The organism is Sphingomonas sp. Sph1(2015), assembly GCF_001970915.1.
GTDB classification, from domain to species: Bacteria; Pseudomonadota; Alphaproteobacteria; order Sphingomonadales; family Sphingomonadaceae; genus Sphingomonas; species Sphingomonas parapaucimobilis.
In genome coordinates this window covers 1-55,892 of the sequence record NZ_MQUI01000003.1, presented here as the reverse complement: position 1 = coordinate 55,892, position 55,892 = coordinate 1, and the positions used below count along the sequence as shown (strand labels likewise).

General features: G+C 66.8%; 52 protein-coding genes, 1 tRNA gene and 2 pseudogenes (1 of these 55 running past the window's edge). 33 read left to right on the top strand and 22 right to left on the bottom strand.

Going from position 1 to position 55,892, the window contains the following annotated elements; translation table 11 throughout:
* Nucleotides 1–1,046, top strand: the 3' portion of a protein-coding gene (gene pgmG / locus BSZ14_RS01990; protein ID WP_076709568.1) for a phosphoglucomutase/phosphomannomutase PgmG. Its footprint begins 340 nt before the window's first position; only the last 1,046 of its 1,386 coding nucleotides appear in the window; the start codon falls outside the window, past its left edge; it ends in the stop codon at nucleotides 1,044–1,046.
* 136 nt (nucleotides 1,047–1,182) lie between these two features.
* Here the strand turns inward: pgmG and BSZ14_RS01985 are convergent, their stop codons facing one another.
* On the bottom strand, nucleotides 1,183–2,289 hold the full coding sequence (locus tag BSZ14_RS01985) for a M14 family metallopeptidase (protein WP_076709567.1): 1,107 nt from the start codon (nucleotides 2,287–2,289) through the stop codon (nucleotides 1,183–1,185).
* Between the two features lie 4 nt (nucleotides 2,290–2,293).
* Nucleotides 2,294–2,911 carry a DUF4136 domain-containing protein gene (locus BSZ14_RS01980; RefSeq protein WP_056430617.1) on the bottom strand — a complete coding sequence of 206 codons (618 nt, stop codon included), beginning with the start codon at nucleotides 2,909–2,911 and terminating at the stop codon, nucleotides 2,294–2,296.
* 186 nt (nucleotides 2,912–3,097) lie between these two features.
* On the opposite strand from BSZ14_RS01980, the gene ykgO reads away from it, so the two are divergent.
* Together ykgO and BSZ14_RS01970 are read left to right on the top strand one after the other, a co-directional pair.
* Complete coding sequence (ykgO, locus tag BSZ14_RS01975) at nucleotides 3,098–3,223, top strand: type B 50S ribosomal protein L36 (RefSeq protein WP_003046794.1); 126 nt, start codon at nucleotides 3,098–3,100, stop codon at nucleotides 3,221–3,223.
* Between the two features lie 9 nt (nucleotides 3,224–3,232).
* Nucleotides 3,233–3,892 (top strand): HAD family hydrolase, encoded by a 660-nt coding sequence (locus BSZ14_RS01970; protein WP_076709565.1) that lies wholly within the window; start codon nucleotides 3,233–3,235, stop codon nucleotides 3,890–3,892.
* A 93-nt stretch (nucleotides 3,893–3,985) separates the two neighbouring features.
* On the opposite strand, the gene BSZ14_RS01965 is transcribed toward BSZ14_RS01970, so the two are convergent.
* Nucleotides 3,986–4,597, bottom strand: a complete 612-nt coding sequence (locus BSZ14_RS01965; protein ID WP_076709564.1) for a L,D-transpeptidase family protein — start codon at nucleotides 4,595–4,597, stop codon at nucleotides 3,986–3,988.
* Between the two features lie 197 nt (nucleotides 4,598–4,794).
* Here BSZ14_RS01965 and BSZ14_RS01960 point away from each other — a divergent pair, with 197 nt between their 5' ends.
* The 12 genes and pseudogenes from BSZ14_RS01960 (at nucleotide 4,795) to BSZ14_RS01905 (ending at nucleotide 13,905) form a co-directional block, all read left to right on the top strand.
* Nucleotides 4,795–5,508, top strand: a complete 714-nt coding sequence (locus BSZ14_RS01960; protein ID WP_042490517.1) for a murein L,D-transpeptidase catalytic domain family protein — start codon at nucleotides 4,795–4,797, stop codon at nucleotides 5,506–5,508.
* 181 nt (nucleotides 5,509–5,689) lie between these two features.
* Nucleotides 5,690–6,352: an ATP phosphoribosyltransferase gene (gene hisG / locus BSZ14_RS01955; RefSeq protein WP_076709562.1), complete on the top strand. Its 663-nt coding sequence runs from the start codon at nucleotides 5,690–5,692 to the stop codon at nucleotides 6,350–6,352.
* Entirely contained in the window at nucleotides 6,349–7,644 is a 1,296-nt protein-coding gene (gene hisD, locus BSZ14_RS01950) for a histidinol dehydrogenase (protein ID WP_076709561.1), read from the top strand. The genes hisG and hisD overlap by 4 nt, the downstream gene beginning before the upstream one ends.
* Nucleotides 7,645–7,685: 41 nt before the next feature.
* Nucleotides 7,686–8,037: pseudogene (locus BSZ14_RS20260) on the top strand (GNAT family N-acetyltransferase).
* Between the two features lie 176 nt (nucleotides 8,038–8,213).
* Nucleotides 8,214–8,669, top strand: coding sequence for a transcription antitermination factor NusB (gene nusB, locus BSZ14_RS01940; protein ID WP_042490521.1), 456 nt, complete (start codon nucleotides 8,214–8,216; stop codon nucleotides 8,667–8,669).
* A 16-nt stretch (nucleotides 8,670–8,685) separates the two neighbouring features.
* Nucleotides 8,686–9,591 carry a thiamine-phosphate kinase gene (thiL, locus tag BSZ14_RS01935; protein ID WP_076709558.1) on the top strand — a complete coding sequence of 302 codons (906 nt, stop codon included), beginning with the start codon at nucleotides 8,686–8,688 and terminating at the stop codon, nucleotides 9,589–9,591.
* An 84-nt stretch (nucleotides 9,592–9,675) separates the two neighbouring features.
* Nucleotides 9,676–11,634: an alpha/beta hydrolase family protein gene (locus tag BSZ14_RS01930; protein WP_076709557.1), complete on the top strand. Its 1,959-nt coding sequence runs from the start codon at nucleotides 9,676–9,678 to the stop codon at nucleotides 11,632–11,634.
* A 254-nt stretch (nucleotides 11,635–11,888) separates the two neighbouring features.
* Nucleotides 11,889–12,107 (top strand): translation initiation factor IF-1, encoded by a 219-nt coding sequence (gene infA / locus BSZ14_RS01925; protein ID WP_007403889.1) that lies wholly within the window; start codon nucleotides 11,889–11,891, stop codon nucleotides 12,105–12,107.
* 14 nt (nucleotides 12,108–12,121) lie between these two features.
* Entirely contained in the window at nucleotides 12,122–12,691 is a 570-nt protein-coding gene (locus BSZ14_RS01920; protein ID WP_076709555.1) for a Maf family protein, read from the top strand.
* Complete coding sequence (locus BSZ14_RS01915) at nucleotides 12,684–13,634, top strand: ribonuclease (protein WP_076709554.1); 951 nt, start codon at nucleotides 12,684–12,686, stop codon at nucleotides 13,632–13,634. Before BSZ14_RS01920 ends, BSZ14_RS01915 begins: the two co-directional genes overlap by 8 nt.
* A complete protein-coding gene (locus BSZ14_RS01910) occupies nucleotides 13,631–13,798 on the top strand; it encodes a DNA gyrase inhibitor YacG (protein ID WP_076709552.1) in 168 nt (55 codons plus the stop codon). Before BSZ14_RS01915 ends, BSZ14_RS01910 begins: the two co-directional genes overlap by 4 nt.
* Before the next feature lie 31 nt (nucleotides 13,799–13,829).
* Nucleotides 13,830–13,905, top strand: a tRNA-Phe gene (locus BSZ14_RS01905).
* Nucleotides 13,906–14,141: 236 nt separating this feature from the next.
* Here the strand turns inward: BSZ14_RS01905 and BSZ14_RS01900 are convergent.
* From BSZ14_RS01900 to BSZ14_RS01885, 4 genes are read right to left on the bottom strand one after another with little or no spacing between them, the layout of a single operon-like run.
* Nucleotides 14,142–15,041, bottom strand: a complete 900-nt coding sequence (locus BSZ14_RS01900) for a pirin family protein (protein WP_076709550.1) — start codon at nucleotides 15,039–15,041, stop codon at nucleotides 14,142–14,144.
* Entirely contained in the window at nucleotides 15,034–15,495 is a 462-nt protein-coding gene (locus BSZ14_RS01895) for an NUDIX hydrolase (protein ID WP_076709549.1), read from the bottom strand. Before BSZ14_RS01895 ends, BSZ14_RS01900 begins: the two co-directional genes overlap by 8 nt.
* A complete protein-coding gene (locus tag BSZ14_RS01890) occupies nucleotides 15,492–16,184 on the bottom strand; it encodes a glutathione S-transferase (protein WP_076709547.1) in 693 nt (230 codons plus the stop codon). Before BSZ14_RS01890 ends, BSZ14_RS01895 begins: the two co-directional genes overlap by 4 nt.
* Nucleotides 16,185–16,188: 4 nt before the next feature.
* Entirely contained in the window at nucleotides 16,189–16,473 is a 285-nt protein-coding gene (locus BSZ14_RS01885; RefSeq protein WP_076709546.1) for a BolA family protein, read from the bottom strand.
* Nucleotides 16,474–16,513: 40 nt separating this feature from the next.
* Here BSZ14_RS01885 and BSZ14_RS01880 point away from each other — a divergent pair, with 40 nt between their 5' ends.
* Nucleotides 16,514–17,143: a J domain-containing protein gene (locus BSZ14_RS01880; protein ID WP_042490530.1), complete on the top strand. Its 630-nt coding sequence runs from the start codon at nucleotides 16,514–16,516 to the stop codon at nucleotides 17,141–17,143.
* 32 nt (nucleotides 17,144–17,175) lie between these two features.
* Here BSZ14_RS01880 and BSZ14_RS01875 read toward each other — a convergent pair whose 3' ends face one another.
* The gene (locus BSZ14_RS01875; protein ID WP_076709544.1) at nucleotides 17,176–17,943 is read right to left on the bottom strand and encodes a VOC family protein; all 768 of its coding nucleotides are present in this window, start codon (nucleotides 17,941–17,943) and stop codon (nucleotides 17,176–17,178) included.
* Between the two features lie 188 nt (nucleotides 17,944–18,131).
* Between BSZ14_RS01875 and cobS the strand changes: the two genes are divergently transcribed.
* The 4 genes from cobS (at nucleotide 18,132) to BSZ14_RS01855 (ending at nucleotide 23,252) form a co-directional block, all read left to right on the top strand.
* Complete coding sequence (cobS, locus tag BSZ14_RS01870; protein WP_042490532.1) at nucleotides 18,132–19,136, top strand: cobaltochelatase subunit CobS; 1,005 nt, start codon at nucleotides 18,132–18,134, stop codon at nucleotides 19,134–19,136.
* Nucleotides 19,137–19,139: 3 nt separating this feature from the next.
* A complete protein-coding gene (cobT, locus tag BSZ14_RS01865) occupies nucleotides 19,140–20,963 on the top strand; it encodes a cobaltochelatase subunit CobT (RefSeq protein ID WP_042490533.1) in 1,824 nt (607 codons plus the stop codon).
* On the top strand, nucleotides 20,960–21,205 hold the full coding sequence (locus BSZ14_RS01860) for a ribbon-helix-helix domain-containing protein (protein ID WP_076709543.1): 246 nt from the start codon (nucleotides 20,960–20,962) through the stop codon (nucleotides 21,203–21,205). Before cobT ends, BSZ14_RS01860 begins: the two co-directional genes overlap by 4 nt.
* A gap of 1,030 nt (nucleotides 21,206–22,235) precedes the next feature.
* A complete protein-coding gene (locus BSZ14_RS01855) occupies nucleotides 22,236–23,252 on the top strand; it encodes a PepSY-associated TM helix domain-containing protein (protein ID WP_158069150.1) in 1,017 nt (338 codons plus the stop codon).
* Here the strand turns inward: BSZ14_RS01855 and BSZ14_RS01850 are convergent.
* Both BSZ14_RS01850 and BSZ14_RS01845 read right to left on the bottom strand, forming a co-directional pair.
* Nucleotides 23,233–23,589: a GntR family transcriptional regulator gene (locus tag BSZ14_RS01850; RefSeq protein WP_042487130.1), complete on the bottom strand. Its 357-nt coding sequence runs from the start codon at nucleotides 23,587–23,589 to the stop codon at nucleotides 23,233–23,235. The genes BSZ14_RS01855 and BSZ14_RS01850 overlap by 20 nt on opposite strands.
* A gap of 83 nt (nucleotides 23,590–23,672) precedes the next feature.
* A complete protein-coding gene (locus tag BSZ14_RS01845) occupies nucleotides 23,673–24,263 on the bottom strand; it encodes a nitroreductase family protein (protein ID WP_083748038.1) in 591 nt (196 codons plus the stop codon).
* Between the two features lie 129 nt (nucleotides 24,264–24,392).
* Here BSZ14_RS01845 and BSZ14_RS01840 point away from each other — a divergent pair, with 129 nt between their 5' ends.
* On the top strand, nucleotides 24,393–25,979 hold the full coding sequence (locus tag BSZ14_RS01840; RefSeq protein ID WP_042487134.1) for a peptide MFS transporter: 1,587 nt from the start codon (nucleotides 24,393–24,395) through the stop codon (nucleotides 25,977–25,979).
* 142 nt (nucleotides 25,980–26,121) lie between these two features.
* Here BSZ14_RS01840 and BSZ14_RS01835 read toward each other — a convergent pair whose 3' ends face one another.
* Complete coding sequence (locus BSZ14_RS01835; RefSeq protein ID WP_076709540.1) at nucleotides 26,122–27,114, bottom strand: aldo/keto reductase; 993 nt, start codon at nucleotides 27,112–27,114, stop codon at nucleotides 26,122–26,124.
* On the bottom strand, nucleotides 27,111–28,355 hold the full coding sequence (locus BSZ14_RS01830; RefSeq protein ID WP_076709538.1) for a dicarboxylate/amino acid:cation symporter: 1,245 nt from the start codon (nucleotides 28,353–28,355) through the stop codon (nucleotides 27,111–27,113). Before BSZ14_RS01830 ends, BSZ14_RS01835 begins: the two co-directional genes overlap by 4 nt.
* A gap of 101 nt (nucleotides 28,356–28,456) precedes the next feature.
* Between BSZ14_RS01830 and glmM the strand changes: the two genes are divergently transcribed.
* From glmM to BSZ14_RS01805, 5 genes are all read left to right on the top strand, one after another.
* Nucleotides 28,457–29,797, top strand: coding sequence for a phosphoglucosamine mutase (glmM, locus tag BSZ14_RS01825; RefSeq protein WP_042487142.1), 1,341 nt, complete (start codon nucleotides 28,457–28,459; stop codon nucleotides 29,795–29,797).
* Entirely contained in the window at nucleotides 29,797–30,021 is a 225-nt protein-coding gene (locus BSZ14_RS01820) for a DUF1272 domain-containing protein (RefSeq protein ID WP_058753351.1), read from the top strand. Before glmM ends, BSZ14_RS01820 begins: the two co-directional genes overlap by 1 nt.
* A 57-nt stretch (nucleotides 30,022–30,078) precedes the next feature.
* On the top strand, nucleotides 30,079–30,765 hold the full coding sequence (gene gpmA, locus BSZ14_RS01815) for a 2,3-diphosphoglycerate-dependent phosphoglycerate mutase (protein WP_042487147.1): 687 nt from the start codon (nucleotides 30,079–30,081) through the stop codon (nucleotides 30,763–30,765).
* Nucleotides 30,766–31,124: 359 nt separating this feature from the next.
* The gene (gene purE / locus BSZ14_RS01810; protein WP_076709537.1) at nucleotides 31,125–31,604 is read left to right on the top strand and encodes a 5-(carboxyamino)imidazole ribonucleotide mutase; all 480 of its coding nucleotides are present in this window, start codon (nucleotides 31,125–31,127) and stop codon (nucleotides 31,602–31,604) included.
* A 4-nt stretch (nucleotides 31,605–31,608) separates the two neighbouring features.
* Nucleotides 31,609–32,664: a 5-(carboxyamino)imidazole ribonucleotide synthase gene (locus BSZ14_RS01805; protein WP_076709535.1), complete on the top strand. Its 1,056-nt coding sequence runs from the start codon at nucleotides 31,609–31,611 to the stop codon at nucleotides 32,662–32,664.
* Nucleotides 32,665–32,828: 164 nt separating this feature from the next.
* On the opposite strand, the gene BSZ14_RS01800 is transcribed toward BSZ14_RS01805, so the two are convergent.
* The 4 genes from BSZ14_RS01800 to BSZ14_RS01785 form a co-directional block, all read right to left on the bottom strand.
* Nucleotides 32,829–33,644, bottom strand: coding sequence for an energy transducer TonB (locus BSZ14_RS01800; RefSeq protein ID WP_076709534.1), 816 nt, complete (start codon nucleotides 33,642–33,644; stop codon nucleotides 32,829–32,831).
* A 46-nt stretch (nucleotides 33,645–33,690) separates the two neighbouring features.
* Nucleotides 33,691–35,496 (bottom strand): DUF885 domain-containing protein, encoded by a 1,806-nt coding sequence (locus BSZ14_RS01795; RefSeq protein ID WP_076709532.1) that lies wholly within the window; start codon nucleotides 35,494–35,496, stop codon nucleotides 33,691–33,693.
* A gap of 242 nt (nucleotides 35,497–35,738) precedes the next feature.
* On the bottom strand, nucleotides 35,739–36,038 hold the full coding sequence (locus BSZ14_RS01790; protein WP_042487165.1) for a hypothetical protein: 300 nt from the start codon (nucleotides 36,036–36,038) through the stop codon (nucleotides 35,739–35,741).
* A 12-nt stretch (nucleotides 36,039–36,050) separates the two neighbouring features.
* Nucleotides 36,051–38,903, bottom strand: a complete 2,853-nt coding sequence (locus BSZ14_RS01785; RefSeq protein WP_076709531.1) for a M16 family metallopeptidase — start codon at nucleotides 38,901–38,903, stop codon at nucleotides 36,051–36,053.
* Between the two features lie 212 nt (nucleotides 38,904–39,115).
* Between BSZ14_RS01785 and clpB the strand changes: the two genes are divergently transcribed.
* Nucleotides 39,116–41,695 (top strand): ATP-dependent chaperone ClpB, encoded by a 2,580-nt coding sequence (gene clpB, locus BSZ14_RS01780; protein WP_076709529.1) that lies wholly within the window; start codon nucleotides 39,116–39,118, stop codon nucleotides 41,693–41,695.
* A 42-nt stretch (nucleotides 41,696–41,737) separates the two neighbouring features.
* Here the strand turns inward: clpB and BSZ14_RS01775 are convergent, their stop codons facing one another.
* The 3 genes from BSZ14_RS01775 to BSZ14_RS01765 all read right to left on the bottom strand — a co-directional run bounded on the left by BSZ14_RS01775 (nucleotide 41,738) and on the right by BSZ14_RS01765 (nucleotide 49,103).
* A complete protein-coding gene (locus tag BSZ14_RS01775; RefSeq protein WP_241823603.1) occupies nucleotides 41,738–42,499 on the bottom strand; it encodes a 2OG-Fe(II) oxygenase in 762 nt (253 codons plus the stop codon).
* 112 nt (nucleotides 42,500–42,611) lie between these two features.
* Nucleotides 42,612–45,680: a TonB-dependent receptor domain-containing protein gene (locus BSZ14_RS01770; protein ID WP_076709526.1), complete on the bottom strand. Its 3,069-nt coding sequence runs from the start codon at nucleotides 45,678–45,680 to the stop codon at nucleotides 42,612–42,614.
* A 429-nt stretch (nucleotides 45,681–46,109) separates the two neighbouring features.
* Entirely contained in the window at nucleotides 46,110–49,103 is a 2,994-nt protein-coding gene (locus BSZ14_RS01765) for a TonB-dependent receptor domain-containing protein (RefSeq protein WP_076709524.1), read from the bottom strand.
* A gap of 288 nt (nucleotides 49,104–49,391) precedes the next feature.
* Here BSZ14_RS01765 and BSZ14_RS19195 point away from each other — a divergent pair, with 288 nt between their 5' ends.
* Entirely contained in the window at nucleotides 49,392–49,637 is a 246-nt protein-coding gene (locus BSZ14_RS19195) for a hypothetical protein (RefSeq protein ID WP_139330258.1), read from the top strand.
* 38 nt (nucleotides 49,638–49,675) lie between these two features.
* Nucleotides 49,676–50,167: a hypothetical protein gene (locus BSZ14_RS01760; protein ID WP_042487180.1), complete on the top strand. Its 492-nt coding sequence runs from the start codon at nucleotides 49,676–49,678 to the stop codon at nucleotides 50,165–50,167.
* A gap of 12 nt (nucleotides 50,168–50,179) precedes the next feature.
* Here the strand turns inward: BSZ14_RS01760 and BSZ14_RS01755 are convergent, their stop codons facing one another.
* Genes BSZ14_RS01755 through xseA form a run of 3 tightly spaced genes read right to left on the bottom strand, consistent with a single transcriptional unit; the run spans nucleotide 50,180 to nucleotide 52,694 of the window.
* A complete protein-coding gene (locus BSZ14_RS01755; protein WP_076709523.1) occupies nucleotides 50,180–51,055 on the bottom strand; it encodes a M23 family metallopeptidase in 876 nt (291 codons plus the stop codon).
* Nucleotides 51,056–51,057: 2 nt separating this feature from the next.
* Nucleotides 51,058–51,258 (bottom strand): DUF2093 domain-containing protein, encoded by a 201-nt coding sequence (locus BSZ14_RS01750; RefSeq protein ID WP_076709521.1) that lies wholly within the window; start codon nucleotides 51,256–51,258, stop codon nucleotides 51,058–51,060.
* Nucleotides 51,259–51,275: 17 nt separating this feature from the next.
* Entirely contained in the window at nucleotides 51,276–52,694 is a 1,419-nt protein-coding gene (xseA, locus tag BSZ14_RS01745) for an exodeoxyribonuclease VII large subunit (protein WP_076709520.1), read from the bottom strand.
* Between xseA and purD the strand changes: the two genes are divergently transcribed.
* From purD to BSZ14_RS01725, 4 genes and pseudogenes are all read left to right on the top strand, one after another.
* The gene (gene purD / locus BSZ14_RS01740; RefSeq protein ID WP_076709519.1) at nucleotides 52,693–53,970 is read left to right on the top strand and encodes a phosphoribosylamine--glycine ligase; all 1,278 of its coding nucleotides are present in this window, start codon (nucleotides 52,693–52,695) and stop codon (nucleotides 53,968–53,970) included. The genes xseA and purD overlap by 2 nt on opposite strands.
* 70 nt (nucleotides 53,971–54,040) lie before the next feature.
* Nucleotides 54,041–54,787: a hypothetical protein gene (locus BSZ14_RS01735; protein ID WP_076709517.1), complete on the top strand. Its 747-nt coding sequence runs from the start codon at nucleotides 54,041–54,043 to the stop codon at nucleotides 54,785–54,787.
* 34 nt (nucleotides 54,788–54,821) lie between these two features.
* Nucleotides 54,822–55,391, top strand: a complete 570-nt coding sequence (locus tag BSZ14_RS01730) for a hydrolase (protein WP_076709516.1) — start codon at nucleotides 54,822–54,824, stop codon at nucleotides 55,389–55,391.
* A gap of 53 nt (nucleotides 55,392–55,444) precedes the next feature.
* Nucleotides 55,445–55,765 (top strand): annotated as a pseudogene (locus BSZ14_RS01725) (IS5 family transposase); the annotation flags it as partial.
* Nucleotides 55,766–55,892: the final 127 nt, after the last annotated feature.

Here is a 55,892-nt window from a genome sequence, read left to right as displayed (position 1 = left end):
CCCGCGACGACAATGGCTTCAAGATGGTGCTGCGCCATCGCCCCTTTTTCGGTGAGGATGTCCAGGATCTGGCGCGCATGGCGGCGGCGCGCGACTGGACCGAGGGCGCTGGGACGGTCGAACAGGTCGACGTCCTCGACGCCTATGTCGACAGGCTGCTGGCCGGTTATACGGGCGGCGAGTACCGGATCGGCTGGGACTGCGGTTCGGGCGCGTCCGGCCCCGTCATCGAAAAGCTGGTCCAGCGCCTGCCGGGTGAGCATCATACGCTGTTCACCGATGTGGATGGTCATTTCCCGCATCATCACCCCGATCCGACGGTCGAGGCCAATCTAGACGCGCTGAAGCGACTGGTGGCGGAGAGACGGCTCGATTTCGGATTCGCTTTCGATGGCGACGGCGACCGGATCGGTGCGATCGACGGACAGGGCCGGGTGATCTGGGGCGACCAGATATTGATGCTGCTGGCGGGGCCTGCGCTGGCCGAGCATCCGGGCGCACCGATCGTGGCGGACGTGAAGGCCAGCCAGGCGCTGTTCGACCATATCGAAGGCCTGGGCGGACGGCCGGTGATGTGGAAGACCGGGCACAGCCTGATGAAGACCAAGATGGCCGAGACGGGGGCACCGCTGGGCGGCGAGATGTCGGGCCATCTGTTCTTCGCGGGCGAATGGTATGGCTTCGACGATGCCCATTATGCCGCGATTCGTCTGATCCGCAGCGTGCATCTGGCGGGCCGCTCGATGACCGAGCTGCGCGGCGCGATGCCCGCGATGGTCGATATTCCCGAGACGCGGATCACGGTGGCGGAGGCAGACAAGTTCGCCATCGTTGCCCGCGTGGCGGCGGCGCTGGCCCGCGACGGGGCGGAGGTGAACGACACCGATGGCGTCCGGGTGCGGACGGCGGATGGCTGGTGGTTGCTGCGCGCGTCGAACACCCAGGCCGCGCTGACCGTGCGCGCCGAAGCCTGGGATAGCACCGGACTGGAGCGGGTATTGGCGGAACTGGACCGCTATCTGGCGGCCGAAGGAGTGCGGCGGTAGCGTCGGGCGTGGCCTTCGACTTCGCTCAGGCTGAACGGGGGTTGGGGTATTTGGCCGCTATTCCTTCGCGCCGTTCAGCCTGAGCGAAGTCGAAGGCCAAGGGAAGCCCCCCACCAAGGACCTCCCCGCCAATCGGTCAAATCTCCCCGATCATCTCCGACAGCACTTCCAGGCACGACACGCCCAGCTTCGCCGAACGCGCGCCAGACCAGCCATGGACGCGGTCCGGATTCGGCGCATGGTCCTTGAACGGCATCTCCAACGTCACCGACACCGCACCGAATCGCTCGGCGAGCTGGTTGGTCGACATGGAGAGATTGGCGTTGCCCGCGCTCGACTTCTCATAGCCCATCTGGGTTTGGAAATCGGGCGTGTGTGCGGCGAGGCGGCGGCCGAATGCGTAGAATTTGGCGCCGTGTTCCTCGGTCCAGCTGGGAATGCCCTCGAACCCGGCGATGAAGTTCGCCGGAATCGCCTCGTCGCCATGCGCGTCGATCGCGAAGTCGACGCCGGTCTGGTCCATGCGATTGCGCACGCACAGCACTTCGGGGCTGCGCTCGGGCGTCGGCTCATGCCATTCGCGGTTGAGGTTCACCCCCGCCGCATTGGTGCGCAGATGTCCGCGCCGCGTGCCATCGGGGTTCATATTGGGCACGACATGGACCGTCGCCGCCGCCAGCAGCGGCTTGGCCGCCGGGCTGGTCAGCCAGTCGAGCGCGCCCTCCATCCACCATTCGGCCATCGATTCGCCCGGATGCTGGCGTGCATAGAGCCACACCTGCTTGGGGCCGGAGCCAAGGCGCAGATAGTCGATCGGCTGGCCATCCAGCGTCTGGCCGATCTCTTCGTGATGGACACCCTTTGCCGCGATTCGTGCGATCAGGTCGCTGTGCCGCTCCATCGTGTACGGCTCGAAATAGGCGAACCAGGCGAGGTCCGACTCGCCCGTCCACTGCCATTCCAGCACGCCATCGGCATAGGTGGTCGGCGTCATCCGCCAATCCTGCCGGTCGGTCGAGGCGCGGACGTGATAATTGGTCCAGCCATCGGGAAAGGCCGAATCCGCGCCGTTCAGGATGCGGAAGGTCAGCGTCCGCCCCTTCGCCCCGCCGACCCGGAAATAGAACCATTGGTAGAAGTCGGAATCCTTGTCCTTGACGATTTCCAGGTCGACCCGGTCGCCCTCGATCGCCACGACGCGGATATTGCCGCCGTCGAACGACGCGTTGATGGTCAGCGTCATCGCCTTACTTCACCTCGATCGTGCGGCCTGATTCGCCGGGGAATTTGGTGAACAGCGCATCGGCGAGCTTGGCGGCCTGCGCCTGCGCGTCGAGCTTGGCCAGCGCCTGGACCGGCGCGATGTTTCGCGCGCTGCCTTCCCAGATGGGCGACTGGTCGACGCGACGCTTGATCTGGACCGACAATTCGGTACCGATGATCTCCTGCGGCTGGCTCTTGCCGATCGGGAAGCTCAGCCCCCCGCCCAGCCCCACGCCGCCGCCACGACCGCCGGAGAAGCTGCCGCCCCCCAGACCGATCGAGAAGGGCGAGGGACGCGGCGGACCCAGCCGGTTGGCGCGGGTGAAGTTCACGGTGGCGATGAAGTCGGGCTGCGCATCCCCCTGCGCCAGCGAATAGCCGTTGCGCAGCAGCGCGGTCTCGACCGCGGCGGCATAGGTCTTGAACTCGATGCTGGCCGGGCCGGTGGCCGACAGCGGCTCGACGCGGATGGTCCCGCGCGCGATCGGCTGACCCAGGTGATAGCGGATCACCTCGGTCGGGGGCAGACGCCCGCCCGTGGTGGAACAGGCGGCCAGCGTTCCGGCGGCGGCCGCGAGGATCAGGAGCGAGCGGGCTTTCATGCGTTGAAGACCTTGAGAGATGTTACGGATGGGCAACGCATGACATATGGGGGATGATCCGGCGGCGGAAGAGGGCGCGGCGATCATGACCCATCCGTCATGCCGGAACCTTGACTTGAGTGCCGGTTGCCACTAGGCGGCGACGCTTTCCAGATCACCCTCCAGTTCAAAAGAAGCGAATCGATCATGAAGATCCGCAATTCCCTGAAGTCGCTCAAGGATCGTCACCGGGACAACCGCGTGATCCGCCGTCGCGGCCGCACCTATGTCATCAACAAGACCAACCGTCGTTTCAAGGCGCGCCAGGGCTAATCAGCCCTGATGCCGATCGAATCGAACGTGACGGGCGGACAGCCCGTGACGCGCGCCGATCGGCCGACCGCCGTCATCTTCGACGTCGGTCGTGTGCTCTACGACTGGGATCCCCGGATCCTGTATCGGCGCCTGATCGCGGACGATCGGGCGCTCGATGCATTTGTGCGCGATGTCGTCACCACCGAGTGGCATTTCCAGCATGATGCGGGCCGCGACTTCGCCGACACCTCGGCGGAGCTGATCGCGCTGTACCCGCAACACCGGGAACTGATCGCCGCCTGGGGTCCGCGCTTCGGCGAGAGCATTGGCGATCCCATTGCCGGGATGCACGAACTCGTCGCCGAACTGGACGCGGGCGGCGTGCCCTTGTTCGCGATCACGAACTTCAGCCACGAATTCTGGCCGCCCTTCCGCGCGCGCGAATCGGCGCTGTTCGACCGTTTCCGCGACATCGTGGTGTCGGGCGACGAAAAGCTCGTGAAGCCTGACCCCGCCATCTACCACCTCGCGCTCGCCCGATTCGGGCTGGAGCCGGGGCAGGCGGTGTTCATCGACGACAATCGTGCGAATATCGATGCGGCCGCGGCGCTGGGCATTCATGCGCTGCACTTCACCGACGAGGCGACGGTGCGGCCACAGCTTCGGGCGTTGGGATTGGTGGCTTAGGTCTTAGCGTGGCCTTCGACTTCGCTCAGGCTGAACGGAACTTGATACGAAACCCCGTTCACGCTGAGCGAAGTCGAAGCGCACGGGAATCCCTCACCGCTCCAGCGACGCCAGCTGCGCCTGATTCGCCTGGCTCGCCTGGCTCGCCTCGGTCTCCAACAGCATCGGATCGAAATGATCCCCGACCATCTGGTCGGTGACGATCACATTCGTCCCCACCGAGGTTATCGAAAACAGCTTCTTGGCGAAGGCCGCAGGAAGCCGGATGCAACCATGCGAATCGGGGAAACCCGGATTGTTGCCCGCATGAAGCGCCACGCCGTCCCAGGTCAGCCGCTGCATGAACGGCATGGGGGCCGAATTATACAGGTTGCTGCGATGCATCTCGCGCTTCTGCAGGATCGGGAAGACGCCGACGGGGGTGTCCTTGCCGTCCTTGCCGGTCGACACCGACGCCGCCGCAACCATCATGTCGCCGCGATAAACATAGGCGCGCTGCATCGGCAGGCTGATGACCACCGTCACCGGCAGCGCGATCGGATCGGCCTGCGCCATCGAGGGGTCGGCCCAGACGAATCGGTTGGGGGCAAGAGCGGCAGCAGCCTGGGCCACGGTCGCAGTGGCCGGGCCTTCCTCGGCCAGTACCGGCACAGCCAGACCCAGCGTCGTAGCGCCCAGCAAGGCGGCAAAAGCGAAAGCCTTCATATCCCTTTTCCTTGGCGAGTTCACAAAATCTTAAACCCGTCAAGCGACAATTTGTGCCAAGCGAAATTTTTTGCGCTGCGGCGGAACTTTCGCTGAATCGATGGAACCAAGCGATCAACCGATGGGCCGATGGGCAGAAAAATGGCCTGACCTTTGCTACATAGGGTTTGCGGGAATTCTGGGGTTGAAGGACCAAAATGCACGATAATCTGGACGCGGCGCCGGGTCGGCGCGCGCTGTTGAAGAACGCGCTGGTGCTGGCCGGGGCACTGGCGGTTCCGGGGGCTGTGAGCGCTCGGGAAAGGCTGACCTCGGGCGATCTGCGCCCGATGCGCCAGCCACCGATCCCGAGCCGTCCGACCGTTCCGGCGGTGCCGCAGGCGATCCTGGCCTCTTCGCGGGTCGTCCGCCCGGCGCTGCTGCGCCAGGCGATGGCGTCGCTGCAGAAGCATGGTTCGCAGGTTCGCCAGCGTGACCGGATGGCGATCGTCGATTTCGCGGTCGGCTCGTCCGAACCGCGCCTCCATCTGGTCGATCTGATCAGCGGCAAGAGCCAATCGCTGCTCGTCTCGCACGGCAGCGGATCGGACCCGTCGCACAGCGGCTATGTCCAGCGCTTTTCCAACGCGTTCAATTCGAACGCCAGCAGCGAGGGCGCCTTCCTGACCGACAATTATTATGTCGGCAAGCATGGCCGGTCGCAGCGTCTGGTCGGGCTGGACCCCACCAACGACAATGCGCTGGGCCGCGCGATCGTGATCCACTCGGCCTGGTATGCCAATCGCGACATGATCCGCAGCCACGGGATGCTGGGGCGCAGCCAGGGTTGCTTCGCGGTCGGCGAGAACGAACTGGACCGCGTGTTCGCCAATCTCGGCCCCGGCCGGATGATCTACGCCGCGAAGGTGTGAATCCCCATTCCTCCCCGGCACGGGGAGGTGGCAGGCCGCAGGCCTGACGGAGGGGGATCGCCACAGAAGACATATCTTGCGGCGATCCCCCTCCACCACCGCTTCGCGGTGGTCCCCCTCCCCGATGCGGGGAGGATAAGAATTGCGATCCCCCACCGGGGTGGTTAAGCCCCCGATCCTCATGGTCCAGCCGCTCATCATCGCCGTCCCCAAGGGACGCATCCTGGCCGAGGCGCTGCCGCTGCTCGCCGCCGCCGGCATCCGGCCCGAAGCCGCCTTCACCGACAAGGACAGCCGCGCACTGCGCTTCGCCACCGATGTCCCCGGCATCGAGCTGATCCGCGTCCGCGCCTTCGACGTCGCCACCTTCGTCGCGCATGGCGCGGCGCAGCTGGGGATCGTCGGCTCCGACGTGCTGTCCGAATTCGGCTATTCCGAGCTGTACGCGCCCGTCGACCTGAAGATCGGCCATTGCCGCATCTCGGTCGCCGAGCCGGTCGCAATGGCGGAGAGCGACGATCCGCGCGGGTGGAGCCATGTCCGCGTCGCGACCAAATATCCGCACATCACCAGCCGCCATTTCGCCGCAAGGGGCGTGCAGGCCGAGTGCGTCAAGCTGAACGGCGCGATGGAGCTGGCCCCGACGCTGGGCCTGGCACCGCGCATCGTCGACCTGGTGTCGTCGGGCCGCACGCTCAAGGAAAACGGACTGGTCGAGGTCGAGGTGATCGAGGAGGTCACCTCGCGCCTGGTCGTCAATCGCGCCGCGATGAAGACGCGGGCGCAAGTCGTGCCGCTGGTCGAGGCGTTGCGCCGCGCCGTGGCCGAGAAGGAAGCCGCATGATCCGTCTCGATACACAAGAACCGGGCTTCGCCGCCGCCTTCGACGAGCTGGTCGACGCTCGCCGCGAAAGCGATGCCGATGTCGCGCGCGACGTGCAGGTGATCCTGCGCGCGGTGCGCGACGATGGCGAGGCGGCGGTGGCGGCCTTCACCAGGCAGTTCGACGGACATGACCTGGCCGAAACCGGCTGGCGAATCGAACCGGCGGACTGCCGAGCGGCCTATGAGGCGCTGGAGCCCGAACTGCGCGCCGCGCTCGATCTCGCCGCCGCACGCATCCGCGCCTATCATGAAAAGCAGAAGCCGACCGACACCGACTATGTCGATGCGCAGGGCGTCCGGCTGGGCGCGCGCTGGACGGCGGTGGATGCGGCGGGAATCTACGTCCCCGGCGGTCGCGCGGCCTATCCCTCCTCGCTGTTGATGAACGCGATCCCCGCCAAGGTGGCGGGGGTCGAGCGGCTGGTCATGGTCACCCCGACGCCCAAGGGTGAGATCAACCATCTGGTCCTCGCAGCCGCGCATCTGGCGGGGGTGGACGAGGTATGGCGGGTTGGCGGCGCACAGGCCGTGGGCGCGCTGGCTTACGGCGCAGGGAGAATCCAGCGGGTCGATGTCGTCACCGGCCCCGGCAATGCCTGGGTCGCGGAGGCCAAGCGCCAGGTCTACGGCATGGTCGGCATCGACATGGTCGCGGGTCCGTCCGAGATCGTCGTGGTCGCCGACGGCCGGAACGATCCCGACTGGATCGCCGCCGACCTGCTGAGCCAGGCCGAGCACGACACGGTCACCCAGTCGATCCTGTTCACCGACGATGCCGACTTCGCCATGCGAGTCGCCGAGGCCGTCGACCGCCAGATTCCCGAACTGGCCACCGCCAGCGTCGCGCGCACCGCATGGGATGCAAACGGCGCGATCATCGTGGTCGATTCGCTGGAAGCGGCGATGCCGCTGGTCGACCGGCTCGCGCCCGAGCATCTGGAACTGGCAGTGGACGATCCGCAGGGCCTGTTCGACCGGCTGCGTCATGCCGGATCGGTGTTCCTGGGTCGCCACACGCCGGAAGCCATTGGCGATTATGTCGCGGGGCCGAACCACGTCCTGCCGACCGGCCGCCGCGCACGCTTCGCCAGCGGGTTGTCGGTGCTCGACTTCATGAAGCGGACGAGCTTCCTGGGCCTGACCGAAACGGCGCTGAACGAACTCGGCCCCGCCACGGTGGCGCTGGCCCATGCCGAGGGGTTGCCCGCCCATGCCAAGTCGGTGGCGTTGCGGTTGCGGCTCAACCGATAATCGTCACGCCCGCCGCGCCGGAGCATCGCGAACGATGGCTGGTGTTGCGGGCGGCGCTCTGGGGGGATGAAGCAGGCGAACCGCCCGGCGGCGATGGCAATTTCGTCGCGCTCGTGGATGACCGGGTGATCGGCTTTGCCGAGGCGGCGGTCCGGCATGATTATGTGAATGGCTGCGACACGTCGCCGGTGCTGTTTCTGGAGGGCTTGTTCGTCGATCCCGACCATCGGCGGCGGGGCGCTGGTCGCGGCGGTGGCGGACTGGGGTCGGGCGCAGGGATGTTCGGAGTTCGCCTCCGATGCCGAGCTGGAAAATGTCGACAGCCATGCGATGCACCGGGCACTGGGATTCGTCGAGACCGAGCGTGTGGTGTATTTTCGTTGGGAATTGTGACGTCTGGCATCCCTTGGCCTTCGACTTCGCTCAGGCTGAACGGGTTTTGGTATCCCGCCCAGTTTCCCAACCGCCGTTCAGCCTGAGCGAAGTCGAAGGCCACTCCCCACCCCTCTGTCCCGAAACCCGTCCCAAAACACGTGACGGATTGACGACAGCCCGGTAAAGGCCCGCCAATGACTCGTCCTCCCGCCCGTACCCAGGCGCGCGCCGCTGCGCGCCTTGCCGCCGTTCAGGCGCTTTATCAGCATGACATGGAACAGACCCCGCTGGCGGCGCTGCTCCACGAATTCCACAATCACCGCATCGGCGCGACCATCGAGGATGTCGAATATGCCGATGCCGATATCGATTTCTTCGACGATGTCGTGAAGGGCGTGCAGGCGCGCCTGGGCGAGATCGATGTGATGATCGAGGGCAAGCTGGCCAAGGGCTGGACGCTGAACCGGCTCGACAAGCCGATGAAGGCGATCCTGCGCGCCGGGACCTATGAGCTGATCGCGCGCCATGACGTGCCGGTCGGCGCGGTCATCAGCGAATATGTCGATGTCGCCCACGCTTTCTACGAGAAGCGCGAATCGGGCTTCGTCAACGGCCTGCTCGACGCGATCGCCAAGGTCGCGCGGGCCTGATCCCGCTCCCGCCCCGATGACCGAGGCGGAGTTCATCGCCGCGTTGCGCCGGATGCCGCTGCATCCCGGTGCGCGCGGACTGGTCGACGACAGCGCGGTGCTGACCGCCGCGCCGCTGGTCGTGACCACCGACACGCTGGTCGAAGGCGTGCATTTCCTGCCCCACGACCCGCCCGCCGATGTCGCGTGGAAGCTGGTCGCGACCAACCTGTCCGACCTCGCCGCCAAGGGCGCGCTGGTCGAAGGGGTGCTGCTCAACTATCCGCTGGGTGATTCCGCCTGGGACCGCGCCTTTCTGGATGGCCTGGGCAGCGCGCTGACGCACTTTCATGCCTCGCTGATCGGCGGCGACACCGTGACGTTGCGGGGGCCGCGCAGCCTGACGCTGACCGCCTTCGGCCGCGATGCCGCCGCCCCTGCCCGTGACGGCGCCAGGGCGGGGGACGGCTTGTGGGTCACCGGCACGATCGGCGATGCCGGTCTGGGGCTGGCGATCGCGCAAGGAGGGCATGGTCCGATCGCGCTGCGCGACGCCTATCGCCGCCCCTGTCCCCGCTTGACCGAGGGCCGCGCACTCGGCCCCGTCGTCCATGCGATGATGGACGTGTCGGACGGTCTGCTGCTCGACGCGGGCCGAATGGCGCGGGCGAGCGGGCTGGCGGTGACGATCGCGCTCGATACGGTCCCGCTGTCGGAAGAGGCGCGGGCGTTCGGCGGCACCGACCGGGCGGCGCGATTGGCCGCTGCGACCGCCGGGGACGATTACGAACTGCTCTTTGCCCTGCCCGCCGGGATCACGCCGCCGGTCGCCGCCACGCGCGTCGGCAGCTTTGCGGCCGGTGACGGCCTGACCCTGACCGATGCGGGCGAATCGATCCCGCTGCCGCCCCGCTGGGGCTATGAGCACCGCGCGGCCAACTGACCCCCCTTTCCTCCTGCCGCCGCGCTGTTAATCTGTATCAGTCCGGCCCCTGGGGAGTGGTGCCGACATGGGGGGGGATCAGGAATGCGTGGGGTAGGCAGGCTGGGCGCGTCGGTGATGGCGCTCGCGTTGATGACGCTGACGGGCATGACGCAGGATGCGGGCCAGACACCATCCGCTTCGCCACCCGCCGCGACGGTCCCACTGCCGGTCGAGGCCTTTGCCGCGCTGCCCGAGTTCGAGGGGCCGGCCCTGTCGCCCGACGGCACCCGCATCGCGGGCAAGCGGGCGCTGAACGGCAAGCAATATCTGATGGTCGCCCCGCTGATCAAAGGCCAGGGCAAGACCGCGCTGGCCGCGCTCAGCGACAAGGTCGACGTCAACTGGTGGCGCTGGGTCAATGACGAATGGCTGGTCGTCGGGCTGGGCAGCCAGGACATGATCCAGGGCGAGGAATATTATGTCACCCGTCTGATCGGCGTCCGCGCCGACATGACGAAGATGGTCAGGATCGACTGGGACAATTCGGGCTTCCGCGCCGACGAGGTGCTGTGGACCGCGCATGACGGCACGCCGCGCCTACTGTTCGCCAAATCGACCGGCATCTATTCCATGTCCGAGGTCTACCCCTCCGTCTATGAAGCGGATGTATCGACCGGGCGGGTCAAGCGGATCGCGAACGGGCAGACCGATGTGTGGGACTGGTATGCCGACGGCCAGGGCCAGTTGCGCATGGGCGTGCGTTACAGCGACGAGACGCGTCAGAAGAGCATCCTCTATCGCCAGTCCAACGCCGAGCCCTTCCGCACCATCGCCCGCGCCAATGGCCGCAAGGACGAATCGGTGCTGGTGCCCAGCGTCTTCCGCGCCGACGGCACCGCGCTGGCGATCGATGACAGCGACGGATATGACGCGCTGTACGAGGTTTCGCTGCCCGACCTGAAGCTGGGCCGCAAGCTCAGCAGCGTCACCGGCTATGATATCGACGGCATCATCAAGACCCCGGCGGGCGACGATATCTCGGCGATCCGCTACACCGACCAATATTATCACGACGCCTGGACCGACCCGCGGATCAAGGAATTGCAGGCAGCGCTCGACAAGTCGGTGGCACCGCGCCGGGCCGAGATCGTGTCCTGGAACACCGCCCGCACCCGCTTCCTGGTGACGGTCAGCAGCCCGTCCTCGGCGGGGGCGCTCTATTATTGGGATACCGCTTACGGCAACATGCAGTTCCTGTCCTGGGCCAATCCCCAGTTGAAGGGACAGAAGCTGTCGCCGGTGCGCACCGTGCGCTACGCCGCGCGCGACGGCACCATGATCGAGGCGATCCTGACCATGCCGCGCGGACGCGGGACCAGGAACCTGCCGCTGATCGTCATGCCGCATGGCGGCCCCTTCGCCCGCGATGCCGAAAGCTGGGACTGGTGGAGCCAGTATCTGGCCGAACTGGGCTATGCGGTGATCCAGCCCAATTATCGCGGTTCCTCGGGCTATGGCACCGCCTTCGCCAAAAAGGGGCAGGGCGAATGGGGCCTGAAGATGCAGGACGATCTGGACGATGCGGTTGCTTGGGCCGCCAAGGAAGGCATCGCCGATCCCAAGCGCGTCTGCATGGTGGGGGCCTCCTATGGCGGTTATGCCGCGATGCGCGCGGCCCAGCGCAACAGCGCGCTCTATCGCTGCGCGGTGTCCTATGCGGGCGTGTCCGACCTTCAGGCGATGAAGCGCTACGACTCGCGATTCCTGTTCGGGAAGACGCGCTCCGACTGGCTGCAGAAACAGGCCCCCGACTATCACGCCGTCTCACCCCGCTTCGGCGCGGCCGACATGGCGATCCCGCTGCTGATCGTACACGGCAAGGAGGACAAGCGCGTGCCGGTCAACCAGTCGCGGATGATGGTCTCCGCGCTGAAGGCGGCAGGCAAGCCGGTGAACTATATCGAGCAGCCGCTGGCCGACCACCACTTCACCCGCGCCGAGGACCGGCTGGAATTCCTGAAGGCGATGGCGGCGTTCCTGGCGAAACATAACCCGGCGTAAAGATCCTCCCCGGCACGGGGAGGGGGACCAGCCGCAGGCTGGTGGAGGGGGGCTTCCACAAAGCGAGTCCATTGCGGATAGCCCCCTCCACCACCGCTTCGCGGCGGCCCCCCTCCCCGTGCCGGGGAGGATTGCAATACCGTATGCCGACCCCATATCCGTAACCGATTCGGCGTGCCTTTCCTTTTCGGCCCATTGCGGCTATGGCGGCGCCTCTTCGACATACCCTATAACACGACGAACCGAGGTATTTTTTGGCCAAGGAAGAACTGCTCGAGATGCGCGGCCGCGTGGTGGAACTCCTCCCCAACGCGATGTTCCGCGTCCAGCTCGAGAATGATCACGAGATCCTGGGGCATACGGCGGGCAAGATGCGCAAGAACCGCATCCGCGTGCTGGTCGGCGACGAAGTGCTCGTCGAGCTGACGCCGTACGACCTGACCAAGGGCCGGATCACCTACCGCTTCAAGTGAGCGACCGGCCTCCCATGCCGCTCGTCCTTGCATCCTCCTCCCCGCGCCGCCGCGATCTGCTGGCGCGGCTGGGAGTCGTGCCCGACCGAGTCGCCTCGCCCGATATCGACGAAGCGCCCCGCCCCGCCGAGCCTCCCCGCGTCTATGCGCTGCGGCTGGCGGTGGAAAAGGCGCAGGCGGTGGAGCGTGCCGATGATGAGATCGTCGTCGCGGGCGACACCACCATCGCGCTCGGCCGTCGCATCCTGCCCCCCGCCGAGACCGAGGACGTCCAGCGCAAGCTGCTGCGCCTGATGTCCGGGCGGCGGCACCATGCGCTGTCCGCCGTGTGCGTGATCGACGCCACCGGCAAGGCGCGCACCCGGCTGGCCGACACCATCGTCGCCTTCAAGCCGCTGTCCGACGACGAGATCGACGCGTACATCGCGTGCGGCGAAGGGCTGGGCAAGGCGGGCGGTTACGCGATTCAGGGCCGTGCCGAAGCCTTTGTCCGTTTCCTGCAAGGCTCGCATTCCGGCGTCATCGGCCTGCCCCTGTTCGAAACCCGCGCCCTGTTGAAGGCCGCCGGGCTGCCGCTTGTCTGAATGGCTCTATGAGGCCGGGATTGGCGAGGCCCGGGCCGCGCTGGTCGAGGATGGTCGCATCATCCAGGCCGCGATCGAGCTTGCGGCCACGCTGACCGTCGGCACCGTGGCCGAGGGGCGGCTGGTCGAGTTGCTCCCCGGCCGACAGGGGCGGGTGACGTTGAACCAGGGCGGCGACGTGCTGCTGTCGCCGGTGCCCAAGGGGATGACGCAAGGCTCGGCGCTGACCGTCATCGTCACGCGCGAGGCGATCCCCGAACGCGGCCGCGCCAAGCTGCCCAAGGCGCAACTCGCCCCCGAAGACGCGCGCCCCGCCCCCGGCCCCGATCTGCGCACGCGAATCGCCGCGACCGGCCTGGCCGTTCGCGAACTCCTGCCGCATCAGCCCGACGATCTGGAAGCGGCGGGCTGGTCCGAACTGCTTGACGAGGCGATGACCGGTGAGATCGGATTCGGCGCGGGCGTGCTGCGCATGACGCCGACCCCGGCGATGACCCTGTTCGACGTCGACGGATCGCCGCCGCACGAACCGCTGTCGATCGCCGCCGCCCGCGCGGTGGCGGACAGCATCCTGCGCCACGGTATCGGCGGGTCGATCGGCATCGACTTTCCCACGCTGGAAGGCAAGGGGCCGCGTCAGGCGGTGGCCGAGGCGCTGGACGCCGCGCTGCCCCTCCCCTTCGAGCGGACGGCGGTCAACGGCTTCGGCTTTCTCCAGATCGTCCGCCCGCGCCCCCGCGCCTCGATCCCGGAGCGGCTGGGCATCGACCCCGTCGGCGCCCGCGCCCGCGCGCTGCTGCGCCAATGGGAGCGCGAGCCGCCAGGCCCTGCGCCGACCTATCGGGTCTCCGGCGCTGTCCATGACCGCCTGATGGCCCATCCGGCCTGGCGCGAGGCGCTGGAGCGCCGCACCGGCCGCCCCCTGTTACTGGAACGCTCATGACCACCTGCCCGATCTGCGACAAACCGACCGCCGCCGAACACGCGCCCTTCTGCTCGCGCGGGTGCAAGGATCGCGACCTTCTGCAATGGCTGGGCGAAGGTTATCGCATCCCGGTCAAAGAAAATGACGAAGAGGGGCTGGACAGCGGCGAAAGCCACCCGTAAAGGCACGCCTCCAATCGCAATCGCGGTGTGGGCCCAAGTAGCTCAGTTGGTAGAGCATGCGACTGAAAATCGCAGTGTCGGTGGTTCGATCCCGCCCTTGGGCACCATTTTTCCTACATTGATGGTGTTTTAACGGTTCGCTGTTTGGCGGACTGTTTTTGCGCGACTGGCGTTGTCCCGTGGCCTTCGACTTCGCTCAGGCGGAACGGGACGTCGGATCAGACCCCTGCTTACTCCCCTCCCGCAGGCGGGAGGGGCCGGGGGAGGGCAAGGTGCCTCGCAGAGCATGGCTTGTGGCCTTGCCCCTCCCCAACCCCTCCCCCTGACGGGAGAGGGGCTTAAATCACGGATAACTCACCGTCTTCGGGATTTCCGGTATTTCGATCCGCTCGGCATCGTCCCCCGGCACCGTCGGAAACTCGCGCGCACGCCAGGCCCGCTTGGCCTCCTCGATCCGCTCGCGGCGGGAGGACACGAAATTCCACCATACATGCCTGGGCGTGGTGAACGCATCGCCGCCGCACAGCATCACCCGGCCGCCCGCTTCGGACCGCAGCGTCGTCGCGATTCCCGGCTTCAGGATATAGAGGCGCTGCGGCTCCAGCGTCATCCCCTCCAGGCTCGCCTCGCCCAGCGCGCAATACACCGCGCGTTCCTCGGCCGCCGCATCGATGGGGATGCTCCCGCCCGGCTCGAGCGCGATGTCGGCATAGATGGTGCCCGCATAGGTCGTGGTCGGCGCGCGCTGTCCCCACAATTCGCCCATGATGACCCGCGCGGTCGCACCCTGCCCTTCGATTTCGGGCAGCGCCTCGGCCGGGACATGCTCGAAGGACGGGTCGATTTCCTCCTGCGCTTCGGGAAGCGCGAGCCAGGTCTGGATGCCCGACAACACCGGGCCTTGCGGCCGCATCTCGCCCGGCGAGCGTTCGGAATGGACGATGCCATGGCCTGCCGTCATCAAATTCACCGCACCCGGTTCGATCACCAGGTCGCTGCCCAGCGAATCGCGGTGGCCGATCGCGCCATCGAACAGATAGGTTACGGCCGCCAGGTTGATATGCGGATGCGGCCGCACGTCGATGCCGGAGCCGGGTTGCAGCTGCGCCGGCCCCATCTGGTCGAAGAAGATGAAGGGGCCGACCATCGTCCGCTCCTTGTTGGGCAGCGTCCGGTGAACCTTGAACCCGCCCAGATCGTGGCTGGAGGGTTGCAGGGTGCGCAGCAGGAAATCGTCAAACATGGCTTTGCTCCGTGGGAGTCGGCTCCGTGGCGTCGAGCAGCGCGATCAGGTCGGCCGGGAAATAGGGTTCGGGGTGCATGGCCAGCTCTTCGCGGGAAAACCAGCGCCAGCTCTGCATCACCCGCTGTTCGAGGGCGGTGTGGCCTGAGCCGTTCACGTCATGCGCGTCGATATCGACGCGGAAATAGCGTTCGTCGGCCTCGACCTCGACACCCTCGATGGTGCGGAACTCGACCTGCCGCCGTGCGACCTGCGGTCCGCAGTCGTGGTCGAGCCCGGTTTCCTCCCGCAACTCGCGGCGCGCGGCGTCCTCATAGCTCTCGCCGGGATCGACCGCACCGCCCGGCGTACACCAGAAGGGCGGACGGTCATCGGGGATGAAGCGGAACATCAGCGTCCGGCCCGCCGCATCGACCAGCAGGATGCGCGCGGCGGGACGGGGTATGCGGATCATTCGGCGTCAAGCTCCGGATAATGGCGGAAGATTCCGTCCTCATTGAACGCCTGCCGCCGGTCGCTGTCCAGATAGGCGGCAATGCCGGGCAAGGTCTCTGCACGGTCGTGCAGGGCGATGAGCGCGGGATAGTCACCCTCGACCGCCGCCATGCGCCTGGGAAACATGTAGCGCAGACCCGCGATCAGCTGGAACAGCGAGGTGTCGACCGGCGACCAGCGCCCGCCCGCCATCCACTCGCGGTCGCCCAGCGCATCCTCGAAATAACCGAGGAATTTGGGAAGCCGCTCCGCGCGGAACTGGGCGGCGGCGCGGGCGGCTTCGGGCTTCTGTTCGTGATAATAGGCGCCGGTGGCGACCGGGTGATGGACGTTGTGCGCCTCGGCCACCATGTCGCTGATCGTCAGTTGCAGCTGGTTCAGCCAGATGCGGTCGCCTGCCGGCGCCAGATCGTGCCGCTCGGTCAGCCAGTGGAGGATGTTCGCGACCTGCGCGATCATCTGCCCCCCTGCCCGCAAATATGGCGGGGCGAAGGGCAGGCGGCCACCTTTCCGCATATCGGCGAGCAAGGCCTCGGCCCCCTCCTCCACGCCCCGGTCGCGATAGGCCAGACCTGCGGCCTCCAGCGCCAGCCGGACGAACTCGCCGCGCCCCGGCAGGCCGGGCCAGTACCACAGGTCATAGGGCATGGAATTATTCTCCGGGCGCCTTCGCGCTGATCGCCAGCGCGTGGATGCGTTCCGACAACAGATCGGCGAGCGCGTGGTTCACCATGCGCTGGCGGGCGACGCGCGACTGGCCGGAGAAAGCGGGCGATTCGACGATGACGCGGAAATGGCTCTCGCCGGTGCCGTCATCGCCCAGATGGCCGCGATGCATCGCGCTTTCGTTGATGACCTCCAGATGCGTGGGGGCCAGCGCCCGGGTCAGGCGGTCGGTGATCTGATCGGCGATGGATGCGGTGGTGATATCGGTCATGGCCCCTATATAGACGGTTTTTCGGGACAAGCGGATAGCCGTGGCGCGTTGGTCGAGCAGCGAAACACCCAAGGACAAACCCCCAAGGGAGAAAACGGGCGCGCGTTTTCACGGCCGGGTCGAGAACACCGGCCGCGGCTGCGATCATGCCGGTTGCGAGGAAGCGGGCGAGTTCCGCGCACCGCCGCCTGAGGGCACGCGAAGCGGCGACGGGCCGGGCCAGTTCCGCTGGTTCTGCCTGGAGCATGTCCGCGCCTTCAACAGCCGCTATAATTTCTTCGACGGCATGAGCGCGGATGAGATTCACCGCGCCCAGCGCCCCTATGCGGGCTGGGAACGCGAGACGCGCGCCTTCGCGCAAGGCGGCACCGATCCGGGGCCGCGCTGGGCCGATTTCTCCGATCCGCTGGACGCCATCGCCGCGCGCTATCGCCGGGAGGCCGCGCCCGAGCGGTCGGACGGCAAGCCGCTGTCGGGGCAGGATCGCGAAAGCCTGAAGGTGCTGGGGCTGGAGGCGAATGCCGATCGGAGTGCGCTGCGGCGGCGCTATAGCGAGTTGGTGCGGCGCTATCATCCCGACCGCAACGGCGGGGATCGCAGCCACGAATCACGACTGCAGAAGGTGATCGCGGCGTATCAGCAGCTGCGCCAGGCGCCGGCGTTCGCCTGAATGCTTATTCCTCCCCTTGCAGGGGAGGAATTTTATTTGCGCGGTCCGACCAGTCCGAATCGCGCGCCCTGCGGGTCGAGCACCGACATCGAATAGTCGCCGCCCGGTATCTCGACCGGCCCATATTCGATCGTCCCGCCCAACTCGGTGACCCGCGCCGCCGCCGCGTCGATATCCTCGACCGCGAAATAGAATCGCCACCCCGGCGTACCGCCCGGCGGGCAGCCCATCAGCGCGCCCAGCATCACCGGGCCATCGGCCAGGAAGCGATATTCCCCCAGCTCGCCCATCGGCATCCCACCCTGATGGCTCCAGCCGAAATGCCGTCCGAAAAAGGCCAGTGCCCGGTCGGGATCGCTGGCGATCCGCTCGTTCCAGACGACATGACCGATCGCAGGGCCGGTGCCATGCTCGACGAAGGCGCGCGACGGCTGGTCGCCGTTCTCGGCCGCCATCAGATAGAAGGGCGCGCCCAGCGGATCGGTGACCAGCGCCATGCGCCCCACCCCGTCCATCGTCCAGGCGGGCATCAGCACCTGTCCGCCATCCTCGACGATGGCCCCCAGCGATTCGTCGACATCGACCACCGGCAGATATCCGAACCAGACCGGCCCGCCCGGCGAACCTTCGGGACGCTGCATCAGGCCCCCGATCGCCTCGCCCTCGGGCGTTGCGAAGATGCGATAGTCGATTCCGTCGATCCCGCTGTCGCCGACCTGCCAGCCGATGACATGGGTGTAGAAATCCTGCGCCGCCACGATGTCGTCGGCCAGCAATTCGTACCAGATGAAATTCGCCATGACCGCGCCCGCCCTTTTGCCTGACAAATCAAACGCTTGCCCCGCCCCGCGACTCGCATGCCGGGGGCCTGAGGATGACCGCGAAACCACCGTCCCGCAATCGCCGGAAGACCCGTTTCGTGCGATCACCGCCATTGAGTAGGGAGCCGCGCTTGGCCTAAGGCGTTGAGCGACGAGACGAGGGCCTGATGACCGATATCCCGAATATGCTTCCCGACAGCCGCGATACGACGATCCTCGACGCACCCGACAAGATGGTGTCGGTGCGCGACCTGTTCGGCATCGACACCGATATGGAGGTTCCGGCCTTCTCGGTATCCGACGAGCGCGTCCCCGATCTCGATCCCGCCTATGTGTTCGATCCCGACACCACGCTGGCGATCCTGGCGGGCTTTGCGCACAATCGCCGCGTGATGGTGCAGGGCTATCACGGCACCGGCAAGTCGAGCCATATCGAACAGGTCGCCGCGCGCCTGAACTGGCCGTGCATCCGCATCAACCTGGACGCGCATATCAGCCGCATCGACCTGATCGGCCGCGACGCCATCGTCCTGAAGGACGGGCAGCAGGTGACGGAATTTCGCGAGGGCCTGCTCCCCTGGGCGCTCCAGACCCCGACCGCGCTCGTGTTCGACGAATATGATGCGGGCCGCCCCGACGTGATGTTCGTGATCCAGCGCGTGCTGGAGACGGAAGGCAAGCTGACCCTGCTCGACCAGAACCGGGTCATCCGCCCCAACAAGTGGTTCCGCCTGTTCGCCACCGCCAACACCGTGGGCCTGGGCGATACCAGCGGGCTGTATCATGGTACGCAGCAGATCAACCAGGGCCAGATGGACCGCTGGAACATCGTGGTCACGCTCAACTATCTGCCCGCCGCGACCGAGGCGCAGATCGTGCTCGCCAAGTCGGGCGAATATGACAAGCCCGACGGCAAGCAGCTGGTCGAGAACATGGTCCGCGTCGCCGACATGACCCGCAAGGGCTTCATAAACGGCGATATCTCGACCGTGATGAGCCCGCGTACGGTCATCACCTGGGCGCAGAACACGCTGATCTTCGGCGATCCGGGCTTTGCCTTCCGGCTGTCGTTCCTCAACAAGTGCGACGAGAACGAGCGCGCACTGGTGGCGGAATATTATCAGCGCGTCTTCGGCAAGGACCTGCCCGAAAGCGTCGTCGGCCGGGCCTGATCCTTGGCGAACGACACCCCTCTCGACCGGTTCAAGGCGGTCCTCGGCGGCACGGCGCGCACCATCGCGCAGGAGCCGGAGGTCGAACTCGCCTTCACCGCCGATGCGCCGACCTCCTCGGGCAAGCATATCCGCGTGCCGATGCCGGGTCGCGCGCTGCCGCCCGAACAGGTGGCCGAGGCGCGCGGCTTTGCCGATGCCTTTGCGCTGCGGCTGAAGCTGCACGACACCGCGCTCCACGCGAAGGCCGCCCCGGTCGAGGCGGTGGCGCGGGCCGTGTACGATGCGGTGGAAACCGCGCGGATCGAGGCGCTGGGCGCGCGCGGCTATGCCGGGATCGGCGACAACCTGGCCCATGCGCTGGACGTACGGTTGCGCTCCGACCCGCTGACGCGAGCGCGCAACCGCGACGAGGTGCCCTTGTCGACCGCGCTGGGGCTCCTCCTGCGTGAGCGGATGACGGGACGGCCTTCGCCGGCCGAGACCGCACCCGCTTTGGCGCTGGTCCGCGACTGGCTGGAGGGGGCGACGAACCTCGACGCGCTGGCGGGCGCGATGGACGACCAGAAGGCGTTCCAGTCGCTGACCGCCAGGATGCTCGCCGATCTCGAACTCGCCGAGCCGCCCGCCGAGCCCGATCAGGCCGATGAAGGCGGCGACGATCAGGAAGGCGAGGACGAACAGCAGCAGGACGAGAGCGAAGAGGATAACGACGAGCAGGGCCAGGGCGAAGGTGAGGTCGAGGCCCGCGCGGAGAAGCGCGATTCCGACAGCGAGGATGGCGAGTCGCAGGAGCAGAGCCAGGACTCGCTCGACGATCTGGACGGCGAACCCGGCGAGGATGGCGACGAAGGCAGCCAGCCGACACGGCCCAACCGACCGCTCAACGATCTGGCGTCGCAATTCGACTATAAGCCCTGGACCACCCAATATGACGAGGTGATCGCGGCGGGCGAGCTGTGCGACGCGGACGAACTGGCGCGGCTTCGCGGCTATCTCGATCAGCAGCTGGCGCATCTGCAATCGGCGGTGTCGAAGCTCGCCAACCGGCTGCAACGTCGGTTGATGGCGCAGCAGTCGCGGTCATGGGACTTCGACCAGGAAGAGGGCATTCTCGACGCCGCGCGGCTGGCGCGGGTGGTCGTGAACCCCGGCCAGTCGCTGTCCTACAAGATCGAGCGCGACACCGATTTCCGCGATACCGTCGTGACGTTGCTGATCGACAATTCCGGTTCGATGCGCGGACGGCCGATCGGCATCGCCGCCATCTCCGCCGACATCCTCGCGCGCACGCTGGAGCGCTGCGGGGTGAAGACCGAGATCCTCGGCTTCACCACCCGCGCCTGGAAGGGCGGGCAGAGCCGCGAGACGTGGCTCGCCGCCGGACGTCCACCGCAGCCGGGGCGGCTGAACGACATTCGCCACATCGTCTACAAGCAGGCGGACGAGCCGTGGCGACGCGCGCGCAACAATCTGGGCCTGATGATGCGCGAGGGGCTGCTCAAGGAAAATATCGACGGCGAAGCGCTGATGTGGGCGCACAGCCGGTTGATCGCGCGGCCCGAGGAGCGGCGTATCCTGATGGTCATCTCCGACGGTGCGCCGGTCGACGATTCCACCCTGTCGGTCAATTCGGGCAGCTATCTGGAACGGCATCTGCGCCAGGTGATCGGCTGGATCGAGAGCAAGAGCCCGGTCGAGCTGATCGCGATCGGCATCGGCCATGACGTGACGCGTTACTATGCCCGCGCAGTGACGATCATGGACGCCGAGCAGCTGGGCGGCACGATCATCGAGCAATTGGCCAGCCTGTTCGACACCGAATGAGCCGGATCGCCGCCCCAGCGGAGGGTTTTGTCGGCCCGGTGAAGCGGTCGATCACCATCGCGGGCCACGCGACCTCGATCAGCCTGGAGCCGGTGTTCTGGGCGGCGCTGGAGGATGCGGCGGTGGCGCACGCCCTGCCGCTGTCGGCGCTGGTCGCGGAGATCGACGCGCTGCGCATCGTCGCGGACGCCCCGCCCAATCTGGCGAGCGCGATCCGGTCGTGGCTGTTCCTGCGACGGTGATTTGGTTCGCGCAGAGGCGCGGAGGGCGCAGAGGCGCGGAGGGCGCAGAGGCGGGAGTGGCCGACAGGGGCGTCCATTTTCTTGAGCCTTTCTTCTCTGCGCCCTCCGCGCCTCCGCGCGAACCAAAAGCCCTCTCCGCTTGCCCACCTCCGTTCAGCCTGAGTGAAGTCGAAGGCCAAGGGATGACCGCTGTCTTTGGGGCGAGGGCCGGGCGTGGGCTTCGACTTCGCTCAGCCTGAACGGAGGGTGGGGAAGGAACGGCATGGCCCTCCCCGATTGACGCCGCTTCACGGCGATCGGCGGGTTAAGCGGAAGAGGGTCACGGCAAGACACGCCATCTCCGCGCCTCCGAGCGAACATCACATTGCCGCCATCCCGCCCCTCCGTTCAGCCTGAGCGAAGTCGAAGGCCAAGGGATGACCGCTGTCCTCGGGGCGAGGGCCGGGCATGGGCTTCGACTTCGCTCAGCCTGAACGGAGGGTGGGGAAGGAACGGCATGGCCCTCTCCGATTGACGCCGCTTCACGGCGATCGGCGGGTTAAGCGGAAGAGGGCCGCGGCAAGACACGCCATCTCCGCGCCTCCGTGCGAACATCACATTGCCGCCATCCCGCCCCTCCGTTCAGCCTGAGCGAAGTCGAAGGCCAAGGGATGACCGCTGCCCTCGGGGCGAGGGCCGGGCATGGGCTTCGACTTCGCTCGGCCTGAACGGAGGGTGGGGATGGAACGGCATGGCCCGACCCGATTGACGCCGCTTCACGGCGATCGGCGGGTTAAGCGGAAGAGGGTCACGGCAAGACACGCCATCTCCGCGCTTCCGCGCGAACATCACATTGCCGCCATCCCGCTCCTCCGTTCAGCCTGAGCGAAGTCGAAGGCCAAGGGATGACCGCTGTCCTCGGGGCGAGGGCCGGGCGTGGGCTTCGACTTCGCTCGGCCTGAACGGAGGGTGGGGAAGAAACGGCATGGCCCTCCCCGATTGACGCCGCCTCTTGGCTATAGCAGGGCGCGCCGTCTGTTTCGGGGTTTGTGTGGCCGGAATTACCCTTCGCGATACGGGAGTGCAGGTCCATCGCTGGCTGGGGCTGGCGGTCGGGCTGATCGCACTTGCCCTGGCCCTGTCCGGCGCGATCCTGGCGAGCGCCCCCATGCTGGAACGGATCGCCGCCCCCGCCCGCTTCCGGGTGAGCGGCGAACAGCGGCAGGCCGCTTCTCTCTATAGCAACGTCGCACATCGCCGCCTGCGCCCCGGCGAGAGGATCGCCGCGCTGTCGCTGGAGCAGGGGTCTTCGCCGGTCGTCGTGACGCTCGACCGCACCGGCGACCGGGCGCAGCGGCTGCTGTTTCTCGACCCGCCGACCGGACAGGTGCTGGCAAGCGGCTGGAAGGATGGCGGTGTCATCGGTGCGGCACGACGGGTGCATGACGGGCTGTTCCTGTCGGGCCTCGGTCGGTGGATCGTCGGGCTCGGTGGGTTCGGCTTGGCGCTGGCCAGCCTGACCGGGCTTTGGGCACAGATGACCCGCAAGCGGCCGAAGGCATCCGCCAAGCGACCGCACAACGAAACGCGGTGGACGATTGTGCATCGCCGCGTCGGGCTATGGTCGGCGATCCCGGTCCTGGCGCTGACCGCGACCGGCCTGGCCGTCGTCCCGACACCGGTCATGACCGCCACCCCCGCCGCACCGCCGGTCTCCCGCGCCGCCCTGCCCGTCGACCGGGTCGTCGCCAGCGCCAGCGGATGGACGCACGGCACGCTGCGCGCCATCGACTGGCCGACCGAGCGCTCCCCCGACTGGACGCTGTATTTCGAGGGTGGCGAACCGGGGGTGGTCAAGGTCGCCGACGACAGCGCCAAGGCGCTCGCCGCGCCCGCTCATGCGGAGCCGGTGATGCTGTCCTGGGTCCGCCGACTGCATGGCGGACAGGGAATGCCCTGGATCTGGTGGCCGCTCGCCGCGCTGACCGGGTTGCTCGCCGCCTGGGTCGCGGCGACCGGGCTGATGGCCTGGGGCCGCCGTCCGAAGGTCAGACGCGCTCGGCGTTGAGCAGGTCGGCCGGGTCCAGGCCCAGCAGCTCGATATGGTCGCGGATGCGCGGCCACTGCACCGACAGGAAGCTCTGCCGCTCCGCGCTGCGCAGCCGGTCGGCGGCGCCCGGCATCACGAACATGCCGACCCCGCGCCGCACCTCGACATAGCCGTCATCCTGAAAGCTCTGATAGGCCTTGGCGACGGTCAGCGGGTTCGCGCCCTGTTCGGCGGCCAGCGCCCGCACCGAGGGAAGCTGGTCCCCCGTGCGATAGGTGCCGTTGAGAATGCCCGCCGCGATCGTGCCGCGCAGGCGGATATAGACCGGGCTGTCGTCGCCGCTAAGAGCTGTCATGCCGAGTTAATACAGCATGGGCGACACCATGTCGAGCCGTTATCCCGATAACGTTTGCAGGACCGTCGCACGCGACGCTCGCTTCATCCTTTCCAGGTCGAGACGATCCGGCCCATGTCGGGGCGCGGCCGCTCGTCGAGCGGACGGCCGGGGGTGCCGATGAAGACGAAGCCGACGATCCGCTCGGGCGCGGCTCCGAACGCATCGCGCACCGCATCCGAAAAGGCGGGCCAGCCGGTCAGCCAGCCCCCGGCATAGCCCATGGCATGGACGGCATGGAGCAGGTTCATGCACGCCGCGCCCGCCGACAATTCCTGTTCCCATAGCGGAATATGGCTTTCGGTACGCGGGCTGGACAGGACGACGACCAGATCGGGGGCCTGATGCGCGAACTGTTCCAGCGCGGCGATCTCGGTCGCGCCCGCCTGCGGTCGTTCGGCGCGGTAGGCGGTGGTGATGACCTCGGCCAGTCTGCCCCGCGCCTCGGCGGGCACGATCACGAAGCGCCACGGGGCCAGCTTGCCATGGTCGGGCGTGCGCGCCGCGATGCCGAGCATCTGCGCCAGCTCGTCCGGCCGGGGGCCGGGCGCGATCAGGTCGCGCGGCTTGCCCGAACGGCGGGTCGTCAGCAGCGTGAGGGGCGTCGAGCGGTCGTTGAAAGCCATGTCGGTCATGGCTTACATCCTTACGTCGTCGCGCATGATATTTACAGTCGCGGCTTTGGCGTTAGGTTACTGAACCATTACGCCCCCGCGTGCGCCCCTGGTCGCGCCGGGGGCGATCCCGATGGAGTAAACGCCGGCATGGCGAGTGCGTATGAGGCCGCTGCACGCGGCAAGACGGTTTTGGGGCACCCCCGAGGCCTGTTCCTGTTGTTCTTCACCGAGATGTGGGAGCGTTTTTCCTTCTATGGAATGCGCGCCATCCTGGTCTTCTATCTGACCAAGCATTTCCTGTTCACCGACGAACCGGCGTTCGGCATCTACGCCGCCTATATGTCGCTGGTATATTTCACCCCGGTGATCGGCGGCTATCTGGCGGATCGCTATCTGGGGGCCAGACGTGCGGTGCTGGCGGGCGGGGTCTTCATCGCCTTTGGCCATTTGCTGATCGCCGCGATGGAAGGGCCGCAGGGCGCACAGGGCGTCTATCTCGAAGGCTTCTACCTCGCGCTGGCCGCGATCGTCATCGGCACCGGCTTCCTCAAGGCCAATATCTCGGTGCTGGTGGGACAGCTTTACGCCCGCGACGACATGCGCCGCGATCCCGCCTTCTCGATCTTCTACATGGGGATCAACGGCGGCGGCGCGCTGGGGCCGATCGTGTGCGGCGTGCTGGGCGAGACGGTGGGCTGGGCCTATGGCTTCGGCGCGGCGGGCGTCGGCATGTTGCTCGGGCTGGTCGCCTTTATCGGCCTGAAGCGCGAACTGCACGGGGCGGGCGAAGCCCCCTCGCTGCCGATCCTGCGCGCGCCGGTCGTGGCGGGTCTGTCGCGCGAGTGGCTCATCTATCTGGGCGGGATCGCCGCGACGCTGGTGACGTGGCAGTTGATCCGACATCAGGATGCGGTCGGCACGCTGTTGATCGTCTTCGGCATCGGCACCGTGGGCTTCATCCTGTGGCGGGCGGTCTTCACCCTGGACAAGGTCGACCGCGACCGCATTCTGGCCGCCCTGTTCCTGATCGCGCTCTGCCCGCTCTTCTGGGCCTTGTTCGAACAGGCGGGTTCCTCGCTCAACGTCTATACCGACCGTTCGGTCGACCGCAGCCTGCTCGGCTGGACGATTCCGGCTTCGGCCTTCCAGTCGGTCAATTCGATCTTCATCATCGCGCTGGCCCCCGTGTTCGCCGCGATCTGGACCTTCCTCGCCAAGCGCGGATGGGAGCCGAGCGCGCCGTTCAAGTTCGGCATCGGCCTGGTCGGCGTGGGTGCCGGCTTCCTGGTGCTGGTGGCGGGCGCGGCCCTCTACGCCGGGGCGCCGACGCCGGTGATCTTCGTCATCCTGGTCTATCTGATCCATACCATGGCGGAGCTGTGCTTCTCGCCGGTCGGCCTGTCGGCGATGACGCGGCTGTCGCTGCCCAGCATGACCGGGCTGATGATGGGCACCTGGTTCCTGGCGACGGCGGCGGGCAACTTCATCGCCGGTCTCATCGCACAGGCGACCGGCGGCGAGGGCGCGGGGCCGGAAAAGGTGCTCGATGTCTATACGCGGATCGGCTGGTTCTCGATCGGGATCGGCGTGGTCGTGCTGGTGGTGTCGCCCTTCATCGCCCGGCTGATGCATCTCGACCGGCTGAAGGCCGAAGCCGCACTGGCCGGAGACAAGGAACTGGCCGAACCGGCAGCGGCAGGCATCGATACGCGGCTGGAGCAGAAGCCGCATTGATGGGCGCGGGGCGGTTGGGGAAACCCGCCCCCCCACCTCCGTTCAGGCTGAGCGAAGTCGAAGCCCACGCCCCGGACCATCAACGGGCGGCATCCCTTGCACTTCGACTTCGCTCAGTGCGAACGGAGGGTGGGATTTGGCCTCAGAGCCGCGTCATCGCCATCGCCTTCTCTCCATAACGCGGCCCTGCGGTGCCGCCACGCGGCGACGCTTCGTCCAGCCTGGCCAGTTCGTCGGCCGACAGCACCAGGTCCGCCGCCTTCATCGAATCCTCCAGCGTCGCGCGCCGCTTGGAGCCGGGGATCGGCACGATGTCGTCGCCTTGCGCCAGCAGCCACGCCAGCGCCACCTGCGCCGCGCTGGCGTCATGTGCGGCGGCGATGGCTTTCACCACCTCGACGACCTTCATATTGCGGTCGAAATTCTCTTCCGAATAGCGCGGATCGTTGCGCCGATAATCGCCCTCGGGCAAATCCTCACGCTTCGTGATCTGCCCGGTCAGGAACCCGCGCCCCAGCGGGCTGTAGGGCACGAAGCCGATGCCCAGTTCGCGCACCACCGGCAGGATATCCGCCTCCACATCGCGCTCCCACAGCGAATATTCGGACTGGACCGCCGCGATCGGATGGACGGCGGCGGCGCGGCGGATCGTCTCGGCGCTCGCCTCGGACAGGCCCAGCCGCCGCACCTTGCCCTGCTCGACCAGCCGCCCCATCGCGCCGATCGTCTCCTCGATGGGGACATTGGGATCGACGCGGTGCTGGTAGAACAGGTCGATCGTCTCGACACCCAGCCGCTGGAGCGAGCCCTCGCAGGCGCGCTGGACATTGGCCGGGGTCGAATCCACGCCGGTCATGCCGTTCTCGTCATAGCGAAAGCCGAACTTGGTCGCGATGACCACCGCGTCGCGCTTGCCGCGAATGGCGCGGCCGACCAATTCCTCATTGACCAGCGGGCCATAGATTTCGGCGGTGTCGAACAGGGTCACGCCCAGTTCGATCGCGCGGTGGATGGTGGCGGTGCTCTCCGCCTCGCTCGCCTCGCCATACATGTTCCGGCCGACACCGGCCATCGGCATACAGCCCAGGCCCAGCGCGGAAACCTCGAATTCGGGGCCGAGAGTGCGATATTTCATGGGCGTTCCTCGTCGATCGTGCCGCTCAAACGGGAAACGGTCGCGGTGGCGGCGAGGTCCATGCTGACATTGCCCAGCGTGCGGAAGATGTCCGGAATCGTCTCCACCGCGATCAACAGCCCCAGGGGCGCGGCGGGCACCCCGAGCGCGACACAGACCGGCGCGATCGAGGCGAAGAAGGTGATCTGCGACGGCAGGCTGGCCGAACCCAGCGAACACAGGATCGCAACGACCACGGCGGCGGTGACCGAAGCCATGCCCGGCACGATCCCGAACCAGTCGGCGATATAAAGCGCCACCGCGACGTTCATCGCGGGCTGGGTGCCGCGAAACATCGCCACCGCCATCGGCAGGACCAGCCCGGCGGTCGCAGGCGCGATGCGCAGCGTCTTCGTCCCCTCGATCATCGCGGGCAGGCTGGCGAGCGAGCTTTGGGTCGAGATGGCGACCGCCTGGGCCGGGGCCAGCGCGCGGGCGAATCGCGACAGCGGCACCCGCGCCGCCAGCACCGCGACGGCATAGGCCATCAGCATCACGATCACCCCGATGCTGGCGATGATCGTGATGTAATGCGCCAGCGCCCCGAACGCCCCGCCCCCCGCCGTCGCGCCGACGACAAAGGCCAGCGCAAAGACGCCCAGCGGCGCCAGCCACAATACCCATCCGATCAGGACCAGCATCGCGTCACGGATCGCGGCGAAGAAGCGCAGCAACAGCCCCCGCCCCTCGCCCTCGATCCGGGTGATCGCAAAGGCGAAGGCCAGCGTGAACAGGATCAGAGACAGCAGCGCATTGTTGGTGGCGGCGGCGAAGATGTTGGTCGGCACGATGCCGGTGACGAACTCGGCGATGGGCGGCGGCGGGGCGACCGGCTCGGCATGGCCCAGCGCCGCCTTCAGCGCGGCGGCCGCCTCGCGCGGGATGGGTAGCAGGTGCAGCAGCCCCGGCGTGACCAGCGCCGCCATGGTCGCGGTCAGCGTGACCAGCGTCAGGAAGGTCGCGATCGCCCGCCCCGCGATCCGCCCCGCCTGCGCCGCCTGCGCGGTCGAGGCGACGCCGGTGATCAGCAGCGTGACGACCAGCGGTATGACGGTCATCTGCAACCCGTTCAGCCACAAGGTCCCGACCGGCCGCGCGACGAACACCGCGCCCGCGGCCATCGAAGGGGCCAGCGTCGCTGCGCCCACGCCGATCAGCAGACCGGCGGCCAGGCAGAGAAGGATCAGGGTCGCGCGCGACATGGACGGTTCTCGCGTATTTGGAGCTTTGGCAAAGGTCGCGCTAAAGGATGCACGAAACCCGATTGTTCCACACCCTCTTAATCCGGCAGGGACCTGGCCGCATGGCAAGAAAATATTTCGGCACCGATGGCATTCGCGGCGCGACCAATGGCGCGGTGATGACGGCCGAGATGGCGATGAAGGTCGGCATGGCGGCGGGCGCCTATTTCCAGCGCGGCGACCATCGCCACCGCGTCGTCATCGGCAAGGATACGCGCCTGTCGGGCTATATGCTCGAATCGGCGCTGGTCGCGGGCTTCACCAGCGTCGGCATGGACGTGGTGATGCTGGGTCCCTTGCCCACACCGGCGGTCGCGATGCTGACCCATTCGATGCGCGCCGATATCGGCGTGATGATCTCGGCCAGCCACAATCCCTTTGCCGACAACGGCATCAAGCTGTTCGGCCCCGACGGCTACAAGCTGTCCGACGAGGCCGAGGAATCGATCGAGGGCCTGATCGAGCAGAATGTGCCGCTGGTCGCCTCGGGCAAGATCGGCCGCGCGCGCCGGGTCGACGACGCCGCCGGGCGCTATATCCACTTCGCCAAGTCGACCTTCCCGCAGGCGCTGCGCCTCGACGGCCTGCGCGTCGTGATCGACTGCGCCAATGGTGCCGCCTACAAGGTCGCGCCCGCCGCCCTGTGGGAACTGGGCGCGGACGTGGTCGCGATCGGCGTGACCCCCAATGGCACCAACATCAATGACGGCGTCGGCTCGACCGCGCCGCAGGCGCTGGCCGAGACGGTGGTGGCCAGCGGCGCGGATATCGGCATCGCGCTGGACGGCGACGCCGACCGCCTCATCATCGTCGACGAAACCGGCGCAGTGGTCGATGGCGACCAGCTGATGGCGATGATCGCGACCAGCTATGCCCGAGAAGGCCGTCTGGCGGGCGGCGGCCTGGTCGCCACGGTCATGTCGAACCTGGGGCTGGAGCGGCATCTTGCCGCCCAGGGGCTGGGCCTTGTCCGCACCAAGGTCGGCGACCGCCATGTGCTCGAAGCCATGCGGACACGCGGATACAATGTCGGCGGCGAACAGTCGGGGCATATCATCCTGTCCGACTATGCCCGCACGGGGGACGGACTGGTCGCCGCGCTTCAGGTCCTCGCCGAACTGAAGCGGTCGGGCGCGCCCGCCAGCGAGGTGCTGCACCGCTTCGATCCGCTGCCGCAGTTGCTCAAGAATGTCCGTTTTGCAGGCGGCAAGCCGCTGGAGCATGAGAAGGTGCAGGGCGTCATCGCCGCCGCCGAGGCCGAACTGGCCGGGCGCGGTCGCCTGGTCATCCGCCCGTCGGGCACCGAACCCGTCATCCGCGTGATGGCCGAGGGCGAGGACAAGCGCCAGGTCGAGACGCTCGTCGACCGCATCTGCGACGTGGTGCGCGAGGTGGCCGCCTGATGCTGGAGATGCGTCCCGATTGCGAGCGCTGCGGCGCGGACCTGCCCCCGAGCCAGGGCGGCGCGTTCATCTGCTCGCTGGAAACCACCTTCTGCGCCGAATGCGCCGACGAACTGGACGAGACCTGCCCAGATTGCGGCGGCGAACTGCTCGACCGGCCGACGCGGATGGGCCGCGTGCTGAAGGCCAATCCCGCCTCCACCCAAGCCCGTTTCCGCGGCTGACCTCGACCCCGCGCGCCCGCTTCTCTATGCGGGCCTGACCATCTTGAAGGAGTTTCCATGCCCCAGCTCGTCCTGATCCGCCACGGCCAGTCCGCCTGGAACCTGGAGAATCGCTTTACCGGCTGGTGGGACGTCGACGTCACCGCGCAAGGCGCGGCGGAAGCCCGCGCGGCGGGCGCGATGATGGCCGAGAAGGGCCTCGACTTCGACCTGACCTTCACCAGCCTCCAGACCCGTGCGATCAAGACGTTGAACCTGGCGCTGGAGACCATGGGCCGCCTCTGGCTGCCGACCGAGAAGCACTGGCGGCTGAACGAGCGTCACTATGGCGGGCTGACCGGCTTGGACAAGGCGGAGACGGCGGCCAAGCATGGCGACGAGCAGGTCAAGGTCTGGCGCCGCAGCTTCGACGTGCCGCCCCCCCCGGCGGAGGCGGGCGGCGAGTTCGACGTGTCGCTTGACCGTCGCTATGCGGGCATCCCGGTGCCTGCGACCGAGAGCCTGAAGGACACCATCGCGCGCGTCCTGCCCTATTGGGACGAGCGTATCGCGCCCGCGCTTCGCGACGGCAACCGCGTGCTGATCTCCGCGCACGGCAACTCGCTGCGCGCCTTGGTCAAGCATCTGTCGAACATCCCGGACGACGAGATCACGGGTCTGGAAATCCCGACCGGCCAACCGATCGTCTATGAACTGGCCGACGATCTGACCCCGACCGACCGTTATTATCTGTCCGAACGCTAAGCGATCGGGAGACCGAGAGCCATCGTATCCAAGACTGTCTTTCGGTCGCTCCTCTTCGCGTCATCGCGGCTTCGCGTGAATCAATTTTGATCTCACGCGGAGACGCGGAGGCGCGGAGAGATCCGGCGCGCGGCGGCGACGCCCTGCCGTCTCCGACACTCCCCTGTTCTACCTGGCCTTCGATAGACCAGCCTTACGGCTGGAGACGCCACCTCCGCGTCTCCGCGCCTCCGCGTGAACCAAAAAACCCACGCGAAAAGGTCCGAACGTATACGGGAGGTTGCCCCCCTCGCCCCGTCCCGCTAGTCAGCCCGCTTCCCCGGAAACGGGGCTCAAGGGGCTAAGGCGGAATTGCGGATATGACGTCGGTCGGGATCATCATGGGGTCCACCTCGGACTGGGAAACCATGCGGCATGCCGCCGAGACGCTCGAGGCGCTGGGCGTACCCCACGAAACCCGTGTCGTCTCCGCGCATCGCACGCCGCAGCGTCTGTACGACTATGCGACCACCGCTGCCGATCGCGGAATCCAGGTCATCATCGCGGGCGCGGGCGGTGCCGCGCATCTGCCAGGCATGGCGGCGTCCATGACGCATCTGCCCGTGCTGGGCGTGCCGGTCGAATCCAAGGCGCTGAAGGGCATGGATAGCCTGCTCTCGATCGTCCAGATGCCGGGCGGCATTCCCGTGGGCACGCTGGCCATCGGCAAGGCGGGCGCGATCAATGCGGGCCTGCTCGCCGCCTCGATCCTGTCGCTGTCGGACGATGCGTTGACCGAGCGTCTGAAGGACTGGCGCCAGCGTCAGACCGACAGCGTCGCCAACGATCCGCAAGGGTAAGCCAATGTTGAAGCCGGGTTCGACGATCGGGATATTGGGTGGCGGCCAGTTGGGCCGGATGCTGGCGGTGGCCGCCGCGCAACTCGGCTATCGCACCCATGTGATGGCCCCCGATGAGGAAAGCGTCGCGGCGCAGACCGCGTCCTCGCTGACCCGCGCCGATTATCACAACAAGGTCGTGCTGGCCGATTTCGTCGCCGCCTGCGACGTCGTCACTTATGAGTTCGAGAATGTCGACGTCACGCCGGTCGAATGGCTGGCCGAGCGGCTGCCCGTCCACCCCGCTCCGGCCGCGCTTCGCGTCGCGCAGGACCGGATCGCCGAGAAGAGCTTCGTCGAGAAGGTTGGCGGCCGCCCCGCCCCCTGGGCCGAGGTGAACTGCGCCGCCGACCTGACCGCCGCACTGGAGCGGATCGGCTGCCCCGCCATCCTGAAGACCACGCGCTTCGGTTATGACGGCAAGGGTCAGGTGCTGATCCGCGACATCGCCGAGGCCCCCGCCGCGTTCGAGGCGATCGGCGGCCCCGCCGTGCTGGAGGGGTTCATCCATTTCAGCCACGAATTCTCGATCCTGATCGCACGCGGGCTGGACGGCCGGGCGGTGCGCTACGACCCGCCGCACAATGTCCATCGCGACGCGATCCTGCGCACCTCGACCCTGCCCGCGCCGCCCGAGATCGCCGCCCAGGCCGAGGAGGCGACCGCGCTCGCGATCCGCATCGCCGAGGAACTGGGCTATGTCGGCGTGCTCGCCTGCGAGTTCTTCGCGACCGAGAACGGCCCCGTCTTCAACGAAATGGCCCCGCGCGTCCACAATTCGGGACACTGGACCATCGAAGGCGCCGAAACCTCGCAATTCGAGAATCACATCCGCGCGATCTGCGGCCTGCCGCTGGGCGACACGTCGCTGACCGGCGCGCATGTGCAGATGGAAAACCTGATCGGCGACGACGCCTGGGAATCCGCACTGACCGAGAAGGGGGCGCATCTGCACCTTTACGGCAAGGGCGAATCACGGCCCGGGCGCAAGATGGGGCATATCACGCGGGTGGTGCGCTAAGACCCGTCGCGATAGCAGGATGACCTGAAATGCCCCCCTCCCCTTCAGGGGAGGGGCCAGGGGTGGGGCGCTTCTGCACGCGTGCCACCTGTGGCGAGGCCCCACCCCACCCCCTCCCCTGAAGGGGAAGGGCATGTGTTGGCTCCATTCGATGTCATCACGGTCTAAGGTCGTTTTTTGACATCGAAGGTCACGGGCACCAGCACCTGGGCCTGATAGACTTCGTCGCCCTTCATCACCGGGCGGATGCGGAATTTGCGATAGAGCCCCAGCGCCGCCGGACCGAAACCGCTCCCTCGCGGGCGTTCGGCGGCAATCGAACAGCTTTTGGGTTGGCCGGGCGTCGGGACGAAGCAGAGCAAGACCGCCACGCCGCTGACCCCGCCGTTTCGCGCCCTTTCGGGAAAGGCCTGGTCGATCAGGTCCTGGGGCGGTTTTTCGATCCATTCCGCCCGGGCGAAGCGAAGCCTTCCTTCGCCCGGGCCATCGCCATCGCCGTGTCCGTTGCCGGTCCCACGGCCCTCGCCGCCGGTGCCGCGTCCACTGGCGATGCCGACAGCTCGGCCATCCGACGCCGCCGTCCCGGCGCGCAGCGGCAGGTCGGTGCTGAATTCTGCGGCGGGTGCAGGCTGATCGACCCGGTCGAACCGCGCCGGAGCGGCAGCGGCGGGTGCCGCTTGCTCGGCCATCGGTGCCCGCGTCGGACGCGGCGATCCGCCGCCGGCAGTGGGGCGAAGGGCCGCGCTCTCGCGCTTGACCGGTCGTGCGGCGACCGGCGGTGGCGTGACGGGAACGGGCGGCGGGTCCAGCGGGCGCGGCAGGTCGAACAGGGTCAGCGCGGGGCGCTCGGTCGGACGTGTTGAGGGCCGTGGCGCCCCCCAGATCAGTAAAGCCACGAACGCGACATGAACCATCGCGGTGGCAAGGATGGCCGTCCGCCGCCGCCCGCCGTCCGGCCCGATCGAAGCGCTGACCTGCATCGCGATAGTCTCCCGCTCCGGAAGATCACCGCGATGCCGATGTCGGTCAAGCCCTGGCCCACTCCTCCCCGACGCGGCGCAGCACGTCGAGCGGCACGCGGCCGTGGCGCAGGACGGCGGTGTGGAACGCCTTCAGGTCGAACGCCGCGCCCTTATGCTTCTTCGCCTGGTCGCGAATGTCGACGAACACCGAATGGCCCAGCTTGTAGCTCGCCGCCTGCCCCGGATTGACGCAGTAACGCTCCACCTCGCGGGTGGCGAAGCCCTCCGCCTCGCCCTCGGCCTCGACGAAATGGCGGATCGCCTGTTCGCGGGTCCAGCGCAGATGATGCAGCCCGGTATCGACGACACAGCGATTGGCCCGGAACAGCAGGAACTTCAGATAGCCCAGCTGCCCCAGCGGATCGTCGTCATACATGCCGATCTCGTCCGCCAGCTGCTCGGCATAGAGCGCCCAGCCTTCGCCGTAACCCGAAAAGCCGTTGATCTTGCGGATCAGCGGCAGGCGGCTGTTCGACAGCGCAAGGCCGCCCTCCATCTGATGGCCCGGCAGCCCTTCGTGATAGACGGTCGTCGCGAGGCAGAATTTGGGCCAGTCGGCGCTGTCCTTCAGGTTGAAATAGACAAGGCCGGGCCGCGAACCGTCGATGGCGGGGCCTTGCGCAAAAGCCGCCGCCGCGCCCGCCTCGGTCTGGGGCGGTACGCGGCGCACCTCGAAACCATAGGGCGGGATACGCTCGAACACCTGCGGCAGGCGGGTGCGGATCGCGTCCAGCCGCGCGTTGCAATAGGCGATGGCGGCGCGCTTGCCCTCGTCGGTGTTCGGGTAAAGCTGGTCCGGGTTCTTGTAGAGCGCGGCCATGCGCTGCCCGACCGTGCCCTTCGCGAAACCCTGTTTCTTCAGGAGCGCGTCGAGCCGCGCCGACAGCATCGCCGCCTGTTCGCGGCCGAAACGGTGGACCTCGTCGGGCGAGAAGCTGGTCGTCGTATTGGCCTTCAGCGCGACCGGATAATAAGCCGCGCCCTCGCGGAGTTTCCAGACGCCCGCGTCATGCGTCGCCCTGGCCCGAAGCGCCCTGGCATAGGCGATCTGGCGGTCCAGTGCGGGCAGCACTTCGGCGTCATAGATCGTCCTGGCCTGAGCAGCGTAGCGATCGCCAAGCCCCTTTTCCGCCGCGCGACGCGCGAGCGACTGGACGACCAGCGCCTGGTCGGCGGGCTGGCGCGTCTTGCCCATCTGTTCGAGCGCGAGGTCCAGGATGAAGTCGGGCGGCACCACACCCTGCCCCGCATCATGGCGCATCCGGTCGGTCTGGGCGTCGATCTGCCGGGCAAAGGCGCGCATCCGCATCAGATAGGCGTCGGCATCGCCCGCGCTGGCGATCTTGTGCTTGGTGTCGAGGAAGTCGGGGACCGATTGATAGGCCCCCGACAGCTGCGACACGACATAGGGGCTGGGGCCGTAGGAGCTGCCGCCAAAGTCGAACGCCTGCACGGCCTCCGCCGAGCGGCGGGTATAAAGGATCGATTCCAGGTCGATCCGCTCCTCGGGGGACAGGGTGGCGGGGTCGATCGCCTGCAGCCGGGCCAGGTCCGCCAGCGTCGCCGCCCTGGCCGCCGTGATTCCGGCGGGCGACTGGTCCGACAATTTGCTGCGCAGATCGGCGTTGGCGCCAATGTCGAGGCCGAGATTGGTCGCGGCTTCCGGGCTGCGGCGGAGCTGTTCCTGGACCAGCGTGTCGAACAGCGCGGTGAGTTTGGTCGAGGGGGTATTCTGGGCGACGATGGCCTCGCTTTGCATCGCGACGGCCATCGCAGCGGTCCCGCCCAGGAAATGGCGACGGTCGATCATGCTGGTCCCCTTTTTGTCTTTGGGGGCAGCGTAACGGGATTTGGCAGGAATTGAACCGGTTATGTCGTGGGGTTCACCCCTTGGGCTTCGACTTCGCTCTGCCTGAACGGCGGTTGGGAAATGGGACTTCATACCTCAACCCGTTCAGGCTGAGCGAAGTCGAAGCCCACGCCCTGCCCCCCAAGAAAAAGGGCGGCCCGTCCTCCGACGCACCGCCCCTTCCCCGTCTCAAGACGCGGAAATCACCCCGCGCGCGTGCCCGACAGCGGGAAGCTGCCGAACGCGCCCGCGCCGACCGACCCGGTCAGCGTGTCGCCATCGGCGGTCGCTTCGCAGTCCAGCGTCATCGGCATCGGCGAGCTGATCGACATCTTCCACGTGATCGTGTTGCCCGACACATCGCCCGCAATCTCCATCGCGCCCATCTGGCCGCCGCCGGAGCCGGTGAAGCGGTCGCCCTCGGTGGTGACCGTCAGCGTCATTTCCTGGTCGCCCAGCGGCGACTTGACGATGCAGTCCCAGGTCCCGTCGATATCCGCCATTCTCACTCTCCCTTATTGTGCCGCCGGAGCGGGTGCGACGACCGCCGCCGGTTCGATCACCTCGACCGGCAGGCCCAGCGTATCGAGCTGCGGCTTGACCGTCTTGGCATCGCCGACCACCACCCAGACGAAGCTCTTGGGGTTGAACGCGGCCTGGATCGACTTGTTCAGCTCCGGCAGGGTCATCGCCTGATAACGCTGGGTGATCGTCGCATAATAATTGTCCGGGCGGCGATACAGGTCATTGGTCTGCATCGCCGACAGGACCGCGCCGGAGGTTTCGAAATTGCCCGACAGCGATCGGATCGCGCCGGTGATCGCGCGGTCATATTCGACCCGGTCCATCGGCTTGGTGGTCAGGAACTCGGTGACGTCGGTGCGCAGCGCGTCGATCGACGGGCCGGTCTTGTCCGCCTGAACCGGTGCCGACATGATATAGGGCGCCGCGAATTCCGAGGTCTGGAACCCGCCCCGCACGCCGTAGGACCAATGCTTGTTCTCACGGATATCGGTGTTGATCCGGCTGAGGAAGCTGCCACCCAGCGCGTCGTTCGCCGTGTTCTGGAGCAGCAGGTCGTCCACCCCCTTCAGCGCGGTCGGCGCGCCCGCCAGGATCATCGACTGCGGGCTGTCGGGCCGGTCCACCAGCACGATCTTCGGCGCGGAGGGCTGGCCCGCGGTGAAGCTCTTCACGCCCGCCGTGCCGGTGCCCTTCCAATCGCCGAACACCCGGTCGAGCGCCGCCTTCACCTCGGCCAGCGGGCGGTCCGAGGTGACGAAGATCTTCGCCTTGTCGGGACGCAGCCACGCCTGCTGGAACGCCACGAGCTGGTCGCGGGTCATCGCCGCGACCGCCGCCGGATCGCCCGCCCCCTGCGCCTTGGCATAGGGGCTGGTCGGCCCATAGACGAGCGGCGGCAGGACGCGGCTCGCCAGCCCCTGCGGACTGGTCAGCTCCTGCTTGATGCCGGCCAGCGTCTGCGCCTTCACCCGCGCCAGTTCGGGATCGGGAAAGGCCGGGTTGCGCAGGATATCGGCATACAGGTCGAGCGCGGGGGCCAGGTTGATGCTGGGCACGTCCAGCCCGACGACGGTGCGGTCGTTCGATGCGCTCGATCCGATCGTCGCGCCCAGCCGCTCCTGCTCCTCGGCGATGGCGATCGTGTTGCGATGGGTCGTGCCCTCGTCGAGCATCGCCTGCACCATGCGCTGCGTGCCCAGCTTGCCCGGCACGTCGGCGGCGATACCGGCATCGAACGAGGTCGCGATCTGGGTGACCGGCACGGCGGTGCGCTGGGCGTAGATCAGCTCGATCCCATTGGCCAGGCGGCTGCGCTGGACGGCGGGGAAGCTCAGCGGCTTGACCTGCCCGACATCGGGCAGGCCGCCACGCGTGCCCTTGGGCGCCTGGTCGGGGGCGGCGGGCACATCGGCGCGCGGCGGCACCTTGGCTTCCTCATAGGCGTCACGCGCCCCCGGCACGACGGTCAGCGTATAGGCCGGGCGCGACAGCCACTTGTTTGCCGCCGCCTTGACGGTCGCGGGCGTCTGCGACGCGATCCCTTCCAGCTGCTTCTTATATTTGCCGGGATCGTTGGAATAGAGCGTGCCCTCGGCCAGTGCTACCGCCTTGCCGCCGAAGCCGCCGACCGATTCCAGCCCCTGGACACGCCCCGACACGAAGCGGGTGACGGCGCGCTGCACCTCGTCGGCGGTCGGGCCGTTCTTCAGGAAATCGGCCAGGATCTCGCCCATCCGCTTGTCGACCAGCGCCGGATCGACACCGGGACGGACGATCGCGGTCATGTTGAACATGCCGACCTGCGAGAAGGGGCGATCACCCGCCGACACCTGCACCGCCAGCTTTTCCTGCTTCACCAGGATGTTGTCGAGCCGCGAGGAGGCCAGCCCGCCCAGGACCGAACCCGCCACGACCAGCGAGGCCGTCTCGGGATCGTTCAGCCCCGGCACCGCCCAGTTGCGGCTGATCATGACGGCGGCGACGCGGTCCTTCATCACCTCGTTGACGGGCGCGGGCAGCGTGGGGATGGTGACGGTCGGCAGGACGCTCTTCGGACCCGGCTGGATCGCGCCGAAATATTTCTCGACCAGCGGCTTGGCGGTCGCGACATCGATATCGCCCGCCAGCACCAGCACGGCGTTGTTCGGGCCATAGTGACTGCGGAACCAGTCCTTCACCGTCTCCAGCGAGGCCTGGTCGAGGTCGGCCATCGACCCGATGGTGGAGTGGGCATAGGGATGCCCCTCGGGGAACAGGCCGCTCAGGATCTTGTACTGGGTCAGGCCGTAAGGCTGGTTGTCGCCCTGGCGCTTCTCGTTCTGGACGACGCCGCGCTGTTCATCCAGCACCCCTTGCGTCACCGCGCCGAGCAGATAGCCCATGCGATCCGATTCCAGGAACAGCGCACGGTCGAGCGCGGCGGTCGGCACCGTCTCGAAATAATTGGTCCGGTCGAAATAGGTGGTGCCGTTATAGTCGGTCGCCCCCACCGACTTGAGCGGCGCGAAGAAATCGCCCGGCGCGTTTTCCGAGCCGTTGAACATCAGATGCTCGAACAGATGCGCAAAGCCCGTCTTGCCCTTCGGCTCGTGCTTCGACCCGACATCATACCACACGCTGACCGCCACGACCGGCGCCTTGCGATCGGTATGGACGACGACACGCAGACCGTTCTTGAGAGTGAAGGTCTGATAGGGGATGTCGACCGCCTTCACGAGCGCCGACACGGGCGCAGGCTTGGCGGCGGGCGCGGCATTCGGCGTGGCCTGGGCCAGAACGGCCTGCCCCGGCACGACGAACGCAAGGGCGGCGGCGCCGGTCAGCGCCACGGACTTGATACGCATATCTTTGAGTCTCCCCACTCAGGTGTATGGTCCGAGCATAGCGCCCGCGCGGCGGACCGCAATCCGGCGCGACGCACGGATTTCATTCGGAAAGGCTTTCGACCCTTTCGTTATCGAAACGGCCATCCCATGTTGCGGACAGGAAATTCCGCCCACCCCTTGTGTTGCTAAAATGCAACACCATCTGACCTGGAAAGCGACAGGAAGACCAGATGAACCTCGAAAAATTCACCGACCGCGCCAAAGGCTTTTTGCAAGCCGCGCAAACCGTGGCGATCCGCAACAGCCATCAGCGTATCGCCCCCGAACATCTCCTCAAGGCGCTGATCGAGGACGATCAGGGCATGGCGTCCGGCCTGATCCAGGCGGCGGGCGGCGATGCGAAGCGCGTCGAGCGGGAAACCGATGCCGCGCTGGCCAAGATTCCGGCCGTCTCCGGCTCGGGTGCGCAGTCGTCGCCGGGCCTCGACAATGATCTGGTGCGCGTGCTCGATCAGGCCGAGCAGGTCGCGCAAAAGGCGGGCGACAGCTTCGTCACCGTCGAACGGCTGCTGCTGGCCCTCGCGCTGTCCTCCACCAATGCGGCGGGCAAGGCGCTGGCGGCGGGCGGCGTGAACGCGCAGGCCCTGAACGGCGCGATCGAACAGCTGCGCCAGGGCCGTACCGCCGACACGGCGGGCGCGGAGGACCGTTACGACGCGCTAAAGAAATTCGCCCGCGACCTCACGCAGGTGGCGCGTGACGGCAAACTCGACCCCGTGATCGGCCGCGACGAGGAAATCCGCCGCACCATCCAGATTCTCGCGCGCCGGACCAAGAACAACCCCGCGCTGATCGGTGAGCCCGGCGTCGGCAAGACCGCGATCGCCGAAGGCCTCGCGCTGCGCATCGCCAATGGCGACGTGCCGGACACGCTGAAGGACCGCAAGCTGATGGCGCTCGACATGGGTGCCCTGATCGCCGGTGCCAAATATCGCGGCGAGTTCGAGGAGCGACTGAAGGGCGTGCTGGACGAGGTGAAGGCCGCCGAGGGCGACATCATCCTGTTTATCGACGAGATGCACACGCTGATCGGCGCAGGCAAGGGCGACGGGGCGATGGACGCCTCCAATCTGCTCAAGCCTGCCCTGGCGCGCGGCGAACTGCACTGCGTCGGCGCGACCACGCTGGATGAGTATCGCAAATATGTCGAGAAGGACCCCGCGCTCCAGCGGCGCTTCCAGCCGGTGTTCGTCGGCGAGCCGACGGTCGAGGACACCATCTCGATCCTGCGCGGCCTGAAGGAGAAGTACGAACTCCATCACGGCGTGCGCATCACCGACGGCGCGCTGGTGGCGGCGGCGACGCTGTCGAACCGCTACATCACCGATCGTTTCCTGCCCGACAAGGCGATCGACCTGATGGACGAGGCCGCCAGCCGCATCCGCATGGAGGTGGAGTCCAAGCCCGAGGAGATCGAGACGCTCGACCGCCGTATCCTTCGCCTGAAGATCGAGCGCGAGGGGCTGCGCCGCGAGAGCGACGCCGCCAGCATCGACCGGCTCGGCCATCTGGAGGAGGAACTCGCCAATCTGGAGGAGCAGTCGCACGCCCTGACCCAGCGCTGGATGGCGGAGAAGGACAAGATCGCGGGCGAGGCGAAGCTGAAGGAACAGCTCGACCAGGCGCGCATCGAACTCGATCAGGCGCAACGCAGCGGTGACCTCGCCAAGGCTGGCGAGCTGTCCTATGGCCGTATCCCGCAGCTGGAGAAGCAACTCGCCGAGGCCCAGTCCGCGACCGAGGGCGCGATGCTGCGCGAGGAAGTGACCGCCGACGACATCGCGGGCGTGGTCAGCCGCTGGACCGGCGTGCCGGTCGACCGGATGCTCCAGGGCGAGCGCGAGAAGCTGCTCCGTATGGAGGAGGTCATCGGCAAGCGCGTTATCGGGCAGGAGGATGCGGTGCGCGCCGTCTCCACCGCCGTGCGCCGCGCGCGCGCTGGCTTGCAAGACCCGAACCGGCCGCTGGGCAGCTTCCTGTTCCTGGGGCCGACGGGCGTCGGCAAGACCGAGCTGACCAAGGCGCTCGCCGAATTCCTGTTCGACGACCCTAGCGCGATGGTGCGCATCGACATGAGCGAATTCATGGAGAAGCACAGCGTCGCCCGGCTGATCGGCGCCCCTCCCGGCTATGTCGGCTATGAGGAAGGCGGCGTGCTGACCGAGGCGGTGCGCAGGCGCCCCTATCAGGTCGTGTTGTTCGACGAGGTGGAGAAGGCGCATGGCGACGTGTTCAACGTGCTGCTCCAGGTGCTGGACGACGGTCGCCTGACCGATGGCCAGGGCCGGACGGTCGACTTCTCGAACACGCTCATCATCCTGACCTCGAACCTGGGCAGCCAATATCTGGCGAGCGTCGAGGAGGGGCAGAGCGTCGAGAGCGTCGAGCCGCAGGTGATGGAAATCGTGCGCGGCCATTTCCGCCCCGAATTCCTCAACCGGCTGGACGAGATCATCCTGTTCCACCGGCTGGGTCAGAGCCATATGGGACCGATCGTCGACATCCAGGTCGGCCGCGTCGCCAAGCTGCTGAGCGATCGCAAGATCGCCCTGCACCTGACCGATGCCGCCCGCGAATGGCTGGGCCGGGTGGGGTATGACCCGGTCTATGGCGCCCGGCCGCTGCGCCGCGCGGTGCAACGCCACCTGCAGGACCCGCTGGCCGAGGAAATCCTGCGCGGGAGCGTCAAGGACGGATCGACCGTCACCGTGGACGAGGGCGACGGCAAGCTGGCGCTGTCGGTCGCCTGAGCCCGTGCGAGGCCGGGAAACCATCCCGGCCTCGCCCCCCCCTCAGCCCGGGACAGGCCCGCGTCGCAACCAGCCGGTGATCGCATAACGGCGATAGGGCGCGGCGCGGGTTACTTCCGATACGCTGTGCGGTTGCGGCACGGCGAAGATATTGAGCGTGTTGAACTGCGGCACCCAGGCTTCCGCCGCATCGCCCTGTTCAGGGTGGAACAGCAGCAGCCCACCCCATTCGCACCGCCAGGCGGGCGTCAGCCCCAGGACATAGGCCGCCACCCGGTTCTTGCCCGCCACGCCGTCGTCATGGCCGGTCAGAAAATCCCCAGGCGCATAGGCCGTCGCCTGTGCATCGGCCATGGCGATCGCATCGTCGCCGACGATTTTGCGAAATAGATCGAGCGTCGGCCCCTGGGACATCCAGCGGGCAAAGGCCGCCAGTGGATCGTCGCTCGCACCCCGCGCGGCCGCAGCATCGGGCGTACGAATGGTCTCATAGCGATATTGGAAGCCGTTACGCGCCCCCGCATAGACGGCATCCTCCAACGCCTGTCGCTGCTCCGCACGCATCCCCTGGCGGGTGGCGCGGTCCAGTTCGAATATCCGATCGCCGCTGTTCACGACCTGCCGCCAGTCGCTGCGCTGGCGCAGATGGTCATGCCACCAGGCCGCGCATTCATTGGTCAGGATGGCCGGAATCCGAACACGCCCGTCCTGTGCGAAGTCGCGCGCCAGCCGATCGGGGTCGAGGGACGAATTGAGTTGAAGCGGCGGCAGGTCCATGTCGCGACTGTTCGACCATCCGGGCACCGCCAGCAACCGGAAATACGCGCAACCGATCGCGTTCCGCAGCCCAAGAAAAAGGGGCGGCTCCCGAAGGAACCGCCCCTGCAAGTGGGATCCGCCGAAGCGGACCCTGGGGTTAGAAGTTGAACTTGGCGCCCGCGCGGAACGAGCGGCCGAAGATGCCGTCGCCGCCCTGCACCGCGTTGTATAGATACGCGCCGTAGGTGACCGGATCGACCGGGGGCAGGCGGTTGAAGACGTTCAGCACGTTCACATAGAATGTGAACTTGTCGTTGACCTTGAACGACGCGTTCGCATCCGCGGTGATGTAGCTCTTCACGCGACAGCCGAAATAGGCTGGGGCCTGGCCACAGTCCTTGTACGCATCGCCCTGGTCCATGGCCGACAGGTCATAGCCCGAGGTGTAGTTGACCGTGCCCGTGAACGCGAAGTCGCCGAAGTCGAACGTGTTGACCCAGTTGCCCTTCCACTCGAACGTACCCGAACCGGCCGTCAGGTTGAAGTTGCCGAGCGTGTCGACATAGGTCTGGCGCTTGCCGTCCACCGTCGTGCTCAGCTCCAGGATCAGGCTTGCGTTCAGGTTGGTGTTCCAGCGGAACGAACCGAAATCGTAAAAGCCGTTCATGCCGAAATCGATGCCTTCGGACTTGATCGTCTGGGCATTGATCAGCTGCGAACGGACAAAGGCGATCTTCGGCGTGGCGTTCGGGTTGTTCACGTCGACCGCATCCGGGATGACCGTGAAGCCGCCGGGGATCGCGGTCCCCGCATAATAGGCGTCGATCGCAGGCGACAAGTTGGGCGTGGTAATCGCCCCGGTCTTGCGGATGTTATAATAATCGACGGTCAGCGACAGGCCGCGCACCGGATCGACCTTGATACCGGCGGTGAAACTGCGCGACTTTTCGGGCGCGAGATTCTGTGACGCCAACGTTGTCTGGCCGATCGAGTAGTTGGTGATATAGGACGAGCAATTGGCTGGAGCAGCCGCCGAGCAAATTTGCCCAGCACCCGGATTGATGCTGTACTGCCGAAGTATTTCCGCCGGAATACCGTTCAAGGTCTGGGTCACGTAGCCCGTGGTGGGCAGTGCGTTCGCCTCGCCGAAGGACGGGATACGGAAGCCACGCGAATAGGTGCCACGCAGCGTCACCTGGCGGATCGGCTTGAAGATCGCACCGAACTTCGGCGAAAAGGCGCTCTGACCGCTCGAATAATGGTCGTAGCGACCCGAGGCGTTCAGCGTCAGCTGATCGACGACCGGCGCGTTGACCTCATAAAAGGCCGACGACACGGTGCGGTTGCCCTTGGTGCCGAACGCGTTCAGGCGGAAATAACGCTGGGTCGGGCCATTCTCGTCCGAGTTCGCGCTGGGCGCGTCGATCGCTTCGTAGAAGATCGAACCGCCGACCGCGACGCGCAGGTCGCCGCCCGGCAGGGTCATGATCGCCTTACCCAGCGTGAACTGCGCCTGCAGCAGATCCGAGCTGTCGTTGGTGATGTTGGTCGGCGTCAGATAGTTCAGCGTCGCCTGGCTGTTCTGGCCCGGGTTGATGAAATTGTAGCTGCCGTCCTTGATCACATCGAGCAGGTGCTGGATGTAGACATAGCCGTTCTGCTCGAGGCGCAGATCGGTGTGCATCGCGGTCGCATCGAAGCGATAGTCGACGTCGTTCAGGATCGTGCCGTTGATCCCGAAGGCGGCGCGATAGACGCGGCTGCGGGTGCTGGTCGATTCGAAGCTGTTCGGCAGCTGGCCGACCAGGCGCGCGACCTGCCCTGCGGCGGCGAACGGATTGTTCGGGTTCAGCGTGCCATTGGTGACGTTGCACGCGCCGACCGTCGTGCGCGGGCACACATAGACCGGCAGCGCCAGGATCGCCGAATTGGGATCGATCGCCGAGGTCGGGTTCTGCGACGTCGAATATTGCGGGAACAGGATACCGGCGGGCGCATTGGCGCGGATCGTGGTCGGCGACCCGGTATAGCTGGTCGTCGCCTGCTGGAAATTGACCTGCAAATAGGCTTCCGACGTGTCACCGATCTTGGCGGTGAAGCGCGCCGAACCGCCGACACGCTCGATGTCGGGCGTGATGTTGCCGTACAGGCGCTGGGTGTCGACCTGGCAGACGGTGCCGGGTGCGGTGGCGTTCCGCTGCGCCAATTCAGCAGCATTGAGGTTATAAAGGGTGCCCGTCAGACATCCCGCCGCCGGGTTGAGGAGCTGGTACCTGCCAAGCGCCGTAGTATTACCAGCGTCAGCTGGAAGGACATAGAAATTCGGCGTATTTATCCCGAAGTTGCCGGTGACTTGCCCATTGGCATCGAACCCATTCGTAATGTTATTGGGTCCACACACCCGCACATTGGTACGATCGCTACAGATGCCGCGCTCGTCACTCGTGTTGTAAGGCGCGGGCAGCTGGCTCGCGCGGACGCCTTCCGAGCGATAGTAGAAGCCGCTGACATAGGCGTTGTAGCCCTGCTCATCCAGGTCGCCGGTGCCCGCGGTCAGCGAGACGCGTTGGTTGGCGTTATAGCCGCGCTGCGAGATGCCCGCTTCGGCGCGACCCATCACGCCCTTTACCGAGCGCTTGGTGATGATGTTGACCACGCCCGCGATCGCGTCCGCGCCGTAGCTCGACGAGGCGCCGTCGCGCAGCACTTCGACGCGGTCGACGATGTCGTCGGGGATGGTGTTCAGGTCGACGAAGTTGCGCGTGCCGTCGTCCGACAACGGATAATAGGCGGCGCGCAGGCCGTCGAACAGGACCAGCGTCGAGTTGGTCGACAGGCCGCGCAGCGACACTGACGAAGCGCCGCTCGCAAACGCACCATTGGCGGTGAACGAGTTGGTCAGCGCCGGGCCATTGTTCGACGCCAGCGCCTGGATGCCCGCCTGCACCGTGTTGATGCCGCGCACGTCGAGATTTTCGGCGGTGATCGTCGATACAGGCGACACGCCGGTGTCGGCACCGCGAATGATCGATCCGGTGACGATGATGTCGCCGCCGGTGCCCGCATCCGCCTGTTCGGCACCCTGCGCGACCTGGGCATTGGCTTCGGCATTCTGATTGGCGGCCGGCACGCTCTGCGCCAGCGCGGGCGCCCCCAACAGCATTGACAGCGGCGCAACGGTGCCCAACAGGCCCAGCTTGCGCGGCCCCATCCACGAATAGGTCATGGTCTATACCCCTTTTCCCGTCCGACGTCCGATTTCGGCTCGTCGGTCTACCTGACTTCGCGAAACGGAATTTCCGCTCCGTAACCGAATGTTGCTTGATTGGTACGGAGCAGCGCCATTGTAAAGATGGGAAAAATGCAACAGGTAACCACGCGTTACGCAATGGCCGATGCGACATACACTCTTACATAATACCATGATATCGATTGCATAAAATGCCGAGTATTATGTTTTTGATACATTTTGCGACAATATTTTTGCCGTAGTTCCGATGGGGGTTGAGGCGGCGAAGCCTGACAAAAATTGGAAAGTGGGAAAGGCCTGTCCGCTGCCCTGCAAGGAACTTGTGAGGATCGCGTGCCCCAGCGACGCACAAAAAAAGGGCGGTGGCTGAAGCCACCGCCCTGATGAGGCAATTCTGTGATCGGATCAGAACGTAACGCGCGCCGTGACCGAGAACAGGCGACCCAGCGGATCGTAGGTCGACGGGTAGGTGTTACCGCTGTTGAAGCTGGTAGAACCGATCGATGAGCCCACGAACGGCGGCTTGCGATCGAACACGTTGCGCACCGCGAACAGCAGCGAGAAACGATCCGTCGCTTGGAAGCGCGTGGTCAGGTCGAAATAGTGATAGGCCTTGATCCGCTGGTAGGCGGCGACAGGGCCGCCACCCGCGGCGATATCGTCGGCCAGCGCCAGCGGCTCATACTTGGCCGGGGCCAGGTAACGCCACAGGACCGACAGATCGACCTTGTCGATGGTCAGCGTGGTACGCTGGTTGAACGAAAATTCCGGCTGGATCGAGCCGCAGTTCACCGAATAATAGCTGGTGCACTCGCGGTAGATCGAGGTCGGGGTCGCCTGATACTTCGAGCGGTTGGTCCAGTTGCCCATGAAGTTCAGGGTCAGCTTGCCGAAGCCCAGATTGTGGCGGTAGTTTGCAGCCAGATCGATACCGTCGGTCAGCAGCTGGCCGATATTGGCCAGCGGCACCGGCAGGCCGAGCGTATCTGCCGCGCTACCGTCGAGGCCGCCGGTCAGCGGGTTACGACGAATGCCCGTGCAGGCCGTGCTGGTCGCGCTCGCCGCAGTCAGGTTGCCGAAGCAGCCGTTGATCACGTCACCCACGGTCGGCGCGCCGATCGCGTTGTCGACCTTGATGTTGTAATAGTCGACGGTCAGCGAGAAGCCAGACAGGAAGGTCGGCTGGATCACCGCACCGACCGTAAAGGTGCTGGCCTTTTCGACGCCCAGATTGGGATTGCCGCCACCCGTGGTGTTGATCTGCCCCGACGAACCATTGAGGATGTTGCCGATGGTCGATGCCGGAGCACCCTGCGCCAGGCAGACTGCGCGCAGATTGGCGTTGGTGGTCGGCGCCGCACCGGCGCAAGGATCGACCGCCAGATTGTCGAGCCCGGTCACGACCGGCGAAAAGAGCTCGCCGATATTGGGGGCGCGAACCGCGCGGTTGTACAGGGCACGCAGCTTGAAGGAAGCCACCGGCTCCCAGCTGCCGCCGACCTTCCAGGTCCAGTTGCCGCCCGAGCGCGAATAGTCCGAATAACGGGCACCCGCTTCCAGGTTCAGGCTGCGGAAGAACGGCTTGTCCTCGACGACCGGGACGTTGAGTTCGACAAACCCTTCCTTGACGTCATAACGGCCGCTGGCATCCGGGCTGGCCGCACCATTGCCGAGCACTTCACCAGGCGTCTGCGTCGCCGCATCCGACGTCGTGCGGGCGGTGTACTTGCGATACTCGCCGCCGAACGCGATGCTGATCGGGGTTTCGGCAAAGGGGCTCGATACGCCGAAGTCGCCCGAGATGACGCCGCGCAGGGTGCCGAGCGTCGTCAGGGTCGCGCTGCTGGTGTTCACGCCGAGCAGGAAGCCCAGCTGATTCGCAGTGATGCTGCCAGCCGGGCCGAACAGGTTGATCGGAACGCAATTGTTGGCGGTGTTGACGCAGCTCGTGGTGCTGGTCGCCAGCGCGGCCTGCTGGAGACGCGACAGCAGGCCGTTGCCCGACTGGCGCTGGACGTTCTCGCTCTCGCCATAGGCGCCGAACACGTCGTAGTTGAAGTTGCCGACCAGCGCGCCGCGAACACCCGCGCGGATATTGAACAGCTGGGTCGTGTATTCGCTGATACGCGGCCCGGCCTCGACAAAGCGACGCGATGCAGAGGTCGTGAAGGTGCGATAGTTCGGATCGGTGGTGCTGGTGGCACCGTAATAGCTGTTGCACTGCGCCTGGGTCGGCGCCTGACGGCCTGCCGTGTTGGGATCGGCGTCAACGGCGTTCAGACAGAAGGTGTCGCGCACACCGCCCGAGAGATACGGGTTGCTGATCGGGACGGTCAGCGTGTTGCCGAAGGTTCCCGACGGGGCGATGATGGTCGACACCGTGTTCTTAGAGAACATCGCCTGGCTGTAGAATTCCAGGTGGTCCGACACCTCATACTTCGACGAGCCGAAGATGTTGAAGCGGCGGAACGGCGTCTGATAGATGTTGTACGGATTGAAGTTGAACCGCGAATAAATCGGGACCAGAGCCGTGCCGGTGCTGTTCAGCTGGCGCGTGCCTACATTCGCCACCGAGAAGACACCCGGAACGGTCGTGCCCGAGCCGCCTGCGGTACCGGTATAGGAATCGATCGACTGCACACCGAAATCGCGATCGCCCTGATAGACGGGGTCGGTTTCCTGATAGCCGAGGCTCAGCACCGCGTTGCCACGGCCGTCATCCATATTGGCACCGACGGTCAGTTCGGCACGATAGCTGTGGCCGTCGCCCTTGCCCGTGATCTGGTCGGTCAGCGACGCGTCGACGCCCGAGAAGTCGCTGCGGGTGATGAAGTTGATGACGCCCGCAACCGCGTCCGCGCCATAGGTGGTCGACGAACCGCCGGTCAGCACGTCCGTACGCTCGATCAGCGCCAGCGGAATGTTGTTGAGGTCGGTCGCGCCGCCCAGGCCTGCGGGCGCGATACGCGCGCCGTCCAGCAGGATCAGGTTGCGGTTGGTGCCAAGGCCACGCAGGTTTGCGAAGGACGCACCGCCATTGCCGTTGTTCACCTGCGAGCCGATCGACGGAACCGCACCCGGCAGTTCGCGAAGGATCTGCTCGGCGACGTTGACCTGACGGAGCTGGATTTCCTCCTGGCTGACGACGGTCACCGGGCTGGTCGCGATGATGTTCGGATTGCGGATCAACGTGCCGGTGACGACGACGTCACCGCCCTGCGTCGTGGCGCTGGTGGACTCGTTGGTCTGGACACCCGGCTCCTGCGCGGCGGGCGGCGCGGCGACCGGCGCATTGCCAGCCTGGTCCGTCGTCTGCGCGAAAGCGGGAACGGCGCCGAAAATGGCGCTTCCGGCCAGCAAGCTGGACGCCAGCAACTGGCCTCGCATGAACTGCTTCATATCTTACCCCTTTTGTCGCCCGTTTGACCGGGCCGATCATTAGCGCAGGTTAACCCTGCTGCTGGGGGCAGCCTAACCGGCTGGTAAAACCTTATACAATCGCCATTTGAAAGATTATGTCCTTTTTGCTGCATTGTAGCATAAGTGCAACAGGATGGCGCTGCATGGCCAATGGACGGACGCAGGGCTTCGGTCAGGTAATAAAAGAAGCATATTGCCTATGTTGCGTTCCGGACGGATATCGTCGTGCGGGGCGTACCGAACGACCTTCAGAATGGGAGATGCACGATGACACTTGGTCTGCTCCTGGCATTGGCGGCACAGAGTTCTGCCGCAGCCGCACCCGCAAGGCCCCCGGTCGATCCGGCTGCGGCGGACAAACCGATCTGTCGTCGTATCGTCGAAACGGGATCGTTCGTGAAAACCAAGAAACTGTGCATGACGCGTGAGGAATGGGCTCGTCAGCGCGAGGCGAGCCGCGATCTTGCGCAACGCGCCGTGTCGGATGGCTCCGGTCGAGCAGGCGGGAACTGAACATGTTGCGAAACGGGTGGATGGCGGTTGCCGGAACAGTGGCGATCCTGACCGCCATTCCAGCCAGTGCGCAGGATGGCTCCGTCGTCCGCCAGGTCGATGAACTGTCCCGATGCAGGGCTATTACCCAAGATGGCGCGCGCTTGGCCTGTTATGACCAGGCCACGGCTACCATCCTGGCATCGCGCGCATCCGGCGAGCTCATGGTGATGGACCGCAAGGCCGTCATCGCGCGCAAGCAATCCCGGTTCGGCCTCGCCACCCCGACGAGCGACATGTTCGGCGGCGGTAAGGACGACGCCAATACCGAGGTTCGCCAGATCGATACCAAGATCACGTCGGCGAAGGCGGCCAACAGCTATGGCCGGTGGAATCTGGAATTGGCCAACGGCTCCGTCTGGCAAACGATCGATGCCCTGACCTTCCCCCCCGATCCCGGCGACAGGATCGTCCTGAAGGAAGCGCCGCTCAGCGGCTATCGCGCTTCGATCGCGGGCGGTCGCTCGGTGCTGGTCAAGCGCATCCGCTGACCCCGCCGCCCCTCACGGCATCGGCCCCGTCACCAGCAGCGGGTCGAGCTTGCGGCCGCGCCATTGCAGGCTCCAGTGGAGGTGCGGGCCGGTGGCGCGGCCCGTGGCACCGACCGCGCCGATCGGCTGGCCCTGGCGGACATGGTCGCCGACGCGGACGTCGATCCGCGACAAGTGCAGGAAGGCGCTGTTCAACCCCTGGCCGTGATCGAGCATCAGCAGATGCCCCTCCAGCGTGAAGGGCTGCTCAGCCGCCAGGATCACGACGCCGTCGGCGGGGGCGCGGACGATGGTCCCGGTCGAGGCCGCGACGTCGGTGCCCGAGTGATAGCTGCCCGGCTCGCCGCGATAGACGCGCTGCGCCCCGAACAGCCCCGAGATGCGCCCCGTCACAGGCCATGCCAGCGTCTGACGCCAGCCCTCCGCATCGGTTTCCTGCGCACGGGCGGCCCGTATCAAGGCGAGTTCGGGGGGACGCCGCCGTTGGAATTCGGGATCCGGCACGGGATATTTGGGCAGCCTGTTCAGCCGCTCGATCCGCCAGTCACGCGGCGCGATGGTCAATGGCTGCCGCACCTGTCGGCCGTCGGGCAAGCTGGCGACCAGTTCGGCCGATGCCCCTGCGTCACGGTCGAATCCAGCCAAAAACGCCCCGTCCGGGGCCAGCGGCAGGACTTGTCCGTCGAGCGTCACTGACACCGCCCCGGTCGGGGCCTGCCCGTGGATCAAGCCGCCCTGGCTGAGCTGCCCGGTCCAGTGGAACGGGGTCAGGGGAATGGCGACAGGGGCTGGAGCGGGGCGTGGGGCTTGGGTGGTGGCGGGTGCCGCCATGGGTTCGGCCGGTGCCACGCATCCGGTGAGCAGCAACGCAACGACTCCGCCCCCCATCCTCATTGCGGACCGAGCACCTTCGCCGTCGCCTCGGCATCGGCATAGCCTTCCTGCCGCGCCGCGCTCCAATATTTCAGGTCTTCGAGCGCGATGCGCCGCCCCGTCACCGCGCAGACGACGTGATCGCCCGGCGACAGGACACGAAAGCCATTGGCCATATAATGAAGCCGCGCGGGGCGATCGGTGTTCGACATCAGCATGTTGGTCTCTTTCGGGGTCAAAGGAGCGTCGGCTGATCCGGCCCAGCCTGTTTCGGCTGCTCCCGCCTGGGCTTGTCATAGGTTTTGAGAGCAGGCCGCTCAACCCCGGCCGCCTCCACCGCCACGTCCACCGTGCCGTCGCGGAAGCGCAGGGTCAGCGTATCGGCCGCCCGCGCCGCCTCGGCCGAGGACAGTGTCTCGCCACCCGGCCGCGCGGTGATCCGGGCATAGCCGCGCTCCAGGATACGATCGGGGTTGAGCGACTGGACCAGCCGCCAGGTCGAGGCCAGCCGGTCGCGCCCGCGCTCCACCTGCCGCTCAAGGATCGCGGGCCGCAGCGCCGCGCCCGCCCGGTCCAGCCCGCCGCGCGCCAGCGTCACCCGCCGCTCCAGTCCCCGGTCGAGCCGCGCCCCCGCTTCGTCCGCCCGCTGGCGCTGCGGCCCCAGCAACTGGTCGCGCTTGGGCAACAGCCGCGCCATCGCCGTCAATTGCTCGCGCCCGCGTTCGACATAGCGCCGCGCGCACCGCTCGGCGCGCTGCCCCTGCGCGGCGACGGTCAGGCGGATGTCGGCCAGCACCGGCACCGCGATCTCCGCCGCCGCCGTGGGGGTCGGCGCGCGCAGGTCCGCGGCATAGTCGCACAGCGTCGTGTCGGTCTCATGCCCCACCGCCGAGATGATCGGGATGGAGCAGTCGGCGACCGCGCGCACCACGACCTCCTCGTTGAACGACCAGAGATCCTCGATCGAGCCGCCGCCGCGCGCGACGATCACCAGGTCGGGGCGCGGCACCGGGCCGCCGGGTTCGATCGCATCGAAACCCCGGATCGCCGCCGCAATCTCCCTGGCCGAGCCGTCGCCCTGCACCTTGACCGGCCAGACGACGACATGGGTGGGACAGCGATCCTCCAGCCGGTGGAGAATGTCGCGGATGACCGCCCCCGTAGGCGAGGTGACGACGCCGATCACCGGCGGCATGAAGGGGAGCGGCTTTTTCCGTTCGCGCGCGAACAGCCCCTCGTCCGCCAGCTTGGCCTTCAGCTTTTCGAGCAGCGCCATCAGCGCGCCCGCACCCGCCAGCTCCATCCGCTCGACGACGATCTGATATTTGGAGCGGCCGGGGAAGGTGGTCAGGCGGCCGGTGGCGATCACCTCGATCCCGTCCTGCGGCTGGAAGGGCAAGGTATTGGCCGCCCCCTTCCACATCACCGCGTCGATGACCGCATTTTCGTCCTTCAGGCTCATATAGACATGGCCCGAGGTCGCGCGCTTATACCCCGAAATCTCACCGCGCAGGCGGACATGACCGAACTCGCCCTCCACCATCCGCTTCAGCTTCAGGCTGAGTTCGCCGACCGATAGCGCGAGCGCGTTGTCGCCGGCGATCTCCTCGGCTACCAGCCTCGAACTTTCGTCATAGGGATAAGGATCGGGCATGAACGTCCTGCTGCTGGGATCGGGTGGCCGCGAACACGCACTGGCGTGGAAGCTGGCACAGTCGAACGGGTTAGATACGCTCTACGCCGCGCCCGGCAACCCCGGTATCGCCGCCCATGCGACGTGCGTGGCGCTGAACGCGACCGATCATGCCGCCGTGGTGGCCTTCGTGAAGGATCACGATATCGGCCTGGTCGTTGTCGGCCCCGAAGCGCCTTTGGTCGACGGCCTGGCCGATTCGCTCCGCGCAGAAGGCGTGCCGGTGTTCGGGCCGAGCAAGGCCGCCGCGCAACTGGAGGGGTCGAAGGGTTTCACCAAGGACCTGTGCCGCCGCGCCGACATCCCGACCGCGGGCTATGTCCGCGTCAACACGCTGGCGGAGGCGCAAGCCGCACTCGCCACCACCTTCGGCCTGCCGGTGGTCATCAAGGCCGATGGCCTGGCCGCTGGCAAGGGCGTGACCGTCGCCTTCACCAAGGCCGAGGCCGAGGGCGCGATCACCGACCTGTTCTCGGTCCCCGGCGCCGAGGTCGTGATCGAGGAATTTCTGGAGGGCGAGGAGGCGAGCCTCTTCGTCCTGACCGATGGCGAGGCCTTGCTCCCCTTCGGCTCGGCACAGGATCACAAGCGTGTCGGCGACGGCGATACCGGCCCCAATACCGGCGGCATGGGCGCGTACAGCCCCGCGCGCGTCCTGACGCCCGAGTTGGAGCAGCAGGCGATCGACCGGATCGTGCGGCCGACCGTGGATACGCTGCGCGCCGAGGGAATGCCCTTTTCGGGCGTGCTCTATGCCGGGCTGATGCTGACCGAGCAGGGGCCGAAGCTGATCGAGTATAATGCCCGCTTCGGCGACCCGGAATGCCAGGTGCTGATGCTGCGCTTCCAGGGCGATCTGCTGGCGGTGATGCTGGCGGTGGCCGAGGGGCGTCTGGCCGAACTCCCCGCGCCCGATTTCTCGGACGATCCAGCCCTGACCGTGGTGATGGCGTCTGCGGGTTATCCCGGCACGCCCAAGGCGGGCGGGGCCATCGACGCGATCGACGACGCCGAGGCGACCGGCGCGGTGGTGTTCCAGGCGGGCACCAGGATGGACGGCGAACAACTGGTGGCCAGCGGCGGCCGCGTGCTGGCGGTCACCGCCAGCGCCGCGACCGTGGGCGAGGCGCAGGCCGCCGCCTATCGCGCGGTCGATGCGATCCGCTTCCCCGACGGCTTTTGCCGCCGCGACATCGGCTGGCGCGAGGTTGCGCGCGAAGCGGGAACCGAGCTTTGATCCCAGCGATTGGGGCGACGCGCACCCCTGAGGCAATGGGCGGGCAATGGGTGGACAATAGGGTGAAGCCATGAACGATACGACCGCAGCACCGGCGACGAGCCTGATACCCGATGGCGTGGCGGCGATCACGACCATCCATTTCGTCCTGCTCGCCATCGTCGCGCTGGCGGCGATCGCGATCATCGTGGTCGGCATGCGCCTGAAGCATCGCCGCAAGCAGGCCGCGCGCCGGGTGGAGGAAAATGCACAGGAAGCCGGTTTGTCGGTGCGCCAGCCCGACCACAAGCCGATCAGCGAAGCCTCGCTGACCGAGCCCAAGGCGCACCCGACGCCCACGCCCGCGCCCACTCCTGCACCGGTGCCTGCCCCGGCCGCACCGCCGCCTTCCCCGGCCCCGACGCCTGCGCCGGTCGAGACGCCGGTCATGCCGACGCCTGCCGCGCCCGAAGAGCCGGTCATCGCGGACGAACCGCTGAACGACGAACCGGTCGTCGCCGCCGCGCCGATGACCGCCAGCCCAGCCGCCGAAGCCGCGCCCGCCCCCACTGAATCTCCTGCCGAACCGGCGCGGCCGGAGGATCAGCCAATCACACTGCTCAAGGGCCTGGGTCCCAAGCTCACCCAGAAGCTGGCCGAGCACGGTATCACCACGGTCGGCGACATGGCCGCGCTCAGTGAGTCACAGGCGCAGGCGCTCGACGCGCAGCTTGGCGCCTTTTCGGGCCGCATGGCGCGCGACCGCTGGCTGGAACAGGCGCGGCTGCTCGCGGCAGGCGACCGTGCGGGGTTCGAGGCGGTGTTCGGGCGACTCTGACGGAACGCCCCGCCGCCCGGCCGGTTGAGCGGGGATGACGATGCTCGATCCCCGCACCACCGCCCTCGTCCTCATCGACCTGCAACAGGGCATCGTTTCCCATGCGGGCGGGCCACGATCGGGCGAGGTGGTGGTGGCGACCGCCAGGACGCTGGCGGCCCGCTTCCGCGAGGCGGGCGCGCCGGTCGTGCTGGTCCATGTCGGCTTCACGCCCGAGACGATGCCCAGCCTCAACGCCGACCGCCCCAGCCTGCCGCCGGAGGGCACCCCGCCGGAATTCAGCGAACTGGTCCCCGACCTGCGCCAGCCCGGCGACATTGTCGTGCTGAAGCATCATTGGGGCGCGTTCACCGGCACCGACCTCGACCTGCAATTGCGGCGGCGCGGGGTACGGACGGTGGTGATCGCGGGCATCTCGACGAACATGGGCGTCGAATCGACCGCACGCTCGGCGTGGGAACTGTCCTATGACGTGGTCATCGCCGAGGACGCGTGTTCGTCGCGCTCGACCGAGATGCACACCTTTGCGGTCGAACATATCTTCCCGCTGTTTACGCGGGTCATGGCGTCGGGGGATATAGCACTAGGCGGCGTCTGCATTTAGAGGATTCCGTTTTTCCGTGGGTTCTGATTCAAGGCTGGCGAAGGAGCCGGTTGATGAGCAGACGCACGCTGACAGATGAGCAATGGGAGCGGATCGCTAGATATCTGCCCGGGCGTGAAGGAACGCGAGGGCGCAGCGGCGTGGACAACCGGCTTTTCGTGGACGCGATTTTGTGGATGGCGGGCAACGCGGCACGCTGGCGCGACCTGCCGGAAGTGTTTGGCAAGTGGACGGGCGTACACGCGCGGTTCCGGCGCTGGTCGCATGCCGGTGTCTGGGAACGGCTTTTCCATAGCCTGGCGGACACGCCGGACTTCGAATACGTCCTGATCGACAGCACCATTTCGAAAGTCCACGCCGATGCAAGCGGCGCAAACGTATGGCCCGCCCCGTCGGCAAGCGGTTTGTGTCAGCTATTCTGATCAGTCTGCGAAAACGTATCCGGCCTTTTGACGCAAGGTCATTGGCCAAGATGGAGATCCGCGCGTCCTGGTCCTCATA

Bases quoted from the DNA above. Each gene is read 5' to 3' on its own strand.
- ykgO (WP_003046794.1), top strand. From the start codon at position 3,098: ATGAAGATCCGCAATTCCCTGAAGTCGCTCAAGGATCGTCACCGGGAC.
- BSZ14_RS01805 (WP_076709535.1), top strand. From the start codon at position 31,609: ATGTTGAAGCCGGGTTCGACGATCGGGATATTGGGTGGCGGCCAGTTG.
- cobS (WP_042490532.1), top strand. From the start codon at position 18,132: ATGACCGATATCCCGAATATGCTTCCCGACAGCCGCGATACGACGATC.
- hisG (WP_076709562.1), top strand. From the start codon at position 5,690: ATGGTCCAGCCGCTCATCATCGCCGTCCCCAAGGGACGCATCCTGGCC.
- BSZ14_RS01890 (WP_076709547.1), bottom strand. From the start codon at position 16,184: ATGCCCTATGACCTGTGGTACTGGCCCGGCCTGCCGGGGCGCGGCGAG.
- glmM (WP_042487142.1), top strand. From the start codon at position 28,457: ATGGCAAGAAAATATTTCGGCACCGATGGCATTCGCGGCGCGACCAAT.
- BSZ14_RS01770 (WP_076709526.1), bottom strand. From the start codon at position 45,680: ATGACCTATTCGTGGATGGGGCCGCGCAAGCTGGGCCTGTTGGGCACC.
- BSZ14_RS01735 (WP_076709517.1), top strand. From the start codon at position 54,041: ATGAACGATACGACCGCAGCACCGGCGACGAGCCTGATACCCGATGGC.
- thiL (WP_076709558.1), top strand. From the start codon at position 8,686: ATGACCGAGGCGGAGTTCATCGCCGCGTTGCGCCGGATGCCGCTGCAT.
- BSZ14_RS01920 (WP_076709555.1), top strand. From the start codon at position 12,122: ATGCCGCTCGTCCTTGCATCCTCCTCCCCGCGCCGCCGCGATCTGCTG.
- BSZ14_RS01820 (WP_058753351.1), top strand. From the start codon at position 29,797: ATGCTGGAGATGCGTCCCGATTGCGAGCGCTGCGGCGCGGACCTGCCC.
- BSZ14_RS01930 (WP_076709557.1), top strand. From the start codon at position 9,676: ATGCGTGGGGTAGGCAGGCTGGGCGCGTCGGTGATGGCGCTCGCGTTG.
- BSZ14_RS01785 (WP_076709531.1), bottom strand. From the start codon at position 38,903: ATGCGTATCAAGTCCGTGGCGCTGACCGGCGCCGCCGCCCTTGCGTTC.
- BSZ14_RS01900 (WP_076709550.1), bottom strand. From the start codon at position 15,041: ATGTTTGACGATTTCCTGCTGCGCACCCTGCAACCCTCCAGCCACGAT.
- nusB (WP_042490521.1), top strand. From the start codon at position 8,214: ATGACTCGTCCTCCCGCCCGTACCCAGGCGCGCGCCGCTGCGCGCCTT.
- BSZ14_RS01895 (WP_076709549.1), bottom strand. From the start codon at position 15,495: ATGATCCGCATACCCCGTCCCGCCGCGCGCATCCTGCTGGTCGATGCG.
- xseA (WP_076709520.1), bottom strand. From the start codon at position 52,694: ATGCCCGATCCTTATCCCTATGACGAAAGTTCGAGGCTGGTAGCCGAG.
- BSZ14_RS01835 (WP_076709540.1), bottom strand. From the start codon at position 27,114: ATGAAATATCGCACTCTCGGCCCCGAATTCGAGGTTTCCGCGCTGGGC.
- BSZ14_RS01845 (WP_083748038.1), bottom strand. From the start codon at position 24,263: ATGACCGACATGGCTTTCAACGACCGCTCGACGCCCCTCACGCTGCTG.
- BSZ14_RS01980 (WP_056430617.1), bottom strand. From the start codon at position 2,911: ATGAAAGCCCGCTCGCTCCTGATCCTCGCGGCCGCCGCCGGAACGCTG.
- hisD (WP_076709561.1), top strand. From the start codon at position 6,349: ATGATCCGTCTCGATACACAAGAACCGGGCTTCGCCGCCGCCTTCGAC.
- BSZ14_RS01840 (WP_042487134.1), top strand. From the start codon at position 24,393: ATGGCGAGTGCGTATGAGGCCGCTGCACGCGGCAAGACGGTTTTGGGG.
- BSZ14_RS01850 (WP_042487130.1), bottom strand. From the start codon at position 23,589: ATGACAGCTCTTAGCGGCGACGACAGCCCGGTCTATATCCGCCTGCGC.
- BSZ14_RS01755 (WP_076709523.1), bottom strand. From the start codon at position 51,055: ATGGGGGGCGGAGTCGTTGCGTTGCTGCTCACCGGATGCGTGGCACCG.
- BSZ14_RS01800 (WP_076709534.1), bottom strand. From the start codon at position 33,644: ATGCAGGTCAGCGCTTCGATCGGGCCGGACGGCGGGCGGCGGCGGACG.
- BSZ14_RS01985 (WP_076709567.1), bottom strand. From the start codon at position 2,289: ATGACGCTGACCATCAACGCGTCGTTCGACGGCGGCAATATCCGCGTC.
- BSZ14_RS01965 (WP_076709564.1), bottom strand. From the start codon at position 4,597: ATGAAGGCTTTCGCTTTTGCCGCCTTGCTGGGCGCTACGACGCTGGGT.
- gpmA (WP_042487147.1), top strand. From the start codon at position 30,079: ATGCCCCAGCTCGTCCTGATCCGCCACGGCCAGTCCGCCTGGAACCTG.
- BSZ14_RS01765 (WP_076709524.1), bottom strand. From the start codon at position 49,103: ATGAAGCAGTTCATGCGAGGCCAGTTGCTGGCGTCCAGCTTGCTGGCC.
- BSZ14_RS19195 (WP_139330258.1), top strand. From the start codon at position 49,392: ATGACACTTGGTCTGCTCCTGGCATTGGCGGCACAGAGTTCTGCCGCA.
- BSZ14_RS01790 (WP_042487165.1), bottom strand. From the start codon at position 36,038: ATGGCGGATATCGACGGGACCTGGGACTGCATCGTCAAGTCGCCGCTG.
- BSZ14_RS01970 (WP_076709565.1), top strand. From the start codon at position 3,233: ATGCCGATCGAATCGAACGTGACGGGCGGACAGCCCGTGACGCGCGCC.
- BSZ14_RS01885 (WP_076709546.1), bottom strand. From the start codon at position 16,473: ATGACCGATATCACCACCGCATCCATCGCCGATCAGATCACCGACCGC.
- purE (WP_076709537.1), top strand. From the start codon at position 31,125: ATGACGTCGGTCGGGATCATCATGGGGTCCACCTCGGACTGGGAAACC.
- BSZ14_RS01795 (WP_076709532.1), bottom strand. From the start codon at position 35,496: ATGATCGACCGTCGCCATTTCCTGGGCGGGACCGCTGCGATGGCCGTC.
- BSZ14_RS01750 (WP_076709521.1), bottom strand. From the start codon at position 51,258: ATGCTGATGTCGAACACCGATCGCCCCGCGCGGCTTCATTATATGGCC.
- purD (WP_076709519.1), top strand. From the start codon at position 52,693: ATGAACGTCCTGCTGCTGGGATCGGGTGGCCGCGAACACGCACTGGCG.
- BSZ14_RS01875 (WP_076709544.1), bottom strand. From the start codon at position 17,943: ATGGCGAATTTCATCTGGTACGAATTGCTGGCCGACGACATCGTGGCG.
- BSZ14_RS01860 (WP_076709543.1), top strand. From the start codon at position 20,960: ATGAGCCGGATCGCCGCCCCAGCGGAGGGTTTTGTCGGCCCGGTGAAG.
- BSZ14_RS01830 (WP_076709538.1), bottom strand. From the start codon at position 28,355: ATGTCGCGCGCGACCCTGATCCTTCTCTGCCTGGCCGCCGGTCTGCTG.
- BSZ14_RS01730 (WP_076709516.1), top strand. From the start codon at position 54,822: ATGACGATGCTCGATCCCCGCACCACCGCCCTCGTCCTCATCGACCTG.
- clpB (WP_076709529.1), top strand. From the start codon at position 39,116: ATGAACCTCGAAAAATTCACCGACCGCGCCAAAGGCTTTTTGCAAGCC.
- BSZ14_RS01910 (WP_076709552.1), top strand. From the start codon at position 13,631: ATGACCACCTGCCCGATCTGCGACAAACCGACCGCCGCCGAACACGCG.
- BSZ14_RS01960 (WP_042490517.1), top strand. From the start codon at position 4,795: ATGCACGATAATCTGGACGCGGCGCCGGGTCGGCGCGCGCTGTTGAAG.